71 protein-coding genes, 8 tRNA genes and 1 pseudogene (1 of these 80 only partly in view) are annotated in these 52,293 nt (G+C 61.5%); 40 read left to right on the top strand and 40 right to left on the bottom strand.

All coding sequences use genetic code 11. The annotated features are described in order from the left end of the window. Together pspAB and BGM09_RS32295 are read left to right on the top strand one after the other, a co-directional pair. The coding region (gene pspAB, locus BGM09_RS39255; RefSeq protein ID WP_411158391.1) for a PspA-associated protein PspAB at nucleotides 1–165 on the top strand (165 nt) is incomplete at its 5' end. Between the two features lie 445 nt (nucleotides 166–610). After that, on the top strand, nucleotides 611–1,204 hold the full coding sequence (locus BGM09_RS32295) for a pentapeptide repeat-containing protein (RefSeq protein WP_223187912.1): 594 nt from the start codon (nucleotides 611–613) through the stop codon (nucleotides 1,202–1,204). A 14-nt stretch (nucleotides 1,205–1,218) separates the two neighbouring features. Here BGM09_RS32295 and BGM09_RS32300 read toward each other — a convergent pair whose 3' ends face one another. From BGM09_RS32300 to BGM09_RS32325, 7 genes are all read right to left on the bottom strand, one after another. Next, entirely contained in the window at nucleotides 1,219–2,091 is an 873-nt protein-coding gene (locus BGM09_RS32300) for an aKG-HExxH-type peptide beta-hydroxylase (protein WP_223187922.1), read from the bottom strand. Nucleotides 2,092–2,191: 100 nt separating this feature from the next. Then, nucleotides 2,192–2,368, bottom strand: coding sequence for a hypothetical protein (locus tag BGM09_RS32305; RefSeq protein ID WP_188285293.1), 177 nt, complete (start codon nucleotides 2,366–2,368; stop codon nucleotides 2,192–2,194). A gap of 227 nt (nucleotides 2,369–2,595) precedes the next feature. Continuing rightward, a complete protein-coding gene (locus tag BGM09_RS32310) occupies nucleotides 2,596–2,790 on the bottom strand; it encodes a hypothetical protein (protein ID WP_188285294.1) in 195 nt (64 codons plus the stop codon). 163 nt (nucleotides 2,791–2,953) lie between these two features. Beyond that, nucleotides 2,954–3,700, bottom strand: a complete 747-nt coding sequence (locus BGM09_RS32315; protein ID WP_188285295.1) for a hypothetical protein — start codon at nucleotides 3,698–3,700, stop codon at nucleotides 2,954–2,956. 23 nt (nucleotides 3,701–3,723) lie between these two features. After that, a complete protein-coding gene (locus tag BGM09_RS32320; RefSeq protein WP_188285296.1) occupies nucleotides 3,724–4,248 on the bottom strand; it encodes an NUDIX domain-containing protein in 525 nt (174 codons plus the stop codon). Nucleotides 4,249–4,318: 70 nt separating this feature from the next. Continuing rightward, entirely contained in the window at nucleotides 4,319–4,726 is a 408-nt protein-coding gene (locus BGM09_RS39260) for a DUF6415 family natural product biosynthesis protein (RefSeq protein ID WP_411158390.1), read from the bottom strand. Next, a complete protein-coding gene (locus BGM09_RS32325) occupies nucleotides 4,723–5,229 on the bottom strand; it encodes an ATP-binding protein (protein ID WP_188285297.1) in 507 nt (168 codons plus the stop codon). The genes BGM09_RS39260 and BGM09_RS32325 overlap by 4 nt, the downstream gene beginning before the upstream one ends. A 195-nt stretch (nucleotides 5,230–5,424) precedes the next feature. Here BGM09_RS32325 and BGM09_RS32330 point away from each other — a divergent pair, with 195 nt between their 5' ends. The 18 genes from BGM09_RS32330 to BGM09_RS32415 all read left to right on the top strand — a co-directional run bounded on the left by BGM09_RS32330 (nucleotide 5,425) and on the right by BGM09_RS32415 (nucleotide 17,474). Then, the gene (locus tag BGM09_RS32330) at nucleotides 5,425–6,672 is read left to right on the top strand and encodes an XRE family transcriptional regulator (protein ID WP_317452979.1); all 1,248 of its coding nucleotides are present in this window, start codon (nucleotides 5,425–5,427) and stop codon (nucleotides 6,670–6,672) included. Nucleotides 6,673–6,728: 56 nt separating this feature from the next. After that, on the top strand, nucleotides 6,729–7,193 hold the full coding sequence (locus tag BGM09_RS32335; protein WP_223187913.1) for a GNAT family N-acetyltransferase: 465 nt from the start codon (nucleotides 6,729–6,731) through the stop codon (nucleotides 7,191–7,193). A gap of 2,180 nt (nucleotides 7,194–9,373) precedes the next feature. Then, complete coding sequence (locus tag BGM09_RS32340; RefSeq protein WP_188285299.1) at nucleotides 9,374–9,742, top strand: hypothetical protein; 369 nt, start codon at nucleotides 9,374–9,376, stop codon at nucleotides 9,740–9,742. An 11-nt stretch (nucleotides 9,743–9,753) separates the two neighbouring features. Continuing rightward, on the top strand, nucleotides 9,754–10,032 hold the full coding sequence (locus BGM09_RS32345; protein WP_188285300.1) for a hypothetical protein: 279 nt from the start codon (nucleotides 9,754–9,756) through the stop codon (nucleotides 10,030–10,032). A gap of 82 nt (nucleotides 10,033–10,114) precedes the next feature. After that, nucleotides 10,115–10,426, top strand: coding sequence for a hypothetical protein (locus BGM09_RS32350; protein ID WP_188285301.1), 312 nt, complete (start codon nucleotides 10,115–10,117; stop codon nucleotides 10,424–10,426). 223 nt (nucleotides 10,427–10,649) lie between these two features. After that, on the top strand, nucleotides 10,650–10,787 hold the full coding sequence (locus BGM09_RS32355) for a hypothetical protein (RefSeq protein WP_188285302.1): 138 nt from the start codon (nucleotides 10,650–10,652) through the stop codon (nucleotides 10,785–10,787). Between the two features lie 17 nt (nucleotides 10,788–10,804). Further along, nucleotides 10,805–11,029, top strand: coding sequence for a hypothetical protein (locus BGM09_RS32360; protein ID WP_188285303.1), 225 nt, complete (start codon nucleotides 10,805–10,807; stop codon nucleotides 11,027–11,029). Between the two features lie 96 nt (nucleotides 11,030–11,125). Next, nucleotides 11,126–11,401: a hypothetical protein gene (locus tag BGM09_RS32365; RefSeq protein ID WP_188285304.1), complete on the top strand. Its 276-nt coding sequence runs from the start codon at nucleotides 11,126–11,128 to the stop codon at nucleotides 11,399–11,401. Continuing rightward, nucleotides 11,398–11,595: a hypothetical protein gene (locus tag BGM09_RS32370; protein ID WP_188285305.1), complete on the top strand. Its 198-nt coding sequence runs from the start codon at nucleotides 11,398–11,400 to the stop codon at nucleotides 11,593–11,595. Before BGM09_RS32365 ends, BGM09_RS32370 begins: the two co-directional genes overlap by 4 nt. A gap of 88 nt (nucleotides 11,596–11,683) precedes the next feature. Continuing rightward, nucleotides 11,684–11,854, top strand: a complete 171-nt coding sequence (locus BGM09_RS32375) for a hypothetical protein (protein ID WP_188285306.1) — start codon at nucleotides 11,684–11,686, stop codon at nucleotides 11,852–11,854. A 38-nt stretch (nucleotides 11,855–11,892) separates the two neighbouring features. Further along, the gene (locus BGM09_RS32380; RefSeq protein ID WP_188285307.1) at nucleotides 11,893–12,624 is read left to right on the top strand and encodes a hypothetical protein; all 732 of its coding nucleotides are present in this window, start codon (nucleotides 11,893–11,895) and stop codon (nucleotides 12,622–12,624) included. 93 nt (nucleotides 12,625–12,717) lie between these two features. Continuing rightward, nucleotides 12,718–13,056: an Lsr2 family protein gene (locus BGM09_RS32385; RefSeq protein ID WP_188285308.1), complete on the top strand. Its 339-nt coding sequence runs from the start codon at nucleotides 12,718–12,720 to the stop codon at nucleotides 13,054–13,056. Then, complete coding sequence (locus tag BGM09_RS32390; protein ID WP_188285309.1) at nucleotides 13,053–13,301, top strand: hypothetical protein; 249 nt, start codon at nucleotides 13,053–13,055, stop codon at nucleotides 13,299–13,301. The genes BGM09_RS32385 and BGM09_RS32390 overlap by 4 nt, the downstream gene beginning before the upstream one ends. After that, nucleotides 13,301–13,495, top strand: a complete 195-nt coding sequence (locus BGM09_RS32395; protein ID WP_188285310.1) for a hypothetical protein — start codon at nucleotides 13,301–13,303, stop codon at nucleotides 13,493–13,495. The genes BGM09_RS32390 and BGM09_RS32395 overlap by 1 nt, the downstream gene beginning before the upstream one ends. A 409-nt stretch (nucleotides 13,496–13,904) precedes the next feature. Beyond that, entirely contained in the window at nucleotides 13,905–14,129 is a 225-nt protein-coding gene (locus BGM09_RS32400) for a hypothetical protein (RefSeq protein WP_188285311.1), read from the top strand. Nucleotides 14,130–14,370: 241 nt separating this feature from the next. Beyond that, on the top strand, nucleotides 14,371–15,795 hold the full coding sequence (locus BGM09_RS32405) for a DUF3987 domain-containing protein (protein ID WP_188285312.1): 1,425 nt from the start codon (nucleotides 14,371–14,373) through the stop codon (nucleotides 15,793–15,795). A gap of 284 nt (nucleotides 15,796–16,079) precedes the next feature. Next, nucleotides 16,080–17,015: a histone-like nucleoid-structuring protein Lsr2 gene (locus BGM09_RS38210; RefSeq protein WP_223187914.1), complete on the top strand. Its 936-nt coding sequence runs from the start codon at nucleotides 16,080–16,082 to the stop codon at nucleotides 17,013–17,015. A 159-nt stretch (nucleotides 17,016–17,174) separates the two neighbouring features. After that, entirely contained in the window at nucleotides 17,175–17,474 is a 300-nt protein-coding gene (locus tag BGM09_RS32415) for a hypothetical protein (protein WP_188285313.1), read from the top strand. A gap of 104 nt (nucleotides 17,475–17,578) precedes the next feature. Here the strand turns inward: BGM09_RS32415 and BGM09_RS32420 are convergent, their stop codons facing one another. The 14 genes from BGM09_RS32420 to BGM09_RS32485 all read right to left on the bottom strand — a co-directional run bounded on the left by BGM09_RS32420 (nucleotide 17,579) and on the right by BGM09_RS32485 (nucleotide 31,794). Beyond that, a complete protein-coding gene (locus BGM09_RS32420; protein ID WP_188285314.1) occupies nucleotides 17,579–17,812 on the bottom strand; it encodes a hypothetical protein in 234 nt (77 codons plus the stop codon). A 23-nt stretch (nucleotides 17,813–17,835) separates the two neighbouring features. After that, nucleotides 17,836–18,654: a GH25 family lysozyme gene (locus BGM09_RS32425; protein ID WP_188285315.1), complete on the bottom strand. Its 819-nt coding sequence runs from the start codon at nucleotides 18,652–18,654 to the stop codon at nucleotides 17,836–17,838. Further along, nucleotides 18,651–18,911 carry a hypothetical protein gene (locus tag BGM09_RS32430; RefSeq protein WP_223187915.1) on the bottom strand — a complete coding sequence of 87 codons (261 nt, stop codon included), beginning with the start codon at nucleotides 18,909–18,911 and terminating at the stop codon, nucleotides 18,651–18,653. Before BGM09_RS32430 ends, BGM09_RS32425 begins: the two co-directional genes overlap by 4 nt. Next, entirely contained in the window at nucleotides 18,908–19,474 is a 567-nt protein-coding gene (locus BGM09_RS32435) for a hypothetical protein (RefSeq protein ID WP_188285316.1), read from the bottom strand. The genes BGM09_RS32430 and BGM09_RS32435 overlap by 4 nt, the downstream gene beginning before the upstream one ends. Nucleotides 19,475–19,496: 22 nt before the next feature. Continuing rightward, nucleotides 19,497–20,138: a hypothetical protein gene (locus tag BGM09_RS32440; protein WP_188285317.1), complete on the bottom strand. Its 642-nt coding sequence runs from the start codon at nucleotides 20,136–20,138 to the stop codon at nucleotides 19,497–19,499. Then, a complete protein-coding gene (locus tag BGM09_RS32445; protein ID WP_188285318.1) occupies nucleotides 20,135–20,692 on the bottom strand; it encodes a hypothetical protein in 558 nt (185 codons plus the stop codon). Before BGM09_RS32445 ends, BGM09_RS32440 begins: the two co-directional genes overlap by 4 nt. Before the next feature lie 20 nt (nucleotides 20,693–20,712). After that, entirely contained in the window at nucleotides 20,713–21,534 is an 822-nt protein-coding gene (locus tag BGM09_RS32450) for a hypothetical protein (protein ID WP_188285319.1), read from the bottom strand. Between the two features lie 4 nt (nucleotides 21,535–21,538). Then, nucleotides 21,539–22,318, bottom strand: a complete 780-nt coding sequence (locus BGM09_RS32455; protein WP_188285320.1) for a hypothetical protein — start codon at nucleotides 22,316–22,318, stop codon at nucleotides 21,539–21,541. 15 nt (nucleotides 22,319–22,333) lie between these two features. Then, on the bottom strand, nucleotides 22,334–23,401 hold the full coding sequence (locus BGM09_RS32460) for a hypothetical protein (RefSeq protein WP_188285321.1): 1,068 nt from the start codon (nucleotides 23,399–23,401) through the stop codon (nucleotides 22,334–22,336). A gap of 3 nt (nucleotides 23,402–23,404) precedes the next feature. Then, a complete protein-coding gene (locus BGM09_RS32465; RefSeq protein ID WP_188285322.1) occupies nucleotides 23,405–24,637 on the bottom strand; it encodes a siphovirus ReqiPepy6 Gp37-like family protein in 1,233 nt (410 codons plus the stop codon). Nucleotides 24,638–24,643: 6 nt separating this feature from the next. Further along, nucleotides 24,644–25,636 (bottom strand): phage tail domain-containing protein, encoded by a 993-nt coding sequence (locus BGM09_RS32470; RefSeq protein WP_188285323.1) that lies wholly within the window; start codon nucleotides 25,634–25,636, stop codon nucleotides 24,644–24,646. Between the two features lie 9 nt (nucleotides 25,637–25,645). Further along, complete coding sequence (locus BGM09_RS32475) at nucleotides 25,646–30,064, bottom strand: transglycosylase SLT domain-containing protein (protein ID WP_188285324.1); 4,419 nt, start codon at nucleotides 30,062–30,064, stop codon at nucleotides 25,646–25,648. Nucleotides 30,065–30,494: 430 nt separating this feature from the next. After that, nucleotides 30,495–30,788, bottom strand: a complete 294-nt coding sequence (locus tag BGM09_RS32480; protein ID WP_188285325.1) for a hypothetical protein — start codon at nucleotides 30,786–30,788, stop codon at nucleotides 30,495–30,497. Between the two features lie 79 nt (nucleotides 30,789–30,867). Then, on the bottom strand, nucleotides 30,868–31,794 hold the full coding sequence (locus BGM09_RS32485; protein WP_188285326.1) for a hypothetical protein: 927 nt from the start codon (nucleotides 31,792–31,794) through the stop codon (nucleotides 30,868–30,870). Nucleotides 31,795–31,865: 71 nt separating this feature from the next. Here BGM09_RS32485 and BGM09_RS39265 point away from each other — a divergent pair, with 71 nt between their 5' ends. Continuing rightward, complete coding sequence (locus tag BGM09_RS39265) at nucleotides 31,866–32,192, top strand: GNAT family N-acetyltransferase (RefSeq protein WP_188285327.1); 327 nt, start codon at nucleotides 31,866–31,868, stop codon at nucleotides 32,190–32,192. On the opposite strand, the gene BGM09_RS32495 is transcribed toward BGM09_RS39265, so the two are convergent. The 19 genes from BGM09_RS32495 to BGM09_RS39270 all read right to left on the bottom strand — a co-directional run bounded on the left by BGM09_RS32495 (nucleotide 32,177) and on the right by BGM09_RS39270 (nucleotide 40,565). Beyond that, the gene (locus tag BGM09_RS32495) at nucleotides 32,177–32,563 is read right to left on the bottom strand and encodes a hypothetical protein (RefSeq protein WP_188285328.1); all 387 of its coding nucleotides are present in this window, start codon (nucleotides 32,561–32,563) and stop codon (nucleotides 32,177–32,179) included. The two genes, BGM09_RS39265 and BGM09_RS32495, sit on opposite strands and share 16 nt — an antisense overlap. Continuing rightward, nucleotides 32,560–32,907, bottom strand: coding sequence for a hypothetical protein (locus BGM09_RS32500; protein ID WP_188285329.1), 348 nt, complete (start codon nucleotides 32,905–32,907; stop codon nucleotides 32,560–32,562). The genes BGM09_RS32495 and BGM09_RS32500 overlap by 4 nt, the downstream gene beginning before the upstream one ends. Next, nucleotides 32,907–33,248 (bottom strand): hypothetical protein, encoded by a 342-nt coding sequence (locus BGM09_RS32505; protein ID WP_188285330.1) that lies wholly within the window; start codon nucleotides 33,246–33,248, stop codon nucleotides 32,907–32,909. Before BGM09_RS32505 ends, BGM09_RS32500 begins: the two co-directional genes overlap by 1 nt. 9 nt (nucleotides 33,249–33,257) lie before the next feature. Next, a complete protein-coding gene (locus tag BGM09_RS32510; RefSeq protein ID WP_188285331.1) occupies nucleotides 33,258–33,623 on the bottom strand; it encodes a hypothetical protein in 366 nt (121 codons plus the stop codon). A 14-nt stretch (nucleotides 33,624–33,637) separates the two neighbouring features. Then, a complete protein-coding gene (locus tag BGM09_RS32515) occupies nucleotides 33,638–34,708 on the bottom strand; it encodes a hypothetical protein (protein ID WP_223187916.1) in 1,071 nt (356 codons plus the stop codon). Between the two features lie 20 nt (nucleotides 34,709–34,728). Next, nucleotides 34,729–35,334, bottom strand: coding sequence for a hypothetical protein (locus BGM09_RS32520; protein ID WP_188285332.1), 606 nt, complete (start codon nucleotides 35,332–35,334; stop codon nucleotides 34,729–34,731). A gap of 29 nt (nucleotides 35,335–35,363) precedes the next feature. Beyond that, nucleotides 35,364–36,821, bottom strand: coding sequence for a phage portal protein (locus BGM09_RS32525; protein WP_188285333.1), 1,458 nt, complete (start codon nucleotides 36,819–36,821; stop codon nucleotides 35,364–35,366). Between the two features lie 4 nt (nucleotides 36,822–36,825). Continuing rightward, nucleotides 36,826–38,397: a phage terminase family protein gene (locus tag BGM09_RS38220; RefSeq protein ID WP_223187917.1), complete on the bottom strand. Its 1,572-nt coding sequence runs from the start codon at nucleotides 38,395–38,397 to the stop codon at nucleotides 36,826–36,828. A gap of 15 nt (nucleotides 38,398–38,412) precedes the next feature. Beyond that, complete coding sequence (locus tag BGM09_RS38225) at nucleotides 38,413–38,628, bottom strand: hypothetical protein (protein ID WP_223187918.1); 216 nt, start codon at nucleotides 38,626–38,628, stop codon at nucleotides 38,413–38,415. A 203-nt stretch (nucleotides 38,629–38,831) separates the two neighbouring features. Next, a complete protein-coding gene (locus BGM09_RS38650) occupies nucleotides 38,832–38,960 on the bottom strand; it encodes a hypothetical protein (protein ID WP_262928437.1) in 129 nt (42 codons plus the stop codon). A gap of 427 nt (nucleotides 38,961–39,387) precedes the next feature. Further along, nucleotides 39,388–39,461: transfer RNA gene (locus BGM09_RS32545), tRNA-Asp, on the bottom strand. Nucleotides 39,462–39,494: 33 nt separating this feature from the next. After that, nucleotides 39,495–39,565: transfer RNA gene (locus BGM09_RS32550), tRNA-Trp, on the bottom strand. A 26-nt stretch (nucleotides 39,566–39,591) separates the two neighbouring features. Beyond that, a tRNA-Val gene (locus BGM09_RS32555) sits at nucleotides 39,592–39,664 on the bottom strand. A 63-nt stretch (nucleotides 39,665–39,727) separates the two neighbouring features. Continuing rightward, nucleotides 39,728–39,800, bottom strand: a tRNA-Pro gene (locus BGM09_RS32560). Nucleotides 39,801–39,807: 7 nt separating this feature from the next. After that, nucleotides 39,808–39,878: transfer RNA gene (locus tag BGM09_RS32565), tRNA-Gly, on the bottom strand. A 56-nt stretch (nucleotides 39,879–39,934) separates the two neighbouring features. Beyond that, nucleotides 39,935–40,012, bottom strand: a tRNA-Ile gene (locus BGM09_RS32570). Between the two features lie 79 nt (nucleotides 40,013–40,091). Beyond that, nucleotides 40,092–40,164, bottom strand: a tRNA-Asn gene (locus tag BGM09_RS32575). 1 nt (nucleotide 40,165) lies between these two features. After that, a tRNA-Gln gene (locus BGM09_RS32580) sits at nucleotides 40,166–40,240 on the bottom strand. Between the two features lie 4 nt (nucleotides 40,241–40,244). Then, nucleotides 40,245–40,565, bottom strand: coding sequence for an HNH endonuclease signature motif containing protein (locus BGM09_RS39270; protein ID WP_188285335.1), 321 nt, complete (start codon nucleotides 40,563–40,565; stop codon nucleotides 40,245–40,247). Nucleotides 40,566–40,940: 375 nt separating this feature from the next. Here BGM09_RS39270 and BGM09_RS32590 point away from each other — a divergent pair, with 375 nt between their 5' ends. The 19 genes and pseudogenes from BGM09_RS32590 to BGM09_RS32680 all read left to right on the top strand — a co-directional run. Further along, the gene (locus BGM09_RS32590; RefSeq protein WP_188285336.1) at nucleotides 40,941–41,441 is read left to right on the top strand and encodes a response regulator transcription factor; all 501 of its coding nucleotides are present in this window, start codon (nucleotides 40,941–40,943) and stop codon (nucleotides 41,439–41,441) included. A 225-nt stretch (nucleotides 41,442–41,666) separates the two neighbouring features. Further along, on the top strand, nucleotides 41,667–41,975 hold the full coding sequence (locus BGM09_RS32595) for a hypothetical protein (RefSeq protein WP_223187919.1): 309 nt from the start codon (nucleotides 41,667–41,669) through the stop codon (nucleotides 41,973–41,975). Beyond that, entirely contained in the window at nucleotides 41,972–42,766 is a 795-nt protein-coding gene (locus BGM09_RS32600; protein ID WP_188285338.1) for a RecB family exonuclease, read from the top strand. Before BGM09_RS32595 ends, BGM09_RS32600 begins: the two co-directional genes overlap by 4 nt. A gap of 140 nt (nucleotides 42,767–42,906) precedes the next feature. Then, nucleotides 42,907–43,677, top strand: a complete 771-nt coding sequence (locus BGM09_RS32605) for an AAA family ATPase (protein WP_317452981.1) — start codon at nucleotides 42,907–42,909, stop codon at nucleotides 43,675–43,677. A gap of 67 nt (nucleotides 43,678–43,744) precedes the next feature. Then, on the top strand, nucleotides 43,745–44,050 hold the full coding sequence (locus tag BGM09_RS32610; RefSeq protein ID WP_188285339.1) for a hypothetical protein: 306 nt from the start codon (nucleotides 43,745–43,747) through the stop codon (nucleotides 44,048–44,050). Continuing rightward, complete coding sequence (locus BGM09_RS32615) at nucleotides 43,995–44,468, top strand: endonuclease VII domain-containing protein (RefSeq protein WP_188285340.1); 474 nt, start codon at nucleotides 43,995–43,997, stop codon at nucleotides 44,466–44,468. The genes BGM09_RS32610 and BGM09_RS32615 overlap by 56 nt, the downstream gene beginning before the upstream one ends. A 2-nt stretch (nucleotides 44,469–44,470) precedes the next feature. Next, nucleotides 44,471–44,620 (top strand): hypothetical protein, encoded by a 150-nt coding sequence (locus BGM09_RS32620; RefSeq protein ID WP_188285341.1) that lies wholly within the window; start codon nucleotides 44,471–44,473, stop codon nucleotides 44,618–44,620. Next, nucleotides 44,586–44,783 (top strand): annotated as a pseudogene (locus BGM09_RS39275) (CHC2 zinc finger domain-containing protein); the annotation flags it as partial. The gene BGM09_RS32620 and the pseudogene BGM09_RS39275, both read left to right, overlap by 35 nt. A 49-nt stretch (nucleotides 44,784–44,832) precedes the next feature. Next, nucleotides 44,833–45,498: a topoisomerase gene (locus BGM09_RS32630; protein ID WP_223187920.1), complete on the top strand. Its 666-nt coding sequence runs from the start codon at nucleotides 44,833–44,835 to the stop codon at nucleotides 45,496–45,498. Next, a complete protein-coding gene (locus BGM09_RS32635) occupies nucleotides 45,495–45,734 on the top strand; it encodes a hypothetical protein (RefSeq protein ID WP_188285343.1) in 240 nt (79 codons plus the stop codon). The genes BGM09_RS32630 and BGM09_RS32635 overlap by 4 nt, the downstream gene beginning before the upstream one ends. Next, entirely contained in the window at nucleotides 45,731–46,021 is a 291-nt protein-coding gene (locus BGM09_RS32640; RefSeq protein WP_188285344.1) for a DUF3310 domain-containing protein, read from the top strand. Before BGM09_RS32635 ends, BGM09_RS32640 begins: the two co-directional genes overlap by 4 nt. Beyond that, nucleotides 46,018–46,173, top strand: coding sequence for a hypothetical protein (locus BGM09_RS32645; RefSeq protein ID WP_188285345.1), 156 nt, complete (start codon nucleotides 46,018–46,020; stop codon nucleotides 46,171–46,173). Before BGM09_RS32640 ends, BGM09_RS32645 begins: the two co-directional genes overlap by 4 nt. A gap of 62 nt (nucleotides 46,174–46,235) precedes the next feature. After that, entirely contained in the window at nucleotides 46,236–47,042 is an 807-nt protein-coding gene (locus BGM09_RS32650; protein WP_188285346.1) for a metallophosphoesterase, read from the top strand. A gap of 5 nt (nucleotides 47,043–47,047) precedes the next feature. Further along, nucleotides 47,048–47,608, top strand: coding sequence for a hypothetical protein (locus tag BGM09_RS32655; protein ID WP_223187927.1), 561 nt, complete (start codon nucleotides 47,048–47,050; stop codon nucleotides 47,606–47,608). Beyond that, nucleotides 47,592–47,813: a hypothetical protein gene (locus BGM09_RS32660; protein ID WP_188285348.1), complete on the top strand. Its 222-nt coding sequence runs from the start codon at nucleotides 47,592–47,594 to the stop codon at nucleotides 47,811–47,813. Before BGM09_RS32655 ends, BGM09_RS32660 begins: the two co-directional genes overlap by 17 nt. 15 nt (nucleotides 47,814–47,828) lie before the next feature. Beyond that, nucleotides 47,829–49,859 carry a ribonucleoside-triphosphate reductase, adenosylcobalamin-dependent gene (nrdJ, locus tag BGM09_RS32665; RefSeq protein ID WP_188285349.1) on the top strand — a complete coding sequence of 677 codons (2,031 nt, stop codon included), beginning with the start codon at nucleotides 47,829–47,831 and terminating at the stop codon, nucleotides 49,857–49,859. A 157-nt stretch (nucleotides 49,860–50,016) separates the two neighbouring features. Next, on the top strand, nucleotides 50,017–50,451 hold the full coding sequence (locus BGM09_RS32670; RefSeq protein WP_317452980.1) for a hypothetical protein: 435 nt from the start codon (nucleotides 50,017–50,019) through the stop codon (nucleotides 50,449–50,451). 91 nt (nucleotides 50,452–50,542) lie between these two features. After that, nucleotides 50,543–50,731, top strand: a complete 189-nt coding sequence (locus BGM09_RS32675; protein WP_188285351.1) for a hypothetical protein — start codon at nucleotides 50,543–50,545, stop codon at nucleotides 50,729–50,731. A 217-nt stretch (nucleotides 50,732–50,948) separates the two neighbouring features. Further along, nucleotides 50,949–52,293, top strand: the 5' portion of a protein-coding gene (locus BGM09_RS32680) for a DNA polymerase (protein ID WP_188285352.1). The gene runs 500 nt beyond the window's last position; the window shows 1,345 of its 1,845 coding nt (coding positions 1–1,345); it begins with the start codon at nucleotides 50,949–50,951; the stop codon falls past the right edge of the window.

Here is a 52,293-nt window from a genome sequence, read left to right on the forward strand (position 1 = left end):
TACAAGCGCGGGTCCTTCTATCCGGTCTGTATACGCTCTGACCAGCAGAAACGCGACACGGCCCGTGAGTTGGAGATCGCAGCGCTGGTCAAAGATGATCTTCGGATCGAGCCGGACAAGGCTCGATGGTTCCCCCTCTACGACGCACCTGGGATGGGGGGCTGACCTGTGCTGCCCGGGGACGAGTGGCTGACGCTTAGTGGTGAGTCATCCGAGTTGATCATGAAGCTCATAGAGGAAAGTGGCTTCACGCCCGAGCAGGTAGGAGAGGCCGTGAGTCTCCTATCCCGGCCTCTGCCCGCGCCTGAGCCTTCTCGGACGCCCACGCCTCGCCGTGTGCCCTCCTGGCGGTCCTCTGCGCCATACCAGGGCACTACCAAGGTTGTGCGGGCGCGGAGCGCCACGACCGATTGAGAAATTCATTCATTCATGCACAGTGGGGCTCAAGCGCCGCTCAGGTGGGCGGACTTCTCGTAGACTCTGAGGACTTCATCCCGCTCAGTGAACGGATCGCTACGACATGCCTCAAGTCGGCTGGCAGGGCAGCAAGGTGGTACGGGTGAGGAACCCCGACGCACCACGAATCTCTGGCAACCTTCGCGTCGCAGAGATGCCTAGAGACGACTTTGAGGACGACGCTATTATCAAGGGGGCCCTGTTCGACGGGGAACACCTGATTGGCCGGCAGGTTGAGGCTCTGGAAGCCGAGGGGTGCGCGTTCGAGAACCTGCGCTTCACTGGTATGGGGATGATCCGTAGCCAAATCAGTGACTCTCGTATCGTCACCTGTGACTTTGCTGAGGTATCCGCTCAGGATGTCTCGCTAATCCGCTGCACGGTGACTGGCAGTCGGATGACGGGTTCCTCATGGAAGGCCAGCACCTTCCGCGATGTGACGTTCGAGAACTGCACTATCGCGCCCGCCATGTTCCGCAACACCAAGCTCTTTGCCGTGGCCTTCATCGACTGCCGTATGAGCGGAGCGGACTTCCAGTTCGCGGAGATGCACAACACGCGGTTCGTGAACTGCGATCTTACGGGGGCGCAGTTCGCCAATGTGAAGATGGGAACGGTCCGGTTCGAAAACTCGACCCTTATTGATGTGGGTGGCGCCGCGCACTTCAAGGGCGCAACAGTGCAAGGCCCAGGGTCGATGGAGCTGGCCCTGAGCCTGGCACGTGAAGTCGGTATCAACTTCGAGTAGCTGATGGTGGCTGCCTAAGCGGCCACCGCCGGCCGGTACCCCGCATACGCGGGGTCCGTGATGGTCTCGGCCACGTGCGTGAAGTCGATGTTCGCGGCGAAGCCACACAGTTCGTCCAGGAGCATGGCGCCGTATTCGGTGAACACGCTCCGGTGTGTGGCCAGGTCGGCGCAGGCGTCCCGCAGCGACTCCGTGTAGAGGTCGATGAGAGTGGTGGTGCCGCGCTGATGCTGGAGGTACATCAGCGGAACGGTGACGGCCGCGGCGTGGAACGCCTTGTCCAGCGGCCGAAGTTGGCCGATCTTGACGGCCGACAGCGCTCGATGCTCGTCCGCTTCCAACTCGACGGACGGAAGGGTGAACGTCCCGTACACCATGTCAGCCACGAATAGGTTGAGGTGCATGGCCTCGTGCGTCAGGCACTCGGCGTACTGCGGCACTTCCCATTCGGGGCCGGGACTCATAACCACGACGCCGAGCATCCGAGAAGCCGAACCACCCCCGTCCGCACCCGAGTTCAGAACAACGATGTCCGTCACCAGGAGCCGGACCATGCGGTAGAGACCGGGGCTTACCTCCTGAATGTGGCTGAGGGCTGCCGTAACGTTCGCCCTCCAGCGGTTCCGCGTTGCCTGGTCGCTCGGGGTGGCTCCGTCGAAGATGTGGGCGAAGATGCCGTGCTTGAGGCAGTAGTCAGCCCAATCGCTGTCCTCGAACCTGATGGCGGCGTGGTTGTTGTTCTTGTCGTCGCTGTAGTGGGCCGGCAGGGGGCGGAGGGTGTTGATCGCCTTCCTGTACTCCACCAACAGTTCCTCCGCCGAGGGGACCTTGTTGTTCAGCGCGGTGACCATCCGCGCGGTGTTCTCGTACGTGTGACCGAGGTTCATGAAGTGCACGAGGAATGTCCTCCCTATTGGGGGCCTGGCGCACGCCCGGGGCGGGTACCCGCCCCGGGCGCACTGAAGAGTCAGAGCGTCAGGCCGCCGGTCAGGCGGTCCAGCCGCCCATCATGCAGTTGTTCGCGTCGCTCTGGGACGCGGCCACACGCGTCTTCACACTGGCCACGAAGCCGGTCGGGTCCTTCTTGACGGCGGCGACCAGGTTGCTGAGGGTGTCGTCGGAGATGGCCGACTCGGTGACCGGTGTCATGATGCTCACGGACATGCGCGTACCTCTTCCTTCTAGGGATGGTCGAGCACTGGCCTTGCCTATCCGCACCTGGTTGGCGTGGACGTTCACCCCAGTGCCGGGGGCAGAACACCCGGCACTGGGAGACCTACGGAATTAGGGGCGACCGCCTATGACGCCGTGTGGAGGCCGTTGAGACGGTGTGCGTGGTATCGGGTTCGGGTCTGGCCCCGGTTGCGGGGTGCCAGATGTGTCCTTGCCAGTCACGAGCCCTGGACCTTCTTCTTCATCTTCTGCACCAGGTCCGCTTTCTGGCCTTGCTGTTTGGCCTTGGCGGCGTTGTCTTTTCTATCGGCATTCGTCTCATTGCGGACGCCGCTGCCTCCGGTGCCATTCGGAACGCCCATACGATTCCCCTCAACTTCGATGCTCTGGTTCTTCGATGGAACGCGCCCCACTTGAATCACCTTCAAATGGGGCACAGACCCCTTGCCAGTTACAAGGGGGGTTGGTGCCGCCCCGGCCACGCGGACAATCCGATTCCGCGTGCTGTCGAGCGGGGTGCGACGGTTCGTCAGACCGCATGTCATAAGCCGTCGCCGTGGCCGGAGCGGAGTCGCGTTACGCGCACTGCGGCGCGGAGTTGGCGAGGTGGATGCCGTAGACGCGGATGATGTTGATGGCCTGCTGGGCGTCGGAGATGGCGTCCAGGGGGCGTTCTCGGGCGTCGATGTGCCGCAGCACTTCGCTCTGCCATCCGGTCGGCAAGCGGTGGAATCGGGGCACGAGGTCGGTGCAGACCTTGCGGTGTTCCTCCTGCGCGCGGTCGGTCACGGCAGGCGGGTCCTCGTCCCGCATCTTCCAGGCGTCCATGCTGGTTTCGAGTGCGTCGAGCAGCCGGAGCCGTCCCGAGTCCCGCCCGTTGGCGGGCCAGTCCATCAGACGCAGCGTCTCGGCCTGCCACGGTGTGGGCATGCCGGTGAACAGGTCCCGGTATGTGGAGGGGTGCCGGGCGTGGGCCAGTCGGCTGGTGCTGGTCTTCGGCCAGCGCTCGACCTCGTCCGGTGAGCACAGTGCGGCGAAGTACCGCAGTTCGACGCACAGGTTCATGAGCTTGCGGCTGTGCCGGTCCGGTGTCGTGAAGCGCTCGGACGCCTGGCGCAGCACCCGACCCTTGGCCAGCGCCCAGTAGACGGCGGCCTGGTCGCACTCGTCCAGGTCTGCCCAGATCTCGCGACGTTCCATCTCGTGCCAGATCAACGGGGTGGCGTCGCCGACCACCGTGCACACGTCACGCCACGGGTGGAGCTGCCAGTGGGTGAGCACGTCGAGCGCACTGCGCAGGCTCTCCAAAGCATCGCCGGACACGACAAACGGCTCTATGGCCCGCGTCATTCGGAGCCTGGCCCAGGCGCGAGGGGAACCCCGGACTCGTACAGCGGCATGCTCAGGAAAGCTCGGTGGGCGGCGGCGGCCCGGATGCGGCGGGCCTGGTAAGGGAAGGTGTGGGCGTCGAGTTCGCCGAGATCGACCCACTTCAGCGCCGACAACTCATGTGCGGCTGAGGGGGGAAGTGTGACTCGGTTGGCCTCGTCGCTGGTGAGGTAGCCGCCTTCGAGCACGAAGTTGACGCCTTCCGCGGAGCCGGTCTCCGGGTTCGCTGGTACCTGGTCGACCAGGAGCACGTGGGTCAGTGTCCGGGACAGGCCGGTCTCTTCCAGAAGCTCACGCTCGCCCGCTTCAGCAATCGGCTCGTTGGCGTGGGCGTGGCCTCCGGGAAGCTGCCAGCCCCGTTCCTCGTCCTGGTGCTTGTAGGTCGGTTTGACCAGCAGAATGCGATGGTCGTCGTCCGTGATCAACACCACGCAGCCGTGGCGGCGGCGCGGCGGCATCTTGGTGTCGGTGTCGGCGTGCATAAACGCTCCTTCGTGCGGTGGGTTTGATGTCAGGGACCGGGCTGGAAAGAACGCGTTGAAACGGACTGGTTCACGGCCCGCCGCGGGGCGGGTAGCCCACGCAGCAGTGATCGAGCAGGTCTTGGACCGTCAGAGCCAGACGCCGGACATATCCGAGATCGCTGATGTGCTCCCCGCCAGCGGCTTCTTCGATCAGCCGGAGTGTGCGCCCTGCCAGTCCCGGGCTCATAGGCGGATGAACCTGTTGGGCCAAGATCAGAAGTTGTCGGAACACACTGGCCAACCGCGCCGCCATTAGCGGAACGTGCTCGACAGTTGGGGCCGAAAACTCACCGAGCGCTGATTCAAGATCATCCAGCACTGTTCTCACTAGCGGAGGTTCCTCGGAGGGAGTTTCCGCCTCGGACAAACGGTGAAGTCGCTGGAGCACTCGGGCCATGGTGGCGATGTCGCGTTGGGCGACTACTGCCGTCATCATGCGCTCATCGCCTCAACAAAGCCCTGAGATAATGAGCCGATCTGAGACAAGCGGCGGCGGTACTCAACGGGGAGAGGTATTGCGGCCCAGACGATCTTTCCGCCTTCAGCGGGTGCACTGCCCCAGAGCCCTTCCGACAGACCGTTCACCATCTGGATGCCGCGACCCGATGTTGCCTCCGGGGAGAAGGGACGGAGCACCGGCGATTGCGCGCTCTGATCCCACATTCCAACGTGGAGCCGAGTGTTCGTTACCCACAGCGTCAGTGCGCACCGACGAACCGCCGGCGGCCGACCCTGCTCGGGGGCGAAAGGCACGGCGGGGCCTCCGGCATGGCGTACAGCGTTGGTGGTTAACTCCACGACGATGGTTAGAGCGTCAAACCGCACCTCTTCAGGCATCTGCCACTGTTTCAACACGTCCTCGGTGTGACTCCGAGCAAAGTGGACAGCGGAGGGCTCGCACGCCAGGTCCAGCCTGTTTTGGAGGAAGCTGGAAGCCATGGTCACACCTCTCACCAGACGACAGGACCTGATCTAGGCCCGGAGCAATGCTGTTGCTCTGTCAGTGAACGAGTCTGAGACGGCTGAGGGAAGGAAACCTCAGTGACTGTGCACTCGCGGTGGGGAGGAAACATTTGCAGGGGAAGATGTGGTAGCGCTTCACTCCCTGCTGGCCCCTTGGCTACCGTGGGTACTGTGATTGGGAACGATGTGCTGAAGGGCCGGATGGGCGACAAGGCCCTAGACCAGGGCGAGTTGGCTGATGCCTTGAACACCTGGCTAGAGGCGCATGGCCACGAAGGCACGGTCAGCGCTCGTATGGTAAGGAACTGGCTGAGCGGCAGAACTCGACGGCCTTCGTCACGCACACGGGCCGCCTTACAGGCAGTATTCGGGTGTTCCATTGAAGAGCTGGGCTTCGAACCGCCGGCCCGCACCCGCCCGTCACGCCCCACGGAGCAGCCCGTGAACCGCCGCTCGTTCGTCAACGCAACCACGGCCGCAGCCGCATCCCAACTGGTACCTCGTGCCCCCTACGCAATCGGTTTCGCTGAGGTCTCCACGATCCGATCCCAGCTCGACTCCCTCAACAGCCTGGACCAGCAGCAGGGGGGCCACGATGCTCTTGAGCGTGCTGCCCTTGCCGGAGCAGCGGAAGCGCTATCGCTCCAGAAGAAGCCAGCCAGCCACCGAATCAAGCTGCGGCTCTTCAGTCTTGCTGCGGATCTGACCGCCACAGCCGCCTGGACCGCCCTCGATGCGCAACAGTTCACACGCGCCCGCACGCATCTGGACCAAGCCCTCACTTTGGCTGGCCTGGGACAAGACAGCGTGACAGAGCTGCGAGTCTGGAAGACACTGGCAATGCTCACCTTCATCACCCACCAGCCGTCAGACTCGTTGGCAGCAGCTCAAGCAGCTCAGCGCACAAGCGTTGCTCGGCGCGACCCGATGTTCGCGGCCCTTGGACACTCCCAAGCCGCGGTGGCACATGCGTCACTCGGCAACCGGCAAGCAACCCTCCGCAGCCTGGGCTATGCACAGGAGTCCCTGAGCAAGACCACCGAGGACAGCCGGCCAACCTGGGTGAGCTTCTTCGGCGAAGGCGAGCTGTACTCCGTCATGGCCAGCACACAGCAAGACCTATCCCGTCATGCTGACGCGGAGGCCGCCTCCTATCAGGCCCTCACGTCCCTCCCGGAGCAGTTCCGACGTAACCGGGCCGCAGTGACGGCACGACTGGCGATCTCACTCATCCACCAAAGGGAGATCGAGCTTGGATGCAGCAAGGCGGAGGAGGTCTTCAGCCTCATGGATGGCAACCCGCTCCCCGGGCGTCTACGCTCCTTGATCGGCGACTTCTACCGCGACCTTCTCACCCTCGCGCCAGACACCAAGGCGGCACGGGCCTGGGGAGACCGTTTCCGAGCCGAATGGATCTAGGCCACGTGACTGAGCTTCGCAGATACACCACTGGAGACTTGCCGTCTATCCGGCAGATGTTGATCGACGTGCACGCCGATGCCTTCGCGGACCAGATGGATGATGACTTCCACAGGCGTTTCCCATGGTTTGTGGACCAGTGGGGCGGGCGCGAGGGCTTCGCCTGCGTGGTCGGGTACGCGGGAGACGAGCCTGTGGGCTATGCCTATGGCGCCCCAGCTACGGAGGGGCGCGAGTGGTGGCGTGAGTTCATGCCCGCGCCAGCAGATCCCTCCACGTTCTCCCTCTCGGAGCTGATGGTTCGGCCGGCGTGGCGGAAGCAGGGCATCTCTGAGGAGTTGCATCGAGCGATACTCGATGGGCGGTCTGAAGCGATGGTGGCCCTGTCCGTTGATACCGCCCATCCCCGAGTACAGGCACTCTACGAGTCCTGGGGATACCGGAAGGTTGGCGAATCACGCCCCTTCGCTGACTCCCCGCTCTATGCGTTGATGGTGGCAGACCTTCCGCTCAAGGGTTGAGGTCTCTCGCCTTAATTCATTCATTCTCCGGCCCCAGGTGGCAGACAGGTCCCTGGGGAGGCTACTGACTCCGCGCTGTAGGGGGGGGCATATAACCCCCCTACATAAATATCCTATGTGTCCTGAGGTGCAGATTTGGCCGCTGAGTCAAGCAAGTGTGGCCCAAGCCATCCCGTAGAGACCGCGGACACGTCTCCGCAGGTCAGATGGCTGGTCCGAGAGGCTGGCAGAGCCTCCAAAACGGCTCAGAAACCCCCTAGAACGTCCTCAGAGGGCTTTTGAAGCCCCCGGGAAGGCCCGTAGGTCCGGTAGGCCGGCATGGAGACGCACAGAGGCTTGTCCCCTTGTGAAACTTTAATACCCGTACACAACCGAAGAACGGCACACCCTGTGGGTCGCTCTTGCATGTATGTATGTATTACCCCCGGGTGTACACAGAAAGCGCATGAATGAATGAACGCGCACGGGCACCCCACCTATTGCCCGAGACCTATTGCGGCACGGCATGAATTAATTCACGTATTCACGCCGAGAGCGCATGGCATGGACACTCCACCTGATGACCCATCACATGTCACCTGACTGGGCCTCATATTGGCATGAGCACTACACCTGATGGCACATCAGAACGCGCCTGATAGCACGTCAGTTGATAACGAAGAGGTCACATACAGGGCACGTAGTGAGTACGGAATAATTACGTACAGATAACGGGCAGGCCCTATCCGAGACCCTGTCAAGCCGAGACCGTGTGACGTGGCCCACATTTCCGCCCCTTGCTACTCGGGAAACGGTGGCCTATGTCCACTTATGCCCACTTGCTTGTTACTGGGGAATCTGTATATCAGGCACGTTTTCCTATGTCCGCTGACTTGTTACTGGGGAAGTGGTCTAACGTTCTCGGTGTCGGAACGAGCAACGCAGCGAGACCCGCCGGAAGTACCGCCCGAAAGGGAGTCCAGGGAAACGGCAACGGGTAGCGGCTCATCGGTGGCAGGGAAAAGGCGGGACGGAAGCGAGAGCGACCGCCCGAACGGATCGGACCTTGATAACTGAATACATAGGGACACGCACCCCCAAGCGAATAAGGCGGGTGAGTTGCCACAGTGCCTAGCGGACCCGAGAGTCTGCCGTCATTGGCTGAGAGCGCGAAAGCGTCGGCTGTGTCCTGACAACCGGAAGTGATGGCCCGGCATGAATACATCTGACCCAACCGCCAGCATCGGGGGCAACCGGTGCATGCAACGGCCGACATCACGTGTCCGTGTGGGCAATGGAACGAGTGACTGATACTCACCCGACCGACACCCAACCTTAAGCGTGTGAGGCAGGCACAGGCGGCCGTACGGCCGTCCGTTGCTGAGTAGGCAGGGGATTCCCCTGCCTGCCCAGTGATAGGCCACCAGAGAGGCACACAGAGCATGCTGATTATTGACTCTGTAGTGATGGTGAACGGCAAGCGATACCGCGTGTATGACGAGTACGGAAGGGATTACATCAGCGGAGAAATGACATACCAACTGCGCGCGTTGGACGGGTCCGGCGCGCTCTGTGGCTGGTACGCCAGCGACGTACAGAAGTGAGAGGCGCACAATACATGCGAGCAATCATTGCCTTCGTTGTGGCCTTGGCTATCGGTGCAGGGGTACTGATAGGCATGGCCATATCTGGGCCGAGCGTGAGCGCGTTCAATGACGGATTCTCAGACAGCAAAATGGACGATTGCCAACAGGGCTTCACGCCCGCGTGTGACTGGCGTGGAGGTAAGGGCAATGGCTGAAAGGTTGATCACGCCTGCGTGTGGCTGCACTATCCGTGGCGGGATTCACACATACGAGGTGAAAATGTTCACCGTCGAAGTGCGGGACGCACACGGTGATTACGTTCATTTGATGGATGTTGATGCGTCGGACGACCGAGCGGCCGAGCGCTCCGCATGGTTGATCATGCTCAATCGGCTTGGGACGCGGGTACGGGGTTGGGGATTCGACTCACTCGGATTCGCTCAGGTACGCAAATCGTGTTGCAAAGCGGGCTACCTCTGCCGTGTGTGCAAAACGTGCCGCCTACGCATGACCTAAAACTTGTTACTAGGGAATGAATCTGCCTGGTGGTGCCCGGCCGATCGGCCGGGTGTTGCCAAGCCCATTCATCCTGAACGGCGTCTGAGAGGAATACACATGGGACAGATTTTCGCGTTCGTAACCGCGTCTGTGGTCCGCTCGAATGGGGCGGAGGAACACGGCTGGATTGACACATGGTGGAGCCGTACGGAATTGCAGGAAGCCCGGAACTACGCTCCGCCGGTCGTCAACCTTCCCGAAGATGATGAGGACTTGGCCGAGTACGTACGAGATGCCATCGGGGAAAACCTCGGCGTGTATTTCGACAACGGGGACGGCACGTTCTACGCGGAGGATGCACACCAGGACGTGAAAACAGGCGATCACTGGTCGTACGCCATGCATTTCAAGCGGAAGTATCTCGGTCCGAACGGATGGACCGAGACTGATTGGCACCCCGTGGCCGACGGCGGAATCACTCTCTAAGGAGTAACAGTATGCACACCATGACTGCGGGCAACGGTAAGTGCTTTCAGGTGGAGGAAGTACGCCCGGAAGACCTGAAAGCGGCCGACCGGGTTTTCTACCACAGCGACCGAGAGGGATACGTAACCATCCTTGCCGTGGGTGCGGTGCGGCATTACCTGAGTGAGTACCGCCCGGGGGAAACCGTCGTGCGGGTGCCTGTGCTTGCCCACTGGGACCGCGACGGCTGGCCCGATATGTGGGAGGTCACCAACGGCATGTTTAGCCGGATAGTTGCGGACCTGAACTGAGGCAGTGAACGGATTTGGTCGGGCGCGGGTTACCGCGCTTGGTCATGTGCGCTCAATGCCCACTCAATCCAAGGGGATAACCATGCGCAAGCTCATTCGGTCCGTGTTCGCATGCTTCGGCTACGTCAAGGCGGCCGAGATTCCCGTAATCAGTACCGTGACTCAGCTTGAAATCCTGCTAGCGGAGTGCACGCACTTGGAATTTACCTGCTCAGAGGCGGAGGCAATGGCGGAACTCCTCCGCGCGTTCCACGCTTCCACTGCTGCCGGAGAACTCATGGCCAACCACGGGAGTCAGGACGTGGATTGCGACGACGAACACCACGCCGAGTGCGACAAGTGCCACGTTCCCACTGCTGACGAACTCATTGACCTTATGGGGTTGAACTTCTGATGAGCCTTACTGTCTTCCGCTGGTATGTGGCCGCTTGTGGTCAGCCGGTCGGTATTTCGTGGCCGGATAGTCCGTGGGGGACGTTCTACGGACTTCCCACACGGGACGGATTGATATTCCCGCGCTACGTCGATAGGGCACCGGAGCTATCACGCCGCTTGTGCTTTGAGCACAAGAAAGCACACCACCCCGAGACGCTTTATCTAGACTGAGGAGAGACGCAATGTACGTGGCGCACATCGGGCCGCAATGGCACAAGCGCTTTGACAACTACGCGGAAGCGGTTGCCTATGCCGCTTCCTACGGAATTCCGTCCGTGTTCGTTGAGCTGAACCTGAGTAAGCGCCGTTACCGGCGCTAGTCGAGAGGGTACCTGTTATGGCTGAGTGGATTTCGGGCGGATATGACGGTCTCGCCTACCTCGGTAAGCAGTACACGGCGGACTATCGCGGTTACGTGGTCCGGGTGAGTGAGGGTAACCCGGAGAAGCGCAAACCGGTCGAGTGGTTCGCCTATGCGTGGGACGTGACCACCGAAACGCATCGGTGGGCGGGACAGCACGAAACGGAGGAAGGGGCGCGGGCGGTCCTGGAATCCATCTAGGTGAGTGCGTTTGGTGGGGTCCGGCCGGTGAGTTCCGGCCGGACCTTTTTCCACGGGTGCTCGACCCAACACAACCCCTACGGATGGAGACAGGAAATGCAAGACACGCTCTGGGGTACGGCGGAAGACACACTCTGGGATCTGGTTACGGAAATTCTGCCGGATGAGCCGCTGTACGTCGAGTCACCGGCCGAGCGGGCGGAACGCAGTTTCGCTTACTCGGATGTTGCCGGGAAGTACGCGGGTGACATCGTGGCGGGTTTGGTCACGGAGTTGACGGCAGCGCTGGAATCCGAAAAGGCGGACGGTCCTAAGTACCGACACAAGGGCATTGACCACGTTCTCTCGCTGCTGGCGGGTGAGGGCAAGTGAAGCCGTTCACCGTAATTTTCGACTGGGACAGCAGCCAGGACGGGGAAGCTGTCCTCTTCCACGTGACTGCACCCGATGCGCGTTCCGCTCATGAGGAAGCAGAGCGGCTGGCGGATACCAGATACGGCAGCGATGCCGAATACCTCTATAGCGTGATGACGCTTGTCGGGCACGCGGACAGGGTGAGGTTCTGAGCGCTTGACCCGCTCTGGTTGAGGCCCGCTTGCCGGGCCTTTTCCATGGTCGGTTAAGTCCAATCCCTACAAGTAAGGAACCAGCGCCATGGATGAGATCCAAGTTGGAGATTGTGTGACGCACTTCCGGGAGCCGCAACGTGTGGGAACGGTTGTGTCAATCCAGGATGACCGCCATTCCTGGGATCGCATCTACAACGTGGTGTTCATAGAGAACGGATATGCCATCCCCTACCGCTCGGGCCTGACAAAGATCTGATGCTCTACCCTTTCGCATTAACTCTGAGAGGAAACGCCATGCCTGCTATGACCATCGGGGATTCCGCCGGATCGGTCGTGCTGAACAAGTTCACTTGGAAGGTCTCGCGGCCCGCGTGTGACGACACAGCGCGGTATGTGGAAGTGGCGAAAGCCTCCCCGTTCGTCCGCCCGGCCGTGCGGCTCATCTGCACATGCGGCCTGGATCACTGGGCACGGGCGATCGACGGATACGAGGATGCGGCTTCCATCCCCCTCCGTGTGATTGCGGACCACATCGCACGGCGTCACTATCTGCCGACTGAGCAGGAGTGGGAGGGATACGCCACGTGCGGCCCGTGGGTTGCGGCTCACGCTGGAACGGATTTCCCGCACATCGTGTACCGGGCCGCAGTTGTGGCCGAGCGCAGCGAACGGCGCTACGCGGTACGGACGTTCAGTGTCTCCCAGCGCGCATACGTCCGGACGACGCTCCGGCGGGCACTGGAGTTGCAGCCTCAGTACAACATCTGGGCTGGATCGGAGTACGTGTACGCAGCGCGGGAGCTGGTAGCCGATGGCGGCAGACTCTCGGATGAGCCCGTGTGGAACCTGACCAAGACGGAACTGCGTGCCGTCGCCCGAGCAATCGAGAGCCGCCGTGCTCGACGCATCGCGGGCCGGTGTGACGTGGCTGCCTCGGAGACGGCCCTCACCGACTGGCACGGGATAGAGGAAGCCATCCTGCGGAAGCACCAGGCGGTAAGCCGCATCCCGCACGCTTCGGACTGACCTAGTCGCTTGGGTTGGGGCCCGGCCGGCCTGGGGGGTGAGCCCTTAGGCATCGGTCGGGCCTTTCCCTTGGCCACTAGGTCAGGAGGGCACATGGAACCCGACCCGGAAGAGGTCCGGGCCTACATGGTCGCCAAAGGCATGAGGCGGCCGGATGAAGATTCAGCGGTCACACCTCCCGAAGTCCGTTTCTTCCTTGACTACAAACACCGCGACGACGCACGTGAAGCGGCGGAGGCACAAAGACGCCGCCAGCAAGAGGCGTCCTGGAAGCGTGCAAAAGCGGCTCAACAAGCCGCGTGGGAGCACAAAGAGCACATGCGTAAAGCCCGTGAATGGGGTCGGGAGAACGGCCACAGGGTGGGAACACGCGGCCGAATTGCGGCTGTCGTGTGGAGCGGTTACCAGCAAGCGATGGGGATATCACTGTGAGTCTGACTCAGCGTTTCATGATGGAGTCCGAGGACATCCAGGACCGTGCCTCGGTTATCGGGTGGATTGACGACGATACCGAGAGGTTCAAGGCAGTACAGGAACTGTTCGCCGAGTGCGGAGAGATGGCGCAGGCGTACGCCGATCCGCTGGCGGTTGCCCGTCTGTTCGTTGGCAAGGTCACGGACGCGTTCTATGCGGCCCGCGCCGTGGCCCGTGCGTGCCGGTCGGAGGCAGTGGGCTGATGGCTACCTACGCATGGCTGGTGACGTTCACCGAGGAAGACAGCGAGACGACATGGGCCTATGAGGTGGAAGCGGCGCTTCCGCGTCGCCCCCGCGTGGTCGCCCATATGGCATGGGTGCAACACAACCGTCTCGGCCGTCCCGAGGTGGATTTCATGTCCCCCGTGGTACAGGAAATGAGGGTGACCGAGTGACCGAGCGCGAGGTAATCACGCGGGAGGGCATGGAGTGCATGGGGTGGAGCAAGCCCGTAACGCTGGTCTTCACCAGGCGCGTTCTGGAGCCTTATCTCTGGGATGTGACGTGCTCGGGTTGTCGTTCGGCTTGGGCGACACCCGAAGACCCAGGCGAGTTTCCGACGTTGAAGGAGGCGCGCGGATGAACGTGCGATACACGGTCAGGGCTGCGCGTATCCGCATCAAGCGGGATGGCGGTGCCCGATATTACCCCGCGCTCTCACTGTGGTGTGACCCTGGTGCCACCATTCGTGGCGGCGCGTGCGGAAAAGTGAAGTGACACGACGAACTGACGTGAACCGTTCTTGTGAGGCCCGGCTGGTCGGCCGGGCCTTTCCTATGGGGATTCGACCAAAGGAGAGTGCGCATGCAGTTCACGCGGGACCAGGTTAGCGAAGCGGTCAACGGCGGAGCGGATCTGGTGATCGGCGCGCTCAGCCTCGGTGAACAGGACTCGGACGCAGTGAACTTGGTAGCGAACGCAATCATGACCCGTTTGGAGAACCCTGATGCAGACTTTTCTACGGTCATTGCGGACAACTACGCCTCGACGGAGGAGGAAGTTCGTAGCTGGTGGAGTGACTGGAGCTAGCGAACGTCTCTAGTGGAGGCCCGGCCGGTCGGCCGGGCCTTCGCTATGGGCGCTCGCATTGGAGGAATGACATGGCGCGGATGATCACCTGTGACGCATGCAGGAAGAGCGGTAACGGGGATGTCCCGGGCACGGTTCCGCTCACCATCGGACCCGATGAATACGACTTGTGCGAGCCGCACGCAAAGAAGTTCCGTACACACTTCGCCGACCTTTTCGGTACCACTAAGGAGAACGCAGCATGAGCAAGAGCCCGTTCGATGGCATGAAGTACGGGCCTATCGGAGAGGCGGTTGCCAAGGCCGCTCCCGGTTCCGAAGCCGACCCCATCGGGATCTATGCGGCCGTCCTGGCGCTCTTCTCGTCCTCGCTCGGCGGCCGGGTCCTGATGGACTCCGGCCGGCCTGTGGTGGTGTGGACGGTGCTTGCGGGCAAAAGTGCTCTCGGTCGGAAGGGTTACGCACTGAACACGGCGCGGAAGATTCTCAACCCGTCCATCGGAGCGTTCATCGACACTCACGCCTACTCGGGTATCTCTTCCGGTCCCTCCCTGGTCAACATGATGTGGCAACAGGAGTTGGAGACGGCCGGGACCGAGGCAGGGACGGACGGCCGGACGCTCATCGTTGAGGAGGAGTGGGCGGCCCAGCTCCGACGCTCCAAGCGTGACGCCAACTTCTCCCAGCAGCTTCGTACCGCCTGGGACGGCAAGCCGGTCAGCAACACCACGAAGAAGGAGACGCAATACGTCTCCTCTCCACTCCTCGGGTTCCACGCCCACATCACTCCGGGGGAGTGGTCCCGGTACGTGGCTGGGTCCACCGCTGACGCCCTGGGCGGCAGCTACAACCGCATCCTCCCTGTGGTCGTTGAGCGGTCCAAGCTCTTGCCCTATGACCACGTGGCCACGGTGAAGGAGACCAAGGCACTCACGGCGGCCTACAAGTGGAGCCAACAGGAGACGCGTTACATGACGTTCGCTCCGGAGGCCGGCCGGAGGTACGACGAGTTGCGGTCTGAGATTGAAGACCGGATGGCGGACATGCCCGAGCGGCTGTCGTGCTTCCTGGAGCGCTCGGCCGAACAGGTCACGCGGGTTGCTGCGGTCCTAACCGCGGCCGAGCGTAAGACGGTCATCACCAAGCGGGCGCTTGAGGCTGCTTGGGCTTTTGTGGCCTACAGCATGGTGAGCGTGGAGAAGCTGGTCAATGAAGCCGAGACTTCCACTCCTCGTATCGTCAAATCCCTACCGGATCTCATCAGGGAGAAGCTTGCGTTCCTCGGGGGCGAGGCGTCGTCCACGATGCTGCTGCGTTCGCTCGGTACACGGGTCAACGCCGCCGCCCTCAAGGTCTCGGTTCAGGACATGGACGACGTGGAGACGTACCGTGCGCAGTCTGGCGGTCGCGGGGCTCCCTCGATCATGTACCGCCTGGTGAAGCCCGAGTCCGAGCCGGAAGCCAAGGCCAAGCCGGACGCTCCGGCAGTCGAGGAGATCGAGCACCAGGAGGAAGAGGCCAAGCCCAAGCGGACGACGCGTGCCCGGAAGGCTCCTGCCCGTCTGTCTGTGGTGGAAAAGCAGGCTCCGCCAGCCGCCAAGCGGGCGAGGCCGACAAAGAAGGTCACGGCTTCGGCCAATCCACTCGCTGACCTCTTGGCGCTGTAGTGCGACACACCCTGAGAGAGCACGGCTCAGGGCGCTTTCAATGCACGAAGTGCCGGGCCGCATTCCTGAGTAAGGAGTCGGCCCGGCGCTCCGTCGAGCCCTGCCCCGAACACGAACGCGCCCACGGCCACAAGTACGAGCGTGAACACGTCCTGTACCCGTTCTCCTACGACCGAGGAGACGGGCACGGCCCGGACCGCCTCTGCGACGAACACGCCTGCACCGTGTGTGTGGGACACGACTGTGACTGTGACGTGTGCGAACTGCGCCTTACGGCTCCCGACTTGAATGTCTTCAAGGAAAACCTTGACGGCAAATACCACTCGCTTTCACCAAACTGGACGGAGATAGACGCGATGAAGACCCTGGAAGAGATGGCGGTTGAGCTGAGCGTTGGCGCCAACGTGACGGCCAAGGGAGTGGACACCCGAGGCCATTCGGTCACCCGGACCGGGGTCCTGCTGGCGGAGCCGAAGAACGTCAAGGCACAGCGGAACGGTACGCCCACTGCCGCAGTGCGAGTGTCGGTTGGCACGTCGGGCGAGGACTCCACGGCACGGAGTACCTGGGTCACCCTCTTCCCTGACACGGGATCGGTCGAACTGGCGGAGGTCAACAGCGAGTGGCGGAATGAGCCCCTTGGCAACGTCCCAGGGGTCCGGGCTGGCAATCACGACATCCGGGTGTTGTTCGGCGGCAAGGGCGGCAAGCGTTCGGCTGAGCCTTCCATGAGCGAGCCGGCCGGAGTCACGTACACGGGGGACGGCAAGTACGAGGTCTGGGCGGCCGAGTCCGGCGACGTGCTTCACACATGCGCGCTGGCTGGTCGTGTGTGGTGGAAGCCGGTTCCGAAGGTGAGCGAGCCCGAGCAACAGGACCAGGTCGGCGCGGAGGCAGCGCCAGCCGTCGAGGCGACCGAGACGGTTGCCGCCTCTCGGCTGCCAGACGTGCGGGAGTGGGCACGAGCCCAGGGCTACCAGGTGTCGGACCGCGGAAGGGTTCCGGCCAAGGTGCAGGTTGCTTTCCAGATGGCATACCCCCAGGAGGCGGACGGAGGCTCGTTCCCTCCCGCCGCTGACATCCTGGCCCCGGAACCCGTGAAGATGGTCGGTCAGGTTCCGGAGAACACCCTGTACATGGCGGAGCACGCCGACACGGAAGCGGCTCGGGCCTGGTGGCAGCGCCGCGTCGAGAGCTACAGCCAGCCGGTGACGGCGTGAGCCCTGCGGCTATGCCGCAGCGGCGCCCGCTGGCCCGGTTCGTACAGGGTCGCTATGCCGCGGTGGTAGCCAAGTGGAACGACGGAGTGTGGAAGGACTGAGGGGTCTGTCGGCGGTGGACGATAATCTGGCTCCGCCAGAAGCAGAGGGGACAGGCCAGTGACAGCCAAGTACGCACAGACGGAAGAGTGGGCGCGAACCTTCGCCGACAACGGTGGGGTTGAGTACATCCCAATCGTGCGGGTTCGTGAGGGGGACACGCCAGGCACGCGCGTGATCCAGTACCTCTTCGACCTGCTTCACAAGTTCGAGGTAAGCGTCCTCGCTATGAGGTGGCTGGACAAGGAACCCAAGATCAGCCTGCGCCTGTTCGTGCACGCGGAGAACTGGTTGGCGCTCGAAGCGCAAGTGCCGGACTCGTGGTTCGAGCTGCCGGAAGGCAGCAAGGCTTCTGAGTGATGGAAACAAAAAAGCCCGCCTCCCCTTCTTGGGGAGGCGGGCTTTTTTGCATTGTCCATATTGGCATGGACATTATTTCTCTCACCGAGGCGTACCCCTACGCCTCAGACAGTGGGGTCCGGGGCATCGGCCGGCACGCGAGTGGCCAGGGCCTCAGCCTGCTTGGCCCACTCGTTCCGCTGGGCTACCTCACCAACGCCGAGGGTCGCAGCCGCTAGACCTAGGAACGCCTCCCACGGGACACCGGGGAACCGCGTCATCAGAAAGGGGACGACCGCGGCGAGGACAGCGAAAACGCGCACGCCGTGCGCCTTCAGAAATGCCATGAGTGAATTCATTCATGCTCCTTGAAGAGAAGGGATCAGACGTTAGGCACGTGGAGCTTGTCCCACGTGGTCTTACCGGGAGGCCATTCGGCCGACTTGCCGGAGAACTTGCACTTCCGCTGCCATGCCTCGTAGGACGCGATGTCACCGGAGCCGATGGTGTCCGGGTTGGTGCTCGTCTTGTAGTGGTTGCAGCCCTCGGCAATCAGCCGCTTACGCATCGCCAGGACCACAGGCGACTTGCGTCCCGTCTTGAACCAAGTCGCCCCCGGGAAAGGCTCATACGGAGGCTTCACCAGAGCGGTTGCCCACGCCTTCAGCGCAGCGCGATTAGAGAAGGCGGCCACGTCCTGATCAAGAGGCGTGGAGGTCCACTGGTCGAACAGCCATGGGGCCTTGATGTCCGGGTGACCGGCGGACCCGTTGTACTGCGCGATCCAAAGACCGTCCTGGACGAACGAGGTCTTGTCCAGGGCCTTCCAGTCGGACGTGTTGGTGTAGAGGATCACCTTGTGCGTAGGCCGGAGCTTCTTTACGGCCTTGAGGAACGCGTCCTTCTCCGCGCCGGTCGCGTGCGTTCCGGCGGAGGTCCGCTCCCAGTCAACCGCCAGGATGTCACCGGCTACATTGCCGACCTTGGACACGAAATACTCGGCCTGCTGCTGAATGTTCCCGGGCCACAGGAAGTGGTAGTAGCCCACGACCAGACCAGCGGAACGAGCACGCTGAGCATGCGCCGCCATGCGCGAGTCGGTCAGGGTGTGGCCCTCGGTCGCCTTGATGAATACGAAGTCGAGCCCGGTCGTGGACCAGGTAGCGGCCTGATAGTTGCTTACGTCGATACCCTTGATCATGTGTTGCTCCTTATCCGAGCCGGATCGAGAGCAGTAAGCAACTCAATGAGCCGCTGGTTCTCAGCTTCAATCCGTGTCAGTCGTTCCTTGATTTCCCGCATGTCTTCTGTAAGCCGGTCGGCGCGTGCCTTTTGTGCCGCGGCTTCTTCCTTCCAGACCTGAGCGGTATTGATGGACCATGCGGCCTTCAACATGACAAAGGCGGCCACTACCGAGGCCGCCGTACCTGCATATTCGAATACGCCTAGTGGGGTCACGTGGGTACCTCGCCGATCCATCGCAACTCAATGAAAGAGCCGAGGGTGTAACCGGCGTCATTACCGCTTGCCCAGTTGTAGGCAGAGCCGTCCATGCGGCACGCAACCCGCACTATGTCCCCTGCGTTCAGCACCACCTCAGTCGCCTTGGCGCCTGAGTGGACGATGCTGCTCCAGTTGGTGAGAGGGACGGTCACGAAGGCACCAGCCGCGACCGCCGTACCCGTGGCAGCCGTATTAACGGCCGCCATGAGGTAGCAGACCCGGGCAGCCGCCTGAGCGGTGACGGCCGCGATGGAACCACTGATAGCGAGCTTGTACCGGCCTGCCACAGGGGCCTTCACCCCGTCCACGACTCCGCCGGCCGAGGCATCAACCACGGCCATGGCCGGGTCACTGGCGTAGGAGTGCGCTGTTGAGCCCACGGGCGCGTAGTAGCAGAGCGAGGGTGATCCGGCGGCAAGGTTGCTGCGGGCCGATCCCTCCACCCGGACGGTTCCGGGGGACTTGCAGAGGAAGGTGTGCATATCCCGGACTCGGCGGTTCATGATGGCCGCGTTCACCAGTTCGCGGTGAGCCCACGTCTCAGGCGTTGGCGTAATAGGCACTCGACATCCCTCCAATCCATTCCATTGAGATGAAGCTCTTTGTCGTGGTGTCCCCGGTGTATTGACTGTTCGCGCCTGCGACGCCGACAGAAACGCTGTCGCCCTTCCAGAACGGCGCGACAACCGTGTATGACACGGCGTACTGGAAGGCGCTGGTCAGGGGGCTTCTGATGGGGCTCGTCGCGGCAAAGGGTCCGTAGGTGTTGCTCCAGTTGGCGTCAGTGGCGATGTTCTTTCCCATGCGGGAGTTATTGTTGTCGGATGCGGTCTTGGTGTAGAACATGCCAGAAAAAGTGATGGCATAGATTCCGTCAACCGGCGCCTTGACCGCGTGGACAAAGCCGTTGGCATCTGCCGTGGCCATCTGCCCGCCCGACGTATCCCACTCGCGCGTGGGGTCGAGGCCGTCCTTCGGCATAGCAAAGTAGAACGAGGACCAACCCCCCGTGGTGGTCTGGTAGGCGGTCGAGTTTCCGTTCTGTTTCACCGAGAGACGACAACTCGGCGGATCGACAAGGAACCGGTGCACGTCTCGTACATACTCGTTCATGTCGTCGGCCGTGATCACGTTGCGGTCGGACCACTTTCCCCCAGTGCTCGGGGGCTTGTTATACGTCATGGCTTCTCACCTACTCTGCATAGGCAAAGGAACGAGGTCATCTCAGTGAACGAGTCGTGGCCCATTACCCATGTGGTTCCCGTACCGGTAACAGCGAGAGAAACAAAGTCGCCCTTGTTGAGGGGTACGGTTGCGGAACCGTTCCCGGATCGCTCCTCTGCCCAGGACCGGCCGAGTGCTGGGCGGCACAGGGCATTGGACGCCACGTTGGCGGCTGTCGTCTGATTGACCGCGAAGGCCGCAGCGCCATAGGTCAGGGCGGTACCGGACACAGCAGCTCGGATTACCGCAGAAAAACTGATCTCGTAGAGACCGTCTTCAGGTGCGACCATGCGGCTTGCATGGGTACCGAAGGCATTGTGAGTGGTATCAAAGGAGCCGTAACGTCCCTCACCTGTTGCCGGGAGGTCGAGAGGCACCAGAACCCAAGCGCCGCTGATATTGGCAGTTTGATTCGCTGCAAATGTTCGGTGGGCGGCTGGCTGCGCAATAAGCCGGTTAAGGTTGTCAACCAACTCAGTGTTCAAGTCGTCGGTCGATACGTAGGCGTCCATCCAAGTCTTGATTTGCATTGTCACCCCAATCGCGTTGTGGAGCCGAGAACGGAAGCCGCAGAGTCACCGAGAATCCACGTTGCGAGCCCGTCCGACTTACCAGGGACCTGTATTAGGGCAACGACTGCCGTATCAACGGTTGTGTCTAGTTGAACGTTGCCCGGGGAGTTCCCCGCGCCAGGGGTGTCAGCGGCCAAGAGGCTGATTGACTTAGTGCCGAACTTGCCGAGTACCGAGTCAAGCTCGTTGACGCCGCTGGGCCACGCATTTCCTGTCAGTGTGTTTGCCACGGTGAGAACCACGTACAAATTGGTGAAATCCTGTGAGGCGGGTAGGTTAACCACTCTCGTGTTGTCCGTGCCTGTCATGGAGATCACAGGGTTGAGTGACGTGTTCGACACATCCCCGTTTCGGTAGACCAAATTCATGCACGCACTGTTGTCAGAATCCTGGGTGTTCCAAACGACTAAACTTCCCTTGGACGGCTCCCAGGGCCACACGGCGACGTGGAAGCGGATGCCGCTATGAATTGTGTAGAGAGTTGGGATGATCCCAGGAGGAGAGAGCAACCGCGGACTCTCGGCAGGCCCATCCTGCTGAGCGCAGATTGACACTACGAAGTCGTTGGTCCGGATATAATCCGAGATGGCGCACGTGACTATGTCTGCTCCAGAGAAACTTGAAGTAGTGGAGTCCACGTATCCTGGGAACTCTTCTGGTGCCGGAGCCTCCGACATCCATTCCTGGTTGTCGTAGTACAGGGGGGACACCGCCACCCACGAGCCGTTCTTGTAAGCCTTCGGTACAGACTTGACCCATGCCGTGCCGTTCCAGACGTTCACTGAATTAGCCATACTGAATCCACACATCCCCTGCCTGCGGACTGGCTGGCGCATTCGGCCCGGAGAAAACTCGGGCGCCACCGATATTAGAGGCGTTCACGGGGCCGGACGCGGTGACGCTGCTCTTGGTAACTACTGATCCATCACCCATCACTTGAAAGATCGCATTGGTGCTCGTGGGGGAGGCTGACCCGTTGCTGACGTTGATAATCGGCTGCCCCGCTGAATATCCAGGGGCACCGATGGCGAGGCCGGTCCTCTGCCCCTTCGGATTGATGTAGATCGAGCCCGAGTTCTTGACCACGGTGTAAGCCGTGCCATCAGGGCCAACCAGCTTTAGGACATTGCCTGTGGTGTCGGTGGGCTCGGGAACCGTGACAGTCAGCCAGTCCAGAGCATTGGGGGAGTTTACGGCCCCGCCCCGAATGGGAAGGTAGTTGACGAGCTGTTCCGTGGTGAACGCCCGGTCTCCGTGAGGGTCGCTGGCCGCTTGGTGAGCCTCCAGGCGCTCCCCCACAGTGACGCTGACCAGCCCAATCTTTCCGTTGCCAAAGTCCGCCCAGACGCGCTCAAGGCCGTTCGGCCCATAGAACGGCGGGATGAATCCGCGGTTGTCGGCAACGAGCTGAACCAGGGGGGCTCCGTCCTGGTCGGTCAGGTCGAGGAGCTGGGTGGCCCCGCCGGACGGGCCAGACCACACGGTTCCGACAGCACCCGGTACACGGCGGCCGTCAACGTCTTCTGCCACGTCAGACGCAGTGCCACCAAAGAGATTTCGTGCCATAGGGCAACCTCCTAATTACTCGGCGAAAGCATCAGCCTCGTACACACCCGAAATGGTTAGGCTGGCCAAACCGGGAAGGGTATAGAAACCATCAAGTCCCTCGCTGGGCTTCGTGGGGGACGGGTAGTACAGGAACGCGTTCGAGTTTGCATTGCCCTTGGGCAGGAGAACAGTCAGGGAAATGAAGTTCGGCAGATTGCCATGAACCGGATCGTTGTCCACGTATCCGTGTAGTACCTGAGCGTTTTTACCGTTCGCCGGTACAGGCAGGGTCACGCCGAACTGAAAATTGGAGCCGGACCGGACAATGTCAGACGTGACAGTGTTGGTGAGCGTCGCGGCGAACCACACCACGTTCGGGGCTATCCAGCGCCACCGGCCAGTTCGAGTTGCCGGCTGTGCGGTTGATTGAACCAGGCTCGGCGTATAGGTGCGGGACTTCCCCAAATGGCGGGTGATCACATAGCCGTCCCGGCCCTTGAAGACTTCGTTCTGCGAGTCGCCACCGTCAGAGTCCATGTCATACCCAAACGAACCTACTTCGGCGTAGTCCATGGTCTCCCGCAGATTCCAGGGAGAGCCGAAACGGGTGGGCATGTCGAACTGAAAGCGGCCGACAGCGGACGGGGCGCCGTTGTTGGCGGGCACAGTGATCTCGTAGAGGACCATTTCCCACTGACCGCCCGCGATCCGCTGAGGACGGGGGGCGACCGGTGAGGCGGAAGGCTGGCCCTTGACCACTGCAAGGTTGACCGAGCCCACCGCAAGATCAGCCCTGATGACAAGGGTGTCCTTACGCGCCTGAGCCGTCAGGTTGGGGTCAATCGTTATGGTGATGGAGTTGGTGAGCGTGTAATAGAATCCACCGACCCAAGCAGAGCCATGCTGAACTTCGAAGGACCGGCCTCCCAGAACGACCATGTAGAACGGGAGCGTTCCAGCCGGGTAGGTTGCGGCAGTGGGGCGGAAATCAATCCGGTCTCCGCCCCACATGTGAGCCATGCTTTGCCATTGGGTCTGCTGGACCTGAGACTGACCACCAGAAGCGTTCGATGCGTTGAATGGATAGGAGACTTCGGCCATGGGTCAGCCCCTCGTTTCTAGCTTGCGGACTCGGTCTCGCATATCTGAGACGACCGAGTAGAGATTCAGTGGGTTACCCGTGCCCTGGTCACCGATGACCGGGGCGACCGACAGCGTCTTTCCACCGTCATCAACGCTGATGGTGACTTGGCGAAGTACGTCCGAATACGCCACTCCGTCGATGTATGCGGTGACCATGTCACCGACGAAGTAGTCACGACCGAACTGCACTTGAGGGGTGTCGATCGGGTAGATCTGGAGGTTCCCCTTGGGTGCCCCGTCCGCCAGAGCGCTGGAGGCCGCGTCTTCGACGGCCTGGACGGCCGCGTTGAAGTCGGCATCAGTCATCGTGGGATCGGCCTTGACTGGCGTACCCGTCGAGCTGGTCACGATCCCCAGGTCACGACGGTCCACGAAGGCTTCGGCCTGTAGGCCCCACTCCTGCTCGATCGCGGTGTTGACCTGCTGGTAGATGTAACGGGCGTTGCCGTCGCCCTGGCATGCCACGATCGCGCGGGTGACCGAGGGGGCCGTCACGGAGTAGACGAACTCCCGGAGGTTGCCCAGCTCCGGAGAGAACCGGATCTGCTGAGTCAGGTCACGCGGCTGGAAGACGCGAAAGTTGATCTGCCGTGCATCGGGGTCGTAGACGAAGCGGTAGCCGGTCCCCGGGTTCTTGGCTATCCAGTCCGCGAACTTGTCGCCCAGGACGTCATATCTCAGAGAGTCGCTGATGGGGGCGCCGGCCGGGAAGGCGCCGTCGAGCACCAGGCCACCCGCCCTGCGGTCAGGCAGGGCACCGGGACCCATGGCCTTGTTGACCTCGTTCCACAGAGCCGTGCTCGAACCACCCGTCACGGTCCGGGTGGCGGTCGGGCTGGACCACTGGGTAGCGATGGGCTTGGCGGGGTCGGGGAAGGCCAATCGGCTGTAGGCGAGCTTGTTGTCACAGTGCCCGGAGATGTAGACCGAGCCAACGTTCGTGTGCTGCTCCACCGTCCAGTATTTCTGGAATACCTCACACGCTCCGGTGAGGACGGGGGTGTCCACGCCATCCTGATAGATGGCGACGCCTCCGCCCTTCTCGAAAAGCTGAGCCTGAGGCGTGTTGTTCTTGATAAGAAGTTGCCAGGAACCCTGAGCGCAGTACGCCACCGTGAAATCAAGGCTGATCCAGGTGTCCACTTCGCCAACTCGGTTCAGGTCCCGATTGCGGACCTCGATACGGTATCCCATGGCACCTCAATAACTGTCGTAACGTGGAGTCAACGTCATGCGGACATCGGCAGTGCCGCCCCCGGAAACCAGATCGACTTGGATGCTGGAATTACCGGCCGGAACGCTCCAGAGTTGTGGGTTGGATGCGAGAAGACCGTAATAATTCGCGCCTTGGTCGTCCTTGAGCGTCTTGAAGCCGGGGCGCGTGTCGATCGTCAGAGTGCGACCGGTTGGCACGGCCTGCCCGCCGCTCTGCTGGGCCGGAATTCCAAACGATTCGCCTGCTGCGTTGGTGAGCATGAATGAATTAACGGGACCTGCGATCTCCCACACGGGCCAAGCCTCGATGTCGCCGGGATTGACAACCGGGAGGACGCTGGTCTGAGGCAGGCCCACGCTCATAGCGAAGGGCAGGAACCTGGTAGCTCCGAAGAACGGCTGACCTACACCGAAAGTCCACTCGGCCACCTGGAGCGTGTCCGAGTAGTACCAGGGGTCGAAGGCAGTCATCTGAATGCCGTACTTCACCCACTTGAATCCAGCGGTGTCCTCGCTTTCATTACCCTCCATGCCAGCCTTGTAATAGGCATAGAGGTACCGAGGCTGGCCGTCAGATTCCGTGAACTTCAGAATGCAGTAGCCGTTTCGCGGGTTGAGCGCGGCAATCATTTTGCGCTTGAGATCAATGACCGTCTTCCGGTCAACACCGTAGATGAACACGGGGATCATGATTTCCCGCTGATTAGCCCTGGCCCCGCGGAACATTCCGCCGTCGAGATTGGGAGAATCCTCGGAATGCAGTTCCCACGGAGGAGTGTCGAGGCCGGTTGCTCCCGGCTGCATGATGATGGCCGGCCAGTCCTTAGACACGAGGCCGGTCAGGGGGATCTCCTCCCCCTGACCGTTTGAACCCGTGATCGACACGAAGGTGTTTTGCCAGTGAACCCGCTGCGGGGGGATCGGTGAGGCACCGGGGACGTTGGGGTCTCCAAGGCCCTTGACTGCGGGGATCGGCATAGAAACTCCTTAGATGCCGTACAGGTTCTCCATGTACTTCAGTGCGCGCATGGTTGCCTGAGTGGTGTCCTCAGACTTCGCCTCGTGAATGTGAATCTCGTAGTTCCTAGAAGGTCCATTGAGCATCTGCATGGTGTCCTGGTTGCTGTAGACCCGGGCGCCGCCGCTACCGAAATTGACAAGCTCGGGACCTCGCTCTCCAACCAGAGCGAGCCCAGGAGAAGCCGAAAGTGTCCCCCGCCAGTAACCGTGATTACTGGATAGCACCGAAGGCCAACTGGACCCGTAGCGGTGAATGGCGTAGTTCAGACCCGCGTAGATATTCGCCAGACCGTTCAAGATGCCAAGAGACTTGTAGGGCCCAGAGTAGGTGTCGAACGTGCTCTGGATTGTCTGCATGAGGCCCATGGACGGATGTCCGGCCTTTGCATTGCTATCCCAGTTGTTTACAGCGTTGGGATTACCGCCTGACTCCAGCGTGATTCGCTGGAGAATCAGGTCCGCATATCCAGGGTCGAGATGCAGATCACTAAGAACCCGCTTCACATCAGGAAGCCAGCGCATGATCTTCGGGCCGCCAGGAACAGCGGTCGAGAAGATCGAGTCAAGGTCCGGCCCCTTGCTCTTGACGCTGTCGCGGTCGCCGAAGTCGAACAGGCCCTTCGTGTTCGGAAGGGCCGCCTTGGCAGAAGACCACTCATCATTCAGGACATTGCCTGCGTACTCACCAGGTGAATTCACCATGGACTTTACGGCCTTGACCATGCCAACTACCTGATCGACGTTGGCCATGCTGTAGTCGTACAGAGTCGAAATGGCCTGCTTCGCAGACCCAAGCGGGTCTGTAAAGATGTCCTTGCCTGAACTCAGGATAGATTTCAGGGATTCCCACACCCCCCCGACGAGGCCCTTACCGGTGGAGGTGAGGGTCTTCAGGGAGAACGTGTCATCAAGGAACTTCTCGCCTCGGTGAATGATGTTTCCCGAGCCGTGCCAGATGTCATCTGAGAAGTAGCCGCTCAGTGTCGGCGCGAGGGCGCCGCCTACGATACCAATTGCCTGCGAGAGTCCATCAGGAAGGGGGAGCTTCCGAAGTAGCTTCCACATTTCATTCGTGGCGAAGTCGTACATGCCACTGAATCGGCCAGCCATGTTGTTTCCGAGAGCGACAGCCGTGCGGCTTCCACTTGCAAGAATTCCGTCCTGTGCACGTCCACCGATTGCATCCGTGCTGGCGTCCATGCTCATGGTGCCGACAGTCGGGGGAACGAGAGGCCAGATGTTCTCCAGTTTCAACAGGGCCGAGATCTTGTCCAAGCCGGAGTGCGCGGCGATGCCGCCACCGGAGAACCGCTGGACGCGCCCCGAAATTGCAGCCCGGTTCCAGGAATTAATTCGTTCGGCGCCGAGTGCCTTCGTCACTTCGGGGCGTAGAACAGCCTCACCAGGCGAGAGAATTGCTGGGATGGTGTCGACACCTGGCGAGTAGCCAGGAAGCACACCGCCCGTGGAGAGCTTCTTCTTCTTGCCCTTGTTGTTGCCGCCGCCGCTTCCGTCGTTGGGAAGGTTGACGTTGTCGCCGATCCTGTCGAGATCGTCACCAAGTGCCTTGGCCTTGTCGCTCGCGTGCCCGAGGGCAGTGGTGAGCTGGTCGACCTGGCCCCTGATGCTGCCGAGCGACAGGCGGTTGAGGTTGTAAATCCGGCCTGCCAGGGTTCCGGCGATCTTGGTGGCACCAACCGCCTTGTAGGCGTCGTTGATGTCTCCGGTGAGGGTGCGGAACTCTCCCTGGATGCTGCTGAGCGACAGACCGTTGAGCCCGTGCACGCGGCCTACGAGGTGGTCACCGTTCCCGTGCCCGACCTTGCCCGAGGTGGTGTCCACCGTCGAGCCGAGATCCTTGAACTGTGCCTGGACGGCATCGAGCTTCTTCTTGTCCAGGTCGCCCACCGACAGGGCCGTGTTCTTGACCTTGTCGTCCAGGTCGTTCACCACACCATGAGCCGAGGACACGGTGACCTTCAGCTTGGTGAGCTTTGCGTCGTCCAGTTTGCCCACGTCGTGGGATGCGTCCTTCACCGCGAGGCAGAGCGCGTCCACCTTCGTGCGCGTGGTGTCGATCTCCTGCTGAACGGCCGTGAGCTTGGACCGGTTGAGAGGTTCGATGCCCTCGGTCTGGACCTGGTGGACCTGGGTCTGTGCCGCCTGTGCGGCGGCAGCCACGTTGGCCCTGCCTTGACCGGACATCTCTGCGATGACATCGCTGAGCTTGGTCCGGTTGACCTCCTTCAGCCGGTTTTGCAGATCCTTGAGGTGGTCGTCTGCCGCCTGGACCTGGCGGCCGAGGCGGTCAACTTCGGAGTTCGCAGCATTCGGGGACTGGCCACCGTTGTGCACTGCGGTCCGCCGGTCGCGGTAGCCACTGCGGAACCCGTCACCAGCTCGACGGCTGGCGAGGCCGGCACGCACCTGAGACACCGTGCGCGAGGCACCGCGGGCGGCCCGGATCGGGGCAGTGACAGCCTTGAGGCCCGTCTTGGACAGTTTGAGTAGACCGGAGCTGATCTTCGCCAGGGCACCGAGCCCGATCATGATGGGCGCGATCAGGGCAGCCCACTTGGCGATGGACAAGACGATCTTGGCAATCTCGGGGTGGGCCTTCAGCAGCTTCGATATCTTGTCCAGCACTCCGACGAAGATCGAGATACCGCTGATGAACTGCTTGAGCAACTTCTGAATGGTCGGCAGCGAGTTCTTGCCGATATCGGTCAACTGACCGAGTAGGCCGCCCTCGTACTGGCCGGTCTTGGCATTCCGGGTGCCCATGATGGCAGTACCGAGTCCGGAATACTGGAGTTGACCACCAGGACCCTTGTTGTTGTAGAACAGCTTTCCAAGCGAATACTCGGACTGTTCCTTGAACTGGGCGAGGCGTCCACTGATCGTGGCCGCACCAATACGGCCTGCGGCGCCCTTCAGGTTAGGGCTCTTGGACCATCGCTGTAGAAGCGCATCCGTGAGTTCATCACCCGAGATACCGCCGTTCTTGGCGGATGCGGCGATGAAGGCGAGCAATTGGGAGGACGCCTGGTTCACCTTCGGAGGGTTCTTGCGACCGGCCTTCTTCAGGTCAGCGATCTCCTGCTTGCTATAAGGGGTGTCCTCGAATCCAAGTAGGTTTGCCAGTTCCTGAGTTGGGAGGTTCGTTGACTGGGTGAGCTGCCTGACGTTACGCGTGTTTACGCGGCCCTGCTCCATCAAGAGTTCGATGGCCCTGTAGCCATTATTAACAATGGTCGGGTCAGTGATGCCGCCGAAGGCGGCAAGGTCACCGATCATCTGCGTGATGGCTTGAGCCTTGTCGGAAACGCGCTGGGAAGCGGCGTTTTTCACTTTCGGGTTCTTGGAGTTGATACCCGGGTCGTGAGAGGCCACGGAACGCGTGATCCGCGTGCCGGCCGTGATGACATCCTGAACGGAGTACGGGGTCTGAATACCGTACTGAGTCATTTCTTTCAGCAGGACGGTCGTGTCCTTGATCGTGAGACCAATAGACTCCAAGGACCTCTGGGCCTGGATCATCGAGTCAGCCGACTTGATACCGAAGTCGGCGAACACGCCAGCCGCAATCGTCATCGGCAGCGTGATCTTGGACGTGATGAGAGCGCCGGTCTCGGTCATGCGGGTACCGACTTCACCAAGGGACTTGTCGGCGTTGGTGGTGAACCGGCGTAGCGCCGTGGTCTGCACCGTCGTGATGCCGGCCGCTGTGGTGTTGGCCTCGGCGAGCTGGGCGCGCAGGTTGGTGCGTACGGCCGTCTGCTGCTCGATCTGGTCCCGAAGGAACTGCTTCTGGGCAGTGAGCTGAGCGCTGGCAGTCGCCTTGATGGCGGCCTGCTGCTGGGCTGTCGCTTCCCGTGCGGCCTTCTCCTGTACAGCCGCGGTTTCCCGTGCGGCAGCCTGCATGGCCCGCTCCGCCGTCACACTGGCCCTCGACCGCTCAGCAGCGGCGGCCGTCTCCTGAGCGACGGTGGTTTGGAGCGCCTTCATGGTGACGGTGGAAGTCTCCGAGGCAAGCGCCTGCTTCTCTTCCTCCAACTTCCGGGCTTCAGCAAACCGCTTGGCAGCCTCCGCACCGAACTGCTTCGTCAGATTGGCTTCAATCTTGGCGATCGTCTCAGCGGAATCCTTAGATTCCGCCTCCAAGTTCTCCTTGGTCTTCCGGGCAATCTTGGCAACCGCGCCAGGTAGAGTTGAGAGACCCTTCTCCACTGAGCCCGAGAAAGCCTTACCGGCCTCGTCGCCCACCCTTTCCATCTGCTTGGTGATGTCAGACCGGAACTTGTTCAGCGACTTCTTGGAGAGCTGGGTGTTGATCTCAATATAGCCAGAGCCGATCTTGATGGGTGCACGGCCAGTAGTAGCCATCACTGGCCTCCCTAGATTTGGCTCATCTGAGCGAAGAAGTCCGACAGCTCCTCTCCTGTTGCGAACTCAAGGTCAGGCTCCGCCTGTTCAACTTCTGGTTCACCCGGCCGCGGGAGCGGCAACGGGACAGGGAGGCGGTCCGAGGCAGACGCATCGGAGAGATTCGCCTTGAGGAAGAGGTAATTCGAAAGCTCAAGGGCATCAGAAACCCGAGCGAGCAAATGCTCAGTGGTACCCCACTGATGGGTCTCGTCCATCACGCCGAGAAGGACTGACCTACCCGGCTTGTGCAAGAGAGACTTGATGTACACGTGGATTGAGCGAAGAGACAGCCGTCTACGCCACAGGTCCAGGAGATCGACCCCAAAGAACTCCTTGAGGTCTGCTTCAAGCTCGTCCTGGAATTCCCTGATGACGTAGACGGTCCCGATCAGTTTCCCGAGCCGGCCTGAGCGGTGTTGACCTTTTCGGTGAGGGCCTGGAAGTCGCGGATGGTCGGCTTGGTTGCGCGGTACGCAGTCCACGACTCCTCGCCGACGACCAGGCGCACGGCCTCAAGTTCGTCCTCGGCCTCAAGCAGCTCCAGCGGGAGGTCTAGCGGGTGCGGCACGGTGAAGGTGATTCCGCGGTGCTCGAACACGGTCGGCTGCTCAGTGGCCTCCGCCTCAGCGGCGACAGCGGCAGCGGGCTTGGCAGCAGCAGTCTTCTTTGCAACAGGTGGCATGCAGAACTCCAGTGGAGGCAAGGGGCGAGAGGTGAGAGAGGCCGGGGATTGCGAACCCTCCCCGGCAGGGGGTGAAGCCTCAGGAACCGGCGACCGTGCAGGAGGTCTTGACGGTGGCCACGGCGGTGTTGTCCCCAACCGCGAAGCACAGGTCAACACCCGCGTGGTTCACCTTGATCTCGGCGTTCTCCGAGCCGGACGGAACGGTCACAGTGAGGGAGCCGTCAGCCTGTAGCGGGGAACCCATCGCGTCCCAGGCCGAGTTGTCCGCGCGGAGCAGAGACACCGTTACCGGGCCGGCCTGGTTGTGGGTCTGGACCTTCACGCCCCAAGATGCCGTGGTGCCGTCGTTGGTGGTCGAGTTCGGCACGGTCACGTCTACCGAGAAATTCTGCGGCGGAGTCTGAGCGCCACCAGCGCCAAGGATGTCGTCGTTGGTCAGCACGTAACCGAGGCTGCCGTTGTAGTCCAGCGCGTCAATCGTGAGCTGGTACTGCTGGTTGTTGGTGCGCTGAAGCTGGATCGCGCCCCGATCCGAGATCATCGCGCGGGGGATCACCGAACGGTACAGGATGCCGTTCTGGCTCCAGTCCACGACGAGGGAGATTTCCGTCAAGTCCGGAGTGCTGGACAGGTCGAGCCGGTAGTTGTCGGTGGGCTGGCCCTGGTCGTCCTCGACGGCAACCCACTTCGCGCCGAAGAAAAGTTCGGTGGTCAACTGGTTGACTTCCTGGAGCGTCGCCGCCACCTGGAAACTCGCCGACTGGACGTTGTAGAGGACGGGTACGGCCGACTGCCAGACGGTGACAGGGTTGGTCTGGATGGCCGGAGTGATGGTCACGCCGTCTTCGGTCACGTAGCCGAAGGACTTGTAACCGGCTGGCGCGGTCACACCGTCGCCTACCAGGTCGGGGAGCTTGGTCCCGCTGGCAGTGCCGTCAGGGGCAGGTGCCATGTAGATGCCGCCGTGCGGGGCAAAGCGAATCTTCTGGGGGTCATTAGCCATGTGGAAACTCCTAAATCGGGGAAACAAAAAAGCCCCCGAGCCGGGAGCTGAGATTTGATAGGGTGCGGCACATGAATCCCGTTTACGCGCTCTACGCCGGAGCCGCCTCAGTGAGTTTGCTTCTCGACCCGGACGGGCACAGGCCAGCGATTTTGACCGAAATAGCGGTATGGCCTGAACATCAAGGCAAGGGGTGGGGTAGCGAGATCCTTCGGATGGTCACTACCGAAGCGGACCAGGATGGGGTCGCAATCATGCTTTCTGTTGAACCCGGCCCTAACGGACTCACTTTCAAACAGCTTGTGAGCTGGTACAGGCGGTACGGATTCGAAAGCCTTTCAAGCGACGGGACTACTGATCCCGAAACGATGTGCCGACTGCCTCAGGTTTCCACGTAGAAGATGGCAACTTCTCCGCCGTACACGTGCTCACGAGAATCCTCATCGGGCAGGTACCTAGGAATCGAGATGTCGTCCACGTCCAGGACATCCACACCTGCAATCGTCTTACCGGGCAGATCCTCCAGCAGGAACTCACGGGTGAGCAGTGCGAGGCCGGCCGCTTGAGCGCGGTCCGTGTGATACACGTCGTATTCGATGTCTACGCGGTCCATGCGATCTCGGACTATGCGGAAGCCACCGGAGTTGTAAAGACAAATGGTGGTGTCTCCGACCTTGCGCCCGACTAGATCACCGGTCGGGGCTCCAGCCGGGATTTCCGGAAGGGAGTTGAGGTACTGGAAGATGATGTCAATGGGATCGACCTTCATTCAATCCGTGTCCTCTCCAGCGCCTTCTTCAGATACATTCGGCCAGGATGCCGACGCCCCTTCTTGTCCTTCCAGCCGAGTTCGAGCCGGACCGCGTGACGCACATGGCTCTCAACCTCAAGCACGACGTTTCCGAACCAGCCCATTTCGTCTTCGGATACGAAGCCGTCGATGTTCTTCTTGATCTGGTTCCAGTTGCCCTTCGTGGCGCTGGCCCGCGGTGCTTCCTTGATCGCGTTATGCGTAACCTCGGCTGTCTTCTCTTCCACCAGATCCTTGGCGACTGGAGAGCGAAGCACCTCGTACTCCCAGTTCTTATCCAGCCGCAGCGTGAACTTGCTCATCAGGGGATCGCCCTCCAAGCCAGTACACGGATGTGGGGAAGCTGTCGCTTACGGAAGTCACCGGGAATGGAGTCCACGGTGTAAACGTCGTCGTCGGACCAGATCCGATCACTCGGAAGAATGTCCGCAGTGGGAGGAAGGAATACCTTGACCCGCTCGTCCTCGGTTTCCTTGGTCGGCAGGTGTGACCCGCCCCGAGAGGATGGCTGTGTGATGGCCGGCTGGACCGAAGCCCAGCCGGACCACACGATTTCCGACTGATCCCAGTCACGGTGATTGGAGTAGGCATCCGCGATAATCGGTGCGCGATGCACTTCGACCCAATCTGTCATGTGACTCATGGGCGCTCCTCACTCAGGTGGGCATTGGGTCTCACGAACGCTGATGGTCGTGGCTTTCAGCCGGTACTTGCTCAGGGAGTTCCTGGCCGCCTGAGACAGTTCGTTATTGGACGCAGTCACGCCGTACTGCGTCTCCATCTCGCCCGTCCGCTCCAGCACTACGCCGGGATCTACCGCAGACCAGCGAATAGCCTCCGCTGCTGCTACGGCCTTGAAGGTGGCTGGAGGGCTGTCCATCGTCCAGTTATTCGCCGTGCAGTAGTCCGCGATCAAAGCCGAGACATCGTCCAGGAGAGCTTGGAACCTCGGAGTTTCCGAATCGGCGATGGGCCGCCCCAGACGGGCGGCCACATCCTCCACCGTGGCAAATGCCATGCGGATACCTCCGATCAGGAGCCAGCAACCGCAGCGTTGTGAGTGTTGATCTCCGCCTCGACGCCCTGAGCAATCAGAAGCTGCTCGGGACGGGTGATCTTCGCGTCGTAGATGACGCGAGACTTGATGGCCGAGGTGAACGTGTCCTCGGGCTGGTACGGGATCATCTCGGCGAACGGCATCACAACCGAGACGGCCGCGGTCGAGCCCATGAACAGGTCAACGCTCTCGAACTTCTGGTTGCCCTTCTTGATGACGGGCGACGTCGGCCGGGTGTGGTTGCCAAGGGAATTGGCGATCTGCACCGGCAGGCCGAGGATGGTGCCGATCTGGCCCGTGGCCACGACCGAGCCGCCACCGCCGTGCTGGCTGGCGTCGATGAACTTGGGGTCACGAAGCAGCAGTGACCGCATCCGAGGCGAAACGAAGATCCATCGGTCCTGCGGAGCGCTCCGGGTGTCCATCACCTCAAGCATCGAGACTACGTAGTCGTACACGGACAGAACCTCGGCGGCCGGGCGGTCGACCTGAGCCGCCTGGACAGTGCTGATCGCACCCAGCTCCAGGGCAGGCAGGCCGGTGACGGTTGCGTTCCGGTCGGCCGCGCCGTTCAGGTCCTTGCCCTGTAGGCCGGCAAGCACGGTGAGCGCAACCAGCTCGTCAATCGCCAGAGCCGTAGCACGCGCCCGCTGGGCAACGAGGTTGCTCATCAGGTCGATGCCGCTCTTGGTCTGGAGCTGGTGAAGGCTGTCGATCTCAAGGTTGAAGCTCGAACCCTTGCCGACCGTCATCTTCATGTACTCAAGCTGGGCTCGGTCACGAGTGCCGACAGTCCCGTACGCCTTCACGAGACCCTTGTCAGTCACGGTCCCGTCAACGAAGTGCGGGATACGAACAACGTCGCCCTCACGCTGGAACTGGCCTTCGTAAGTACGGTTGGTGAAAGGGGACTGAGCGAGAACTAGGTTCTCCTCAATGTCCTGGATGGTCTGGGCTTCCCAAATCTCGGGAATGAACTGCCCGCCGGTAGCATCCTGGAGCTGGCCAGCACTGGCGTTGTTGCCGGGGGAATTGTAAAATGCCATGGGGTTACCTCACGGTTTTGTCAGGAGGTGCCTCGCAGAAGGTGATCGAGCTTTCCCGCCTTGCGGGCTTCGTTGATTTCCTTCGCGGACATGTTGGAAAGGTCCGCCTGGGAGAGCTGTCCGACAGCTCCAGATCCCTGGCGACCGAGGCCAATTCCCTGCGCGTAGGTAGGGGCTGTGGCCGGCTTGGGCAGCGAAGAGACGAACGTCCCGATGAGTTCTGCGTTCACCGTTCCGTCCTGACCAAGGAACTGGTTCAGGTTGATGAACTGGGAGTCGGGGAGCGGGACACCCTCGGAGGCCGCCTTGGCGCGTAGTTCCGCCTCGGCGAGCTTGCTGCCGTACTCGGCGAGAGCCGCATTCCGCGCTTCCGTCCTGGCAGCCTCAAGAGCCTTGTCCGAATCGGTGAGCGTGGATTGCTTGAGCGTGTCTCGCTCAGCGGAAACGTCCTGCCACCGCTTTTCGTTGGTCCGGCTCATTGCCTTCCACTTATCTACCTCTGCCTGTAGCGATTCGACTGTTGGGCCGTCGAGAGGCGGGGTGGTGGCATCAGTGGAGGGGGTGTTCTCTTCTGGCATGTTGATCCATCCATTTCGGATTTTTGGCATGAAAAAAAGACTCACCATTTCGGTGAGCCTCAGAAACGGATGAAGGGTCAGCCCTTCACCGGGTCCACAGCCTTTCGGGTCGTGTTACCAGCATTCCCCTGCGGGGGCTTGCTGGCAGTCTTCTTGGCGTCGAGCGCCGCTGGGTCCTGCTTCGGTTGGAGTTCCGGATTCGGATACTTCGACGCTAGTTCCATTGCGGCCTTGGCGTCGTCCTCACGCATGGTTGCGAACCGTGCAATCTGCTGAGGGGTGTAGCCCGCATCGCTGAGAAGCTGGTCTATCGGAACACCGATCATCTTCAGTTTCAGCAGAGCGTCAATGTGCTGAGATTCGGTCCGGTTCTCAGGGTCGCGCCAGATGACCTCTGCACCCCACGCATCTTGGCGAGGGTCGCCCATGACCTTGAAGCAGAGCCGCATTACGGATTCCCACGCCTCTCCGAAGTGCAGCATGCGCTCACGTGTCTTGGCTATCAGCCCGGCTTCCGCAGCAGTGATGGACTCGCCCGATGGGACGGTTCCACCATTCAGGAAGTAGTGGAAGGGGATGCGGCTCGTAGACGCGAGATGCTGCACAAGCATGTCGGTCAGCGCGACATAGTTGGAAAGGTCCGCGGCCTCGAATTGGCCGAACCGCACTTCGGCGTTCTCCGCTTGAAGCAACTTGTCCACGGCGACCTTGAACGGCTCCAGTGGACGGCCGTCCGCGTCCTCCACGATCTCCAGGCCGGTGACCCACCGCTGGGGCCAGGCCGCAAACTCGCTGGCAAGCAGCGCGTCACTGACGGTCTTGTTGACCGCGTCCTGGAGCGGGATGACGTTCAGCAGGTCGGAGACCGGGTTGTCTACAAGCCGGGACCGGTTGTTGATGGGGACGATGGGGACTTGGTCCAGAGGGTTGGGTACGCCCTCTGGCTCCGAGCTGGCCCAACCGAACGTGCCCTGGGCGAAGACGTACACGCGGCCGTTCCACCAGAGCGTTGCCCAGTCACGGCCCCAGTCGTCTACGAAGAACTTGGCGCCGGCCTCGATGTCTCGGCGGCTGCCGGGCTTGTACTGAATCACGACGTGGTTGGCGGACTCCATGCTGATGACGGGTTGTCCGTCCGAGGTCCCCCAGACGACTGCGTACGCGGCGCCCTGAACCATGGCGTCGATGTGAGCAGCGTTGCTCTCCGAGTCCATGAAGTTGCGCTGCCAGATGTCCCGAGCGTCCTTGTCTGCATCCGGCTCGTCCGTCATACGGAAGCCGTCGATGCCCATGCGCTCATTGACCGAGTCGATGATCAGGCCGCAGAAGTTGTCCTGCCACCGCTCAAATATCTGCGCGAACTGGCCCTTGTGGCGGGCCTGGGAGAACACAAGCTTCTGGTGCTGACCGTCGTAGTAGGAGGTGAACATCCGGTACTTGTCCCGGTTCCACGCCAGCTTGCTGAACAGGAACTCGACCCACAGCAACGGGGTGTTCGGGATGGATGCAACCACCGCGGTCTTGTCGTCTGCCATGTACTCACCAGCCCATCACTCTTGAGCGACGGACCTTCATTCGTCCATCTGCTATCGCGTCGGCCCTCGCTTCGAACGCGAGGACAGCGCACACAGCAAGGTCGATCTTCCTTTTGGAACGCGGACTGTCCTTCTGGATGAGGAGTCCTTGTGGGACCTCACGGGTCACGGCCTGAAGCACATGACGCGTGAGGTCGGTATTACCGTCGTGCGACAGGTCATTGACCGTGACCGCAGAACGAAATCTTTCGACTGCCTGAACCATGCGGGTCGGCTTGTTGGTCCAGAACTCGAAGACGTAGTCGATGCCGGCCTTGGCTTGGGCAATGGCCCATCGACCAAGAGCTTCTTGCCAGTAAGGCGGGTCTCCGTACATCCACTCAACGTGGTAGGTCTTGAACGCATTGAGCACCGCGGCCTCGACCGCGAGAACGTCTACTTCCCAATCGGGCTTTGCGTTGTCCGGTCGTTCCCAGACGCCTAGAACGAAGAGGCGACCATCTCGGAGACGGCATCCAACAAGGCCGGTAGCGTCTCCACGAATAGACCCGTCGAATCCCAAGGCGATCTGGTCGCCCGGCTGGATGGGGTCCTCTTCATCCAGGCAGGAATCCCACTCAGGCTTGGACATCCAGCCATCGGAGGACTCAGCAATCTGGTTGAAGTAGAACCGGCAGTACGTTGAGTCCGGAGTCGTACGGTCAAACAAGATCGTACGGGTCAGGCCCTCAATGTCGGCCCAGGTAGCATCCCCGTACGCCTCTATCAGCGCCTTGCGGACTGCATCCGCATCCCGGATCTCCTCAACGGCAATCGAGCCTTCGAGGCAGTCGTACAGCCAAATCCCCATCCGAACCATCTCTGATTCGTGTATCTGCTGAGCCACCGAGTCTTCATTCGGGTTGTAAGCGTTGGTGGTAGTCACCCACCGAGAGCCAGCCTTCGTCGTCTTCTCAACGTTGCGCTTGAGCACCTGATAGAAGTCAGGGCCGCCATTCGAGCCCACCCAGTGATGGACCTCGTCCATGAGGACGAAAGTCGGGCGGTTGCCCTCGTTGGTTCGGCCGGCGGTCGCCCGCGGCTTGATTGAGCCGGGCTTGCCGCTCTTGAATTGGACCGTAGTCTTGCCGATCTCAAGTCCGTAGTGCGCCTCAGCCGGAGATTCCGAGAGCTGACCACGGATGAACTCCATAGTCTGATCGGTCTGGTCAAGCGCGGTCGCGCCGATCTGCACAACGGGCAGTGGCACGGGCTTGCCGACAGGCAGGCCGAAGGCGTCAAAGTGCGAGAAGCGGCACGGGCCCAGGAACTCCACGATTGCGAGAGCTGCAAGGAGAGGCGTCTTGCCCCATCCCTTAGAACGGCGGAGTGTGGCCGCTGCGTACTGCCATGTTCCGTCTGGATTGATGGCGTAGAACCAGAGGACAAACCGCAGTTGCTCGGAGGTGAACTCCCACGGCTCCCCGGCCTTTTCACCGTCCGGTGTGACGAGGTACTTCTTGGCCCAGCGAATGATCTGGTACCCGAGTGTTTCCCTCGGGCTCGGGACTCCCGCAGGCAGATTTCCAGTCTGCAAGGGTCCTCACCTCATTCATTCACTCAGCAGTTTGTACAGCTCCTCGTCCAAGTTGGGTTCGTCGGAGTCACCGGGCGCCTGGCCCTCGCTGTCCTCGGGCTGGTCCTCGAACTTCATGCGGAGCCTGGCCCTGTCCTCAGTGGTGGCGCCCCACTTGGCAACCCTCATGCGGATCTCGGAGGCCAGCTTCAGATCGCCCAGGTAGAGGGCATCCACGAGCTTCGTAGTCACCTCAAGCTCGGCCCAGTCGGTCTCAGCCCATCGGGCTGTCTGAGGAGCGGTCGACCACGTCTTCCAGAAGCGCTTGGCTCCGGCCGTGGTGATGCCAAGAGCCCGGGGGAGTTCCCGGCCGGGCTGGGCAACGGCAGGCAGTTCGGTGGCGTGAGGGTGCGCGTTGCGCCGAACGGCGTTGTCCTTGGGTGCGGGTCCGCGGGTCACAGCCTCACCTGACTCGTATCGATGCCGTAGAGGTCTCCGAGGTCTTCCAGCTCGAAGAGAGCGTCCTGCCGCCAGTTCTGGCGCTCCGCTGCCTTGCTCGGCTTGGCGGTTGGCGGGGCCGGCACGCAGAAGTCATAGGGGCAGGCGCGGCACTGTCCGTCGCAGCTCAAGAGGTCTCCTGAATGAATGAATGAATGTGGCCAAAGGCCGCCAGCGCAGTTGTGTAGCCTGCGGACATGAGCGAGTCAGGAGACGAAACCCCGCGTGGGTGGGTCTGGGCACCCCTGATGTGTCAGCGCGCGGGAACCGTGGCTGGCGAGTGTTACCTCTGTGGGTACGAGGTCTGGTGGGGCGCCAACGGGACTTCCCTGCATGACGAGTGGGAGCGTTCCGAAGGACGGGACGGGCACCAACACAAGCTGGATGTGAGAGACCGATAGACCTTGGTAGGCTGGTCGGGCTGGCCCGATATGGCGTGGACAGTAAGGCCCCTCGGTGTTTTCATTTGCTTAGCAGAAGAAGACGGATTAACGGCCGAGGGGCCGCATTGTGCGCTTCACACCGGATTTGAACCGGTAGCCTCCCGCTCGACAGGCGGGCGCTCTGACCACTTGAGCTAGTGAAGCAAGGTAAGTCCACCGAGACTCGAACTCGGGACGCAGAGGTGAGAGGAATCGAACCCCCATAAGCGGGTTTGGAAGCCGCTGTCTTGGCCATTAGACGACACCCCAAAGGCGAGACGTCTCCGCCCCGCAGTTGGCCCGGTCGGACTCGAACCGACAACCCGCGGTTTGTAGGACCGCCGCTCTTCCAATTGAGCTACACGCCATAACGCCGTTTTGATCACCGGACGGCTAACCGGGTCCCGTGTTAGCACGGCACAGGCACCTCGTCTGATTGGCAGGTCTCGAACCTACGGCCTCCGCATCCCAAATGCGGCGCTCTGCCTACTGAGCTACAACCAGTCGTATGTGTGTCCTGCCGGATTCGAACCGGCGTCTCCTCCGGGCAGGAGGAGTTCTAGGCCGCTGAACTAAGGACACCGCCCCTCCGTCCCCTGATCAGGGGGAGTTTCGGGGACCTGCGGGCGCGACCCGCATGGTTTGCCTGACCGGACTCGAACCGGTGACATCGCGCGTATCAGGCGCGTGCTCTAACCAGACTGAGCTACAGGCAAAGCCCCTTCGACCGGAGTCGAACCGGTACCACCTCGGCCGGAGGCAATGGCGCGATCCTTTATCACGCGAAGGGATGTGCTCTCTGACCTGGATTCGAACCAGGAACTGACGGATTAACAATCCGGCGCTCTGCCGGTTGAGCTATCAGAGATTGGCTCCCCGTCAAGGATTCGAACCTCGGACCCCGGGTTCAGAGCCCAGCGTGTTGCCGATTACACCAACGGGGAAAGATTATCTGTCTTCGTAGTATGTCTTCTGCCGGTGGTGAGGTCGGCAGAGCGTTTGCAGGTTGTCCAAATCCCAGGACCCACCTCGGGCCACCGAGACGATGTGATCAACCTCCAGCTCCGTCCTGGTGCCACACTGGACACAGGCGAAGTGATCCCTGGCCAGCACCTTGGCCCGGCGAGACAGCCAGTCCCGGGGCCTGGTGGCGTTTCGGGCCGAAACACGGTCCCAACTCTTCGTCACCTGGTGATCACCGCAGCGGCCGTCCCGAACAGTGACGGAAGTGCAACCGGCTCGCAGACAAATTGATTTGGCTCTGGGCACCGTGAACTCCGTTACTGTCGTCTGTGGGGCCCTGGACGGTTTCGAATCTGGCGTCCAAGGCTCACCTCCCAGGACTCATTCTTGGAAGCGAAGCAGCCTCAACAAGTAGTCAACTAGGAGGTAGATTCCGTGGAGTAACATACTGGTAACTTACTATCCAGGGTTAAAACTTCCAGGCTGTTTCTTTACTGGTTTCACTTAGTACCTATGTGTCCTGAGTGTCGTCAAACCGCCTCCCCAGGGACAAGTGAGACCTGGGTCACAGGTGAGAGTGTGAACGAAATGTGTAGACGGCTTGACTTGCTACAAGGGAGGCTGGCCGCTACTCTCGGTAGAGGACGCACGGCACGCACTCACCCAGGGAGGGGTTCAGAGATGGCTGCGCTCCCCAGTGACGCAGAGCTGCTGAAGTTGTACGCGTTGGGCAAGAAGAACCCTGAGATCGCCGCGATGTATGGGGTGACTCCCCAGGCGGTCAACTACCGGTTCGACAAGCTCAACATCAAGCGTCGCCCGCTCACTACGCAGGCGAACGACCTGATCGGCCAAGTCTGGAAGATTGGGTCAGACCCGGACACTATTGCCCACCACGGTCTCAGCCCCATCCAGTACCTTCGCATGTGGGTGCGGTATCGACTGGGGGACGACACGCTGAGTGCCAGGCAGCTCACGAACGCGGTGAACTTCGGCAGGCGGCTCCAGCGCGAGGGCACGGTGTTGCAGTACCAGGCCCAGGACGCTCAGCCCTTCTCCTATGTGCCTCGACGCCCCTCGGACGGCCGCCTGGTCGTTCGGTGGCCTGCCGACCAACCCCAGCCGGAAGCGGAAGTTTTGGAGCCCTTGGAGCTGCCCGAGGAGACCCCCTTATCTGAGTGACATGGCAGCTCGGCAGTAGGCAAAGACCCACCGGTCTACCGGTGGGTCTTTGCGTTGTCAAGACCCTTTAGAGGTTGTACGGAGGCCGAGTGATGTAGCTTACACTTGCTATTGGGGAGACAGTTCCTGTGACGTGAGTTACTGTTGGGATCTGCCCGCGCAATCGAGCACCACGCGCGGTAGTACGTGGGAGGGGACATGCACAAAGCTCTTAGCTTTTCCGTGGTGACCAAGGTTGCTGAGGTGAAGGCCGAGATTGAAGCCAGTACCGTCCTTGGCGTGGAACTCGCCCGCTGGGATGAACTCCTGATTCACCGTTATACGGCCGAACCGGTTGGTGACTACCTCGACATCGTCTTTGGGGATGCGATGTCATGGGAGGAGCAAGAGGAGTTGGTTGAGCTTTGCCGCGAACTGGGCTGCGGGATCGAGCAAGTTGAGATCGAGCGGGCGGAGTACGACTATCCGCACCCTGACTTCCTGGTGAGTAAGTCTTTTACGTTTGTCCGAATCTGCCCGAAGGTTGCCCTATGAGTGATATCGCCACACAACCGCGGTCCGTTTCCCAGACCCAGCAGTGGGAGGAGTGCGGTCACCGGTTCTATCTCCAGCGCATCGAGAGGGTGACTCCTCTGCCTGCCGCCTGGAGCCACCACGGAACGGCCTTCCACCATGCTGCTGAGCAGTGGGAGCGATCCCAGCGGACGATGACCCCCGAGGAGACGGTGGAGGTCTTCAATGAGCGGTACGGCCTGCTGGTGAATGAGGCCCTGGACGAGGAGCCGAACACGAATCGGTGGCTCAGCGCCTCGGGTTCCGGCGGCGACGACATCGAGCGCCGGTACGTACTGGGGCAGGAGCAGACCCGCCAGTACGTCGAGTGGGCCAACAGGACCCAGCCGGAGGTCTGGGCGACCCCGGCGGGTGAGCCGGCCCTTGAGCTGTACTTCATGGTGGAACTGGGGGGCGTCAAGGTCCGTGGCTACATAGACCAGCTCATCGCCGACGACGAAGCTGCGGTTCGGGTGAGGGATCTCAAGACGGGGACCATGCGGTCCAGGTTCCAGCTTGAGACGTATGCGGTCGCTGTGAGGGCGGGATACGGCGCCACGGTCACCAAGGGTGACTGGTACCTGGCCAAGAACGGCGGTCTGTCGCGTGCCGTCGAGCTGAGGCAGGTGACGGCTGAACAGGTGGGTGAGCGGTACGCCGTGATGGATGCTGGAGTGAAGGCTGGCGACTTCCAACCCAAGCCGGGGTTCTCCTGCCGCTTCTGCGACATGAAGCACAAGTGCTCTTTTTCATCCGACAGAACTTGCTACTAGGGACAGACGCGCGTATGGTTAACGGCAGGGGCGGGCCCGCAGGAAGCGGGCATTTTTTATCCCTCACCGCTTGTTACTAGGGAGGCGTTATCTATAGTCTTACTCAATCCGTAGGTCTCAAGGGGGCTGCGGGGGAGCCGATCCCCAGCCCGTTCGGGGGACTCAAGCGGCATGAAGTCGAGTTCCGCCGGGGGGAGTTCAGTCTCATCGCGGCCGGTCCGGGAACGGGCAAGTCACTCCTTGCGCTGAACCTGGCAATGTACGGGAACCTGCCGGTCCTGTACTTCTCGGCCGACTCGGGGGCTGCAACCCAGATCACCCGGGCCACCGCGATCATCACAGGGGAGAACGTCCGGACCATCAAGCGGAAGCTGATAGGCGACGACTTCGGGGCCTACTACGCGCACCTTGGAAAGCGCTGGTGGGTGAGGTTCAACTTCAACGCCCGGCCCACGCCGAAGGACTTGGAGCGAGACCTTGCCTGCTACCACGAGGTCTTTGGCTGCTTCCCTCACCTGATCGTGGTGGACAACATCACCAACGTGGACGGTGGGGCTGTGGCGGACGCCGAGGGCTTCACGTTCGGCCTGGAGTCCATGTGCGACTACCTCTCTGAGATGGCTCGGGAGACCAAGGCACACGTGACCGCTCTGCACCACGTAGTTGGCGAGTTCTCCGATGGCCTCAAGCCGATCCCGCTGTCTGGCGTCAAGGGCAAGATCGGGCGAGTTCCGTCCCTGATCCTGACCATTCACAAGGAGATTGACGGCATGGACAGCCGCATCCTCAACGTGAGCCCCGTCAAGAACCGCGAGGGATTCGAGGACTCCTCGGGCGAGACGTTCTCCTCCTACGACTTCAACCGGGACAACATGCGGTTGACCGATGTGGACACTCTCGCTGAGTTCTAGTTCACATCGCTCGCACTTGTTACTAGGGAACGATGGGCGTAAGCTTAAAAACAGGAGGGCAGGGGAAATGGAAAAGGGCTTCACGGTGGGACTCGACTTCACGGAACTCGTTCCGGGAGTCAGCAAGGAAGAGGCTCGGGGGACGGGGCGGGTTTCCCTGGTTGTCGAGGTCACCAGCACCCGGCGGCTGGACCTCAAGGCGCTGCTGCGGGAGCTGTCCAAGCCTCGCCAGGGCATCCGGTCGGTAGTGATCTCGTTCGGGGGAAACGTCAAGCTGATGTCCATTCAGGTGCTCCGCAACCTGGTGGCCGGCATGCATGACACCAAGCAGATGCTTCGGTTGGAGTCAACTCTCCGGGGGGCGCGTGTCTGAGCCCCGCAGGGGCCAGCGGCAGTGTGTGAGGTGCAGTCGGAACAGGGCGGAACGGTTCTTCACCCCTCGGGGCAAGACGTGCTCGGCCTGTCGCAAGCAGTCCCGTAGCCGGGCGACCCATGACCGCAGAGTTCAAGTGACCTACGGGTTGGGTCCCGGGGAGTACGAGGTGCTGTTCGCCGCCCAGGGCGGCGTCTGTGCCATCTGTGGCCAGACGAGACGAACCAGGCTCGACGTGGACCACGACCATGCCACCGGCCTTGTACGCGGCCTGTGTTGCCGCTTGTGCAACCGGAAGCTACTGACCGCCGCGCGCAACAGTCCGGCCGTCCTGCGGAACGCCGCTGGCTACCTGGAAGCCCCGCCGGCCCTGAGGTTCCTCGGGCCGAGGTATCACATCGAGAACCGTGAGGAATAGGCATGCCGCAGTCGATCAAGCTGGACACGAAGGAATGGCGGGGCAACCGCGCTTCCGCCCTCGGTGCCTACCGTCGCTACGAGTTCCCCGTCACCGTCTACAAGCTGGGACCGTCCGGTGAGCGAATTCCTGTGGAAGCCTCCGATCGCTGAAGTCTTCCTGGCGTACTACGGCCTGGAGTTGAAAGATCGGAACGGGTGGCAGAAGGTGATGTGTCCTCTCCACCCGGACTCGAATCCGAGTGCTTCAGTGAACACGGAGAACAATCGCTGGTCTTGTTTCGTGTGCGACATCTCCGAAGATTCGCTGGACGTGATCATGAGAGAGGATGAGGTTGGCTTCCGAAAGGCCCAGGAATCTGCAAATGAAAGGTTCGGCGGAGGCCGCGAAGGCGTACCACAGTCAGTTCAAGGGGAGCCCCGCCGAAGCGTACCTAGCCGCCCGAGGTTTGGGGGAGGTGTCGAGCCGGTTCGGGATGGGCTACGTCGGTTCGGCTCTCACTGGGGATGAGCGCAGATACGGAATGCTGGTCATTCCGTATCTGCGCCCGGCCGGCGCGGAGTTCGTCGCGACAGTCCGATTCCGGTGTATCGCTGACGAGTGTGTGAAGGACGGGAACGGGGAGTACCTGGCTCCGACCCGCAAGGAAAACCACGTGGGGCATGGGAAGTACCAGAGTCTCCCGGGCGACCATCCCCGGATGTACAACACCGCAGCGCTGATCTCGCCGAGCCCGTACATCGCGCTCAGCGAAGGCGAGTTCGACACTCAGGCGTCCGAACTCGCCGGCGTCCCATGTGTGGGGAAGCAGGGAACGTCCGCTTGGCGGGACTACTTCTTTCCGGCCCTGGTCGGATTCGAGGTCGTGTTCATCATCGCTGATGGTGACGACCCAGGTATCAAGGCGGCCGACAAGATGGCGGCCGAGATGCCGAACGGCAAGGTCATCCTCCTCGGAGCTGACCACGACATCAATTCATTCGTTCACGCCAAAGGTGCGGACGCGTACAGGAAGAAGCTCGGACTGTGAACAACATCGAAGCACTTCTGGTCACTCTGGCGGGCGGAGAGAGCAAGTGGGCGGACGGTACCCGCGTGCGGATCATCGCCGGGGGTGACGCGCGAGGCATGACCGGCACCGTGCGACGGGCCAACTTCTCCGAGCGCAGCCAGGCCACTGACGTGATCCTGGACGGTGAGTCCCCGGAGGATCGCTTCTGGTTCGCGGACTACGAGCTGGAGGCGCTGGAGGACGGCGCCGAGTGAGGCTCCGGTTCTGGCGGCGGGACGATCCCGCCTCTTTTTTTGCCCCGGAACTTGCTACTGGGGAAGGCGACCCGGTCAACCACCCGAGTCACTACACCTGGCTGCCGAACGGTTTCGAGGTGATCGACATGGCCGAGCACCTGAACTTCAACCTCGGCAACTCCATCAAGTACATCGCCCGTGCCGGCCGCAAAAGTGCAGTCGGCATACAAGACCTTGAAAAGGCCGCCTGGTATCTCAACCGGGAGATCCAGCGCATCAACGTTCAGAAGGAGAACGCCGTATGAACATGGACCAGCACCGCAAGGCGATCGAAGCCGCTCTTCAGGCTGCGTCGGACGACGGCTTCACGTTCGATGACCAGGACTTCGGCACGCCGCACGTGGACATCAACTCGGCGGACGGCGACGACTACACGGAGATCCGCTTCCCGGAGTGACACCACCGTTCGCGGGAGGGGCGGAAAGTGCCGCCTCTCCCTGACCCCAGAAGGGAGAGTCAATGCAGCGAGTAGTCGTCATATCTGATGTCCAGGCACCGTTTGAGGACAAACGCGCAGTGAAGAACGTCATCGACTTCATCGGCGTGTACCAACCGGACATGGTCATCCAGATTGGTGACCTGGTGGACTACCCGACCCCTTCACGGTGGTCGGCCGGTACCCGCACGGAGTTCGAGGCCGGGGTGATCCGAGACTCGGAATACACCCAGAAGAACTTCCTGGAACCCCTCCGGGCCGTCTACGACGGAGGCGTTGGGATTCTGGAAGGCAACCATGACGAGCGGCCTCGGAAGTACCTGGAGAGCCGTGCACCGGCCCTTGCGGCAGAGGACAAGTTCTATCGCTTCGAGAACCTGCTTGAGTTCGGGAAGTACGGAATTGCGAAGCTCCCGCCCTACTACCCGTTCGCTCCGGGATGGGTTGCCATCCATGGTCACGAGTCGCCGGGTCTGAACCAGGTGGCCGGCCGCACCGCAGCCATGAAGGCCAAGAAGGCCGGCGTGTCCGTGGTCATGGGCCACACTCACCGGCTGGCCATCTCACCTGAGACGACCGGCTTCAACGGCAAGTTGAAGACGATCTATGGGTTTGAGGTCGGTCACCTCATGGACGTGCGCAAGGCCGGATACCTCAAGAACGGTCCTGCCAACTGGCAGAAGGGCTTCGGTCTGTTCTACGTCGGCAAGTACGCCGCGACTCCGCAAGCGATCCCAGTCGAGGACGACGGGAGCTTTGTCGTGGAGGGCGAGCGCTTCGGTGAGATCAAGCGCAGCAACGGCCGATTCGCAAAGAAGGTGAACGAGTGACTGAGATGGACTGGGAGCGTGTCAATGGCATTGCTCAGCGGGTGGCGCGGGACCTGGCCGCCAAGTGGGAAGTCGTTGAGGTAGACGACGTTCACCAAGAGATCATGCTGCACATTGCCGAACAGGCCGAATACATCGGCCCGAAGTCCGGCGACGACGAGTTCGTACGGAAGGTCTGCTGGAAGGCCGGGAAGTCATACGCCTCCAAGGAACAGAACTACCGCGACCTCACAGACGATCGGTACTACTACACCCCCGATGAAGCTCGGACGGTGCTCAAGTCCTTCATCTACACCGATGAGGAGATATCTTCTGTCATCGGCAGAGAAGACGATCTGAGCCGCTGCCGGATCACGGACAACATCACCAGCGCTCGGATTGACGCATCAGCCGGCCTGCAAAAGCTGACCGACCGATACCGGGAAGTCCTCCTGCGCGTGCATGTCTACGGTATGCCCGTCCGGAACGACGCCGAACGCAAGATGTGCAACAGGGCAGTTGACGCCTTGGCCATCGCCATGAACCGCAACTACCGGAAGGGGAGCTGGAGTGATCGAAACGCGTAAGCAGTACACGCGGGAGTTCGGGGTAGACAAGAGTGTTTCCGTCGATGTTGTCTACGACGACTCGGATACGTCCAAGACCTATGTCAACGTCACGGACGACACCGGAACCCATGAGTTCCTGCTTGCCCCTCCGGATCTGAAGCCTCTCGTTGACTTCCTCCACGAGGCTCTTTATGTCAAACTCCCGGCGCTTCCGCCTTTCTGAAGAAGGACAGGCCGTATGACTGAATTCTCAACCGAGACTGCACGTATCGTCTACGAGCGGACGTATCGCCGCGAGAAGCCGGACGGTGAGCTTGAGACCTGGCCGGAGACCGTGGCCCGGGTCGTGGACGGCAACCTCAAGCTCGTTCCTCCCAGGTACATCGAGCCTGACGAGCGTGCCGCCCTGATGGCGCTGATCGAGTCCTTCCGGGTGCTGCCTGCCGGCCGACATCTCAAGTCCTCGGGTGTGAACAACTTCGCGCTCAACAACTGCTGGGCCGCGGGATGGGACGCTGGCAGTCCCGCCGAGCATTTCGTTTTCACTCTGCTGAGGCTCGCTGAGGGCGGTGGCGTTGGGTCGAACTACAGCAACAGCTACCTCCGAGACTTCCCCCAGGTCGAGAACGCGGTACGCGTCCACATCGTGTGCGACCCGGACCACCCGGACTACGAGGACATGAAGGCCGCGGGGCTTCTCAGTTCGCAGTACGCATACACGTGGTTCGGCGCCTTCGGCGTCGAGGACTCCCGAGACGGCTGGGCCTCCGCCCTCGGTGACCTGATCACCACGGCCCACGATCAGCGCACCCAGCACGAAGACCGGGTGTACGACGTGAGTCGCGTCCGCCGGAAGGGTGCGCCTCTCCGGTCCTTCGGCGGTACAGCATCCGGGCCGGCCCCGTTTGCCCAGATGCTCATCCGGGTGGGCGAGATTCTGACCGAGGCAGCCGGGTGGCCGCTGTCTGGCCTGGACGCGATGGAGATTGACCACGAGATAGCCCAGTGCATCGTGTCGGGCGGCGTCCGGCGCTCTGCCCGCATGTCGATCATGCATTGGTCAGACAGCCAGATCGAGGACTTCCTGTACTCCAAGCAGGATGCGTCCCAGCACTGGACGACCAACATCTCTGTGGAGGTGGACACCGAGTTCATCGCCTACGCCCGAGGCGAGGAGACCAAGGAGCCGTGGAAGGCGGCCCAGGCAGCCATGGTCCTGGAGGAGCTAGCCACCGGTGCTTTGGGTAACGGCGAACCGGGCTTCTGGAACAGTTCGTTGAGCGCTGATGGTGAGGTCGACGGCACCTACACGACGAACCCGTGCGGAGAGGCGACACTCAACCAGTGGGAGCCGTGCAACCTGGGCAGCGTGAACCTTGGTGCCTTCGTGGACATCTCGGGGGTGGTGGACCACGAAGCTCTTCACGAAGCTCACCGGCTCGTGACGCGATACCTGATCCGAGGCACCTTTGCGGCCGTCGCCGACGTGAAGTCTGCTGAGGCCATCGCCAAGTACCGGCGCATCGGTGTGGGACACCTTGGATTCGCTGACTACCTGGCCGGACAGGGGATCAGGTACAGCGAGGCGTCGCACGACCGGACCGTCATCGCTGACCTGGTGGACCTGGCCCAGACCGTGGATGAGGCTTCCGCGGAGTACGCCAACGAACTGCGTATCCCAAGGCCGATCAAGTCGAGGGTCGTCGCTCCGACCGGGACCATCTCCAAGTTGGCCGGCGCCAGCGGTGAGGGCGTTCACGCGCCCTTCGCGGACTACTTCCTCCGCCGAATCCGGTTCAGCATGCTGGAGCCCGTGGAAGTTCGCCAGGTCGAGGAGTACCAGGCGGCCGGTTACGACGTGGAACCGTGCATCTACGCGGCCAACACGATGGTGGTCAGCATCCCCACCATGGACCCGCTTGTTTCACGGGTGCTCGATGACACCTACGTTCAGCACTCGGGCCAGCTCGACCTTCGGGAGATGCTGGCAGTCCAAGAGCTGTACCAGACCTACTGGGCCGACCAAGCGGTTTCCTACACAGCCTCCGTGGACCCAGCCGCGTACAGCGTGGACCAGGTGGCGGAAGTCCTCCTGGACTACATGCCGGTACTCAAGGGCACGACCATCTTCCCCGAGATGAGCCGGGACCAGGCCCCGTACCAGCGTATCTCCAAAGCGGAATACCTGGAGAAGGCTTACGCCCTCGGCATCAATGTTGCTGACACCTCATACGAGGAGTTTTGCGCGCGGGGCGGTTGCCCCGTGTGATTCTCTTCACTACCCCATTACTTGTTACTGGGGAGCGATGGTGTCACACTGAATAACAGAGGGAAGGAAAGAAGCCCCAATGACTTATCCCGACCCGTTCGACTCTCGCTCTCCATGGGATGAGCCCGAGAGTAACCCGAAAACCCCGGAGACGCCTGTGACCAACACTTCCACCGAGAACGGCCCCGCCCCATTCGTCATCGGCTTCACGCTGAAGGCGGCCAACGGATTCGACGCCGAGTGGCTGACGCCGAAGGTCTACGGCCACACTGCCGAGGAGACCGCCCAGCGCGGTGCCGAGCTGCTGACCGCGATGAGGAGCGTTGGCCTCATCGACCTGGCCGCTAAGGCGGCCGAGTACACCCGAGGCCAGTACAAGGGGGCGGCCGGAAGTGGCTCGGCCCCCAAGCGGTTCGAGAACGGCAAGGTGACCAACAAGGCCACCCCTGCCGCTGCGGACGACGACTGCCCGCACGGCCGCAAGCTGGTCGAGAAGAACGACTGGGCTGCCCTGTTCTGCCAGGCCCGTGAGAAGTCTGACCAGTGCGAGCCCCTGTGGCGGCAGAAGGACGGTTCGTACAAGGCCAAGTAGGGCCTCCTTTTTTGCACCAAAACTTGTTACTAGGGAGGCTGGGTTCCGGCCCGGCCTCCCGGCTAAACGCTCACGGAAGGTTTGCCCCCTAATGCTCCCGCCTTACCTGGTCGTCCTGGACGACCACGACGCCCGGCCCGGTTACTCCGACAAGCACGTGAGTCGGATGGTGAAGGGCCTTATCGGCAGCCGTTACGTGGACACCTCGCATCTCCGGGTGTACGTCGTCGGCAACCTGATCGACATCACCGGCCAGTACGTCTTCCAGGAGGACGTATGAAAGTGACCGCGCGGTGAGCCCAGAGCAATTTCAGGTCGTCGGCGTGGAGGGCGGCGCAGTCGATATCAACTGCCTGGAGTGCGGCGTATGCGTCGCCTGCGGAGGTTGTGACTGCTGCCCCGGCAACGAGGTCACTCTTCTGGACCTGCTCCACGTCACCCGAGAACACATCTGTGAGGTGGCCCTTTAATCCATTCGTTCGTCGGGGGAGGTCCCATTGATCGAGCTTGAGTGCAGGATCAAAAGCCAGACGGTCAAGATCCATGTATGCGAGACGACTTGGGACCTGGCCCCGTTCATCGACTTCGTAGAGGTCAACCCGGTACTCGGGTTCGACACGGAGACGACCGGCTTGGATTGGTGGAATGCGGACCGCGGTTTCCGTATCCGCCTAGCCCAGTTCGGCAATGCAAACGAGGCATGGGTTCTGCCGGTCGAGGCCAACCACGAGTTCGGCGAGGCTGTTAAGTGGGCACTACGGCACGCCCAACGGCTTGTCGCCCACAACGGCACATTTGATCAGCACGTGGTGGAGGCAACCCTTGGCGTCACGCTGGAAGAGCTTGCGCCGAAGATGCTGGACACCAAAATCTCCGCTCACCTGGTAGACCCCAGGCAGGTGAAGGAAGCCGGCCCCGGTCTCAAGCTGGAAGAGCTGGTCAGGTTCTACATTGACCGGGCTCTGGCCGAAGAGGTCAAGGGCTCCATGACCAAGATAGCCAAGCGCTACAAGGTCAAAAAGGAAGACATCTGGTCCACAGTCGAGACGTTCGACCTTGAGTATCTGCTGTACGCGGGTATGGACCCGGTGTTCGCTTTCCGATTGTTCCGCATCACGTTCCCGAAGATCCCGGCCCGTTCTCGACAGAAGGGCCTGTTCGCGTGGGAACACCGCCTGGCGCACGTTACAGCCAAGCTGGAGCGGTCCGGCTACCTGGTAGACGTGCCGTACGTCAAGGCTCGAATAGCTGAGCTGAAAATTGAGGAGTCCACATGGATGGAGGTTGTCCACTCCTTTGGCATCGAGCTTCTGGGGTCTGGTGCTCAGATCGTTGAAGCCTTCGCGAAGGAAGGCATTCACCTCACCGAACGGACTCCACCAAGCAAGAACAATCCGGAAGGAACGATCAAGACCGGCGAGGAAATCCTTGCCAAGGTTGCTCACCCTCTGGCTGAGGCCATTCTGAAAGCCAAGTCCGCTTCCAAGAAGCGGAAGACCTGGTTTGAAAACATCCTCGCGGGGATGGATTCCCAGAACCGTATCCACCCTTCGGTGAATCCGCTCCAGGCGCGCACGGCCCGGATGTCAATCAACGGTTCGTTGGCGGCTCAGACTCTCCCGGCCGGCACCGGCTACGTCCGGTCGTCCTGCCTGGCGGAGGAAGAGCACGTCTCGGCCTCCATCGACTTCGGGAACATGGAGTTGAGGGTTCTCGCGGCGGCATCGGGTGATCCGACCATGTTGGACGCCTTCCACCACGACAAGGACTTGCACAACCTCACGGCTATTGCGGCCTTCGGTCCAATGCCTGAGGGAGCCGAGAAACACCCCAAACGCAAGG

Source organism: Streptomyces sp. CBMA29 (assembly GCF_014596445.1).
Taxonomy (GTDB): domain Bacteria; phylum Actinomycetota; class Actinomycetes; order Streptomycetales; family Streptomycetaceae; genus Actinacidiphila.

What these genes read in the sequence shown, in the direction of transcription:
- BGM09_RS32375 (WP_188285306.1), top strand. Translation starts at nt 11,684, where the DNA reads ATGGATGAGATCCAAGTTGGAGATTGTGTGACGCACTTCCGGGAGCCG.
- BGM09_RS32425 (WP_188285315.1), bottom strand. Translation starts at nt 18,654, where the DNA reads ATGATCAAGGGTATCGACGTAAGCAACTATCAGGCCGCTACCTGGTCC.
- BGM09_RS32360 (WP_188285303.1), top strand. Translation starts at nt 10,805, where the DNA reads ATGGCTGAGTGGATTTCGGGCGGATATGACGGTCTCGCCTACCTCGGT.
- BGM09_RS32380 (WP_188285307.1), top strand. Translation starts at nt 11,893, where the DNA reads ATGCCTGCTATGACCATCGGGGATTCCGCCGGATCGGTCGTGCTGAAC.
- BGM09_RS32455 (WP_188285320.1), bottom strand. Translation starts at nt 22,318, where the DNA reads ATGGCACGAAATCTCTTTGGTGGCACTGCGTCTGACGTGGCAGAAGAC.
- BGM09_RS32630 (WP_223187920.1), top strand. Translation starts at nt 44,833, where the DNA reads ATGAAAGGTTCGGCGGAGGCCGCGAAGGCGTACCACAGTCAGTTCAAG.
- BGM09_RS32440 (WP_188285317.1), bottom strand. Translation starts at nt 20,138, where the DNA reads ATGACGTATAACAAGCCCCCGAGCACTGGGGGAAAGTGGTCCGACCGC.
- BGM09_RS32445 (WP_188285318.1), bottom strand. Translation starts at nt 20,692, where the DNA reads ATGGACGCCTACGTATCGACCGACGACTTGAACACTGAGTTGGTTGAC.
- BGM09_RS32620 (WP_188285341.1), top strand. Translation starts at nt 44,471, where the DNA reads ATGCCGCAGTCGATCAAGCTGGACACGAAGGAATGGCGGGGCAACCGC.
- BGM09_RS32320 (WP_188285296.1), bottom strand. Translation starts at nt 4,248, where the DNA reads ATGCACGCCGACACCGACACCAAGATGCCGCCGCGCCGCCGCCACGGC.
- BGM09_RS32420 (WP_188285314.1), bottom strand. Translation starts at nt 17,812, where the DNA reads ATGAATTCACTCATGGCATTTCTGAAGGCGCACGGCGTGCGCGTTTTC.
- BGM09_RS32335 (WP_223187913.1), top strand. Translation starts at nt 6,729, where the DNA reads ATGTTGATCGACGTGCACGCCGATGCCTTCGCGGACCAGATGGATGAT.
- BGM09_RS32590 (WP_188285336.1), top strand. Translation starts at nt 40,941, where the DNA reads ATGGCTGCGCTCCCCAGTGACGCAGAGCTGCTGAAGTTGTACGCGTTG.
- BGM09_RS32345 (WP_188285300.1), top strand. Translation starts at nt 9,754, where the DNA reads ATGCACACCATGACTGCGGGCAACGGTAAGTGCTTTCAGGTGGAGGAA.
- BGM09_RS32615 (WP_188285340.1), top strand. Translation starts at nt 43,995, where the DNA reads ATGACACCAAGCAGATGCTTCGGTTGGAGTCAACTCTCCGGGGGGCGC.
- BGM09_RS32645 (WP_188285345.1), top strand. Translation starts at nt 46,018, where the DNA reads ATGAACATGGACCAGCACCGCAAGGCGATCGAAGCCGCTCTTCAGGCT.
- BGM09_RS32675 (WP_188285351.1), top strand. Translation starts at nt 50,543, where the DNA reads ATGCTCCCGCCTTACCTGGTCGTCCTGGACGACCACGACGCCCGGCCC.
- BGM09_RS39260 (WP_411158390.1), bottom strand. Translation starts at nt 4,726, where the DNA reads ATGATGACGGCAGTAGTCGCCCAACGCGACATCGCCACCATGGCCCGA.
- BGM09_RS32305 (WP_188285293.1), bottom strand. Translation starts at nt 2,368, where the DNA reads ATGTCCGTGAGCATCATGACACCGGTCACCGAGTCGGCCATCTCCGAC.
- BGM09_RS32465 (WP_188285322.1), bottom strand. Translation starts at nt 24,637, where the DNA reads ATGGGATACCGTATCGAGGTCCGCAATCGGGACCTGAACCGAGTTGGC.
- BGM09_RS32515 (WP_223187916.1), bottom strand. Translation starts at nt 34,708, where the DNA reads ATGGCATTTTACAATTCCCCCGGCAACAACGCCAGTGCTGGCCAGCTC.
- BGM09_RS32655 (WP_223187927.1), top strand. Translation starts at nt 47,048, where the DNA reads ATGGACTGGGAGCGTGTCAATGGCATTGCTCAGCGGGTGGCGCGGGAC.
- BGM09_RS32365 (WP_188285304.1), top strand. Translation starts at nt 11,126, where the DNA reads ATGCAAGACACGCTCTGGGGTACGGCGGAAGACACACTCTGGGATCTG.
- BGM09_RS32505 (WP_188285330.1), bottom strand. Translation starts at nt 33,248, where the DNA reads ATGAGTCACATGACAGATTGGGTCGAAGTGCATCGCGCACCGATTATC.
- BGM09_RS32400 (WP_188285311.1), top strand. Translation starts at nt 13,905, where the DNA reads ATGCAGTTCACGCGGGACCAGGTTAGCGAAGCGGTCAACGGCGGAGCG.
- BGM09_RS32385 (WP_188285308.1), top strand. Translation starts at nt 12,718, where the DNA reads ATGGAACCCGACCCGGAAGAGGTCCGGGCCTACATGGTCGCCAAAGGC.
- BGM09_RS32350 (WP_188285301.1), top strand. Translation starts at nt 10,115, where the DNA reads ATGCGCAAGCTCATTCGGTCCGTGTTCGCATGCTTCGGCTACGTCAAG.
- BGM09_RS32600 (WP_188285338.1), top strand. Translation starts at nt 41,972, where the DNA reads ATGAGTGATATCGCCACACAACCGCGGTCCGTTTCCCAGACCCAGCAG.
- BGM09_RS32300 (WP_223187922.1), bottom strand. Translation starts at nt 2,091, where the DNA reads ATGAACCTCGGTCACACGTACGAGAACACCGCGCGGATGGTCACCGCG.
- BGM09_RS39265 (WP_188285327.1), top strand. Translation starts at nt 31,866, where the DNA reads ATGAATCCCGTTTACGCGCTCTACGCCGGAGCCGCCTCAGTGAGTTTG.
- nrdJ (WP_188285349.1), top strand. Translation starts at nt 47,829, where the DNA reads ATGACTGAATTCTCAACCGAGACTGCACGTATCGTCTACGAGCGGACG.
- BGM09_RS32610 (WP_188285339.1), top strand. Translation starts at nt 43,745, where the DNA reads ATGGAAAAGGGCTTCACGGTGGGACTCGACTTCACGGAACTCGTTCCG.
- BGM09_RS32340 (WP_188285299.1), top strand. Translation starts at nt 9,374, where the DNA reads ATGGGACAGATTTTCGCGTTCGTAACCGCGTCTGTGGTCCGCTCGAAT.
- BGM09_RS32650 (WP_188285346.1), top strand. Translation starts at nt 46,236, where the DNA reads ATGCAGCGAGTAGTCGTCATATCTGATGTCCAGGCACCGTTTGAGGAC.
- BGM09_RS32510 (WP_188285331.1), bottom strand. Translation starts at nt 33,623, where the DNA reads ATGGCATTTGCCACGGTGGAGGATGTGGCCGCCCGTCTGGGGCGGCCC.
- BGM09_RS32495 (WP_188285328.1), bottom strand. Translation starts at nt 32,563, where the DNA reads ATGAAGGTCGATCCCATTGACATCATCTTCCAGTACCTCAACTCCCTT.
- BGM09_RS32520 (WP_188285332.1), bottom strand. Translation starts at nt 35,334, where the DNA reads ATGGTGAGTCTTTTTTTCATGCCAAAAATCCGAAATGGATGGATCAAC.
- BGM09_RS32355 (WP_188285302.1), top strand. Translation starts at nt 10,650, where the DNA reads ATGTACGTGGCGCACATCGGGCCGCAATGGCACAAGCGCTTTGACAAC.
- BGM09_RS32475 (WP_188285324.1), bottom strand. Translation starts at nt 30,064, where the DNA reads ATGGCTACTACTGGCCGTGCACCCATCAAGATCGGCTCTGGCTATATT.
- BGM09_RS32500 (WP_188285329.1), bottom strand. Translation starts at nt 32,907, where the DNA reads ATGAGCAAGTTCACGCTGCGGCTGGATAAGAACTGGGAGTACGAGGTG.
- BGM09_RS32395 (WP_188285310.1), top strand. Translation starts at nt 13,301, where the DNA reads ATGGCTACCTACGCATGGCTGGTGACGTTCACCGAGGAAGACAGCGAG.
- BGM09_RS32295 (WP_223187912.1), top strand. Translation starts at nt 611, where the DNA reads ATGCCTAGAGACGACTTTGAGGACGACGCTATTATCAAGGGGGCCCTG.
- BGM09_RS32480 (WP_188285325.1), bottom strand. Translation starts at nt 30,788, where the DNA reads ATGCCACCTGTTGCAAAGAAGACTGCTGCTGCCAAGCCCGCTGCCGCT.
- BGM09_RS32525 (WP_188285333.1), bottom strand. Translation starts at nt 36,821, where the DNA reads ATGGCAGACGACAAGACCGCGGTGGTTGCATCCATCCCGAACACCCCG.
- BGM09_RS32485 (WP_188285326.1), bottom strand. Translation starts at nt 31,794, where the DNA reads ATGGCTAATGACCCCCAGAAGATTCGCTTTGCCCCGCACGGCGGCATC.
- BGM09_RS32405 (WP_188285312.1), top strand. Translation starts at nt 14,371, where the DNA reads ATGAGCAAGAGCCCGTTCGATGGCATGAAGTACGGGCCTATCGGAGAG.
- BGM09_RS32460 (WP_188285321.1), bottom strand. Translation starts at nt 23,401, where the DNA reads ATGGCCGAAGTCTCCTATCCATTCAACGCATCGAACGCTTCTGGTGGT.
- BGM09_RS32325 (WP_188285297.1), bottom strand. Translation starts at nt 5,229, where the DNA reads ATGGCTTCCAGCTTCCTCCAAAACAGGCTGGACCTGGCGTGCGAGCCC.
- BGM09_RS32470 (WP_188285323.1), bottom strand. Translation starts at nt 25,636, where the DNA reads ATGCCGATCCCCGCAGTCAAGGGCCTTGGAGACCCCAACGTCCCCGGT.